Origin of the sequence: Laceyella sediminis (assembly GCF_003003125.1) — a bacterium.
Classification (GTDB): domain Bacteria; phylum Bacillota; class Bacilli; order Thermoactinomycetales; family Thermoactinomycetaceae; genus Laceyella; species Laceyella tengchongensis.
In genome coordinates, this window is record NZ_PVTZ01000015.1 from 1 (window position 1) to 57,671 (window position 57,671).

Consider the following 57,671-nt stretch of genomic DNA (forward strand, 5'->3'; position numbering starts at 1 on the left):
GAGTACCGATTTCTTTTCATTTTTCTCATCCCCCATCACTAGTAGTGTAATCCACTTACACTCTTAGTGTCCAAAGTCATTAGGGGGCTAAAGAGACAGACGTTCGGCTTTCTTGCCGTTAAGTTGAAACCATAGTGGTATTGAAATTTGGTCTTTTCTGATAGCGAAGATGCGGCGATAATGCGTTTAGTTGAAATCATAGTGGTATTGAAATAGCTCATCATTATCTGGATCACTTTTGTCCCCGAACGGTTTAGTTAAATCCATAATTGTATTAAAACTTTCCTGTTCCCTGACCACTTACATCGCACCACGCATCAATAGATGATCCCAAGAAGAAGATCCTCCCAGCGAGCTTTGCAAAATAAATCCAACCATAAATATCTGAATTGTTATACGATAAGGAGAGGGATTTTAGCCGGCGGGGTTTCTCACTGTATACAGTCAGACATTAACCGCTCATCCCTCCACAGGCGGATGGTTTAACCCATTTGCTTGACAACCATCTATTACTATTTTATGCTAACTTACATTAAGTAATTTAATTGAATTTTTTATGTCCTATATCCATTTGAGAAAGGATGTATCACATGCGTTTGAATACAGCAGTGAGTGTGTTGATTTTGAGGATTGTGCTCGGTGTGACGTTTCTGGTGCACGGGATTATGAAGTTTACCATGGGCTTGGATGCCGTGGCAGGGATGTTTGCAGGGATGGGGCTTCCCGGGTTCCTGGGGTACGCGGTGTCCGTGATTGAGTTGGTGGGCGGCGCGGCGATGATTCTCGGTCTGGGTACGCGGGTGGTCGCGTTTTTGTTTGCCTGCGTGATGGTGGGTGCGATTGTGACCGTTAAATGGTCTGTTGGTTTTGTGGGAAATGAGGATATGGCTGGATATGAGTTTGATCTGGCGCTGTTGGCGATCTCGGTGTCCTTGCTTCTCACCGGGGGTGGCCGGTGGGCATTGGACCGTTTCTTTGACAAAGAAGAACATTTTAGCTAAAACGGCATGTTTCCTTTAGTAGATGGATGAGGCATGCGGTTTCCGCGCATACTAGGATGAGAAATATGCGCAGATAGGAGACTCATCCATGATACCGATTGATTCGACCATTGAGGGCATCCGGCTGACGCTGGGGAAGGCGGAGCAGATTTTGGCTCCGGAAGGGTTTGTGCTCGGTGGCGGGCATCAATATGACCACGGTTATTTTGATTATGCCTTAGATGAGGAAGCGGAACATGGCCACCGTTATTACTTGCGCGTGCCAGTGTACGCCGTGTCAGGCGACATTGAGATGGGGCGCGAGGACACGGTGGTGGACTTGGGCAAGCCATTTGTCATCAAGCATGAATTTCGCACCGGCAATGATCCGGTCGGTGATAGCGGCGTGGTTAGTGCGCTTGTCAATCAGTTTAGCAAGCCGCTTCCCACAGAAACCGCTGATATCGCACCGCAGTGGGTGGACCGGGCTCGCCAGAAGGTTGCGCGGTTGGAGTCCCTGTTTACCTAGTGCAAAGCGTGTAAGAAAACAAAGGCAGGACGGGACAGAACTCCCGCCCTGCCTTTGTGCGTTGTGCAGAGGGTGTCCCGCGTTTGGAAGTTGGCCTTAGAGCTTGGCCAATTGTGCTTTTAATTCAGTTTCAGGCAAGTCTTCGCCGATGAAAACCACGGTGCTGGGATAGGGAAATGGCTCTTCCGTAAACATCGGCATGCCGTAAGCGTATTGAAACAGCATGGTTTGCTGGGGCTGATCGTGAAAGCGCAGATATCCTTTTGCCCGGTATAGTGTGTCTGGCGTTGTGCGGAGCCACGCTTCAAACATGTTGCGGTCGATCGGTTTGTCACATGTGTAGGAGAAGGCGCGTACGCGCAAGTGTTCCGCGGCATGCGCCGGTTGGTGTGTTTCTGTGCGGTAAAACGAGGTGTGTGTGCCGACTGCGTCATAAAGGAGCGGTAAGTCAAATCGCGCAAAATCGGTTACGATCTGGGGCGCGGTGCTGTTGATGCGGGTGAGGTCAGTAGTCAGGCGCTCGCGTTCACTCTCGGTGACATCACTGGCTTTGTTGATGATCAAAAAGTCAGTAAACCGCACCTGCTCCTCCATCAGGCGTCTCACCCGCACGCTGAGCCGATCCCGGTCACGCCAGCGGGGCAAGTCCAAGGTGGTGACGATTTTGCACGTTTTGAGCTGCTTAGCCATCAGTGGCGTGATGCAAGCGTCCAACACTTCGATAGGATGGGCCGCTCCGGTCGCCTCGATATAGATGGCGTCAGGCGCATGCTGTTGGCACAAACTCAGCAGTTGATGCGACAGCTGCGCTTGGATCGTGCAACAGATGCAGCCGTTTAACAACTCCTTCAACGGGGTGTCCTGTGGCAGGAGGCGCGAATCGACGGAGATATTGCCGATCTCATTCATCAATACGGCCACCTGGCGGCCACGCTCTTTTTCCCAGGCCAACAGCTGGGTAAGGAGCGTAGTTTTGCCGCTGCCCAGAAATCCGCTTAAAATATAGATTTCTACTGGCTTTGTGGTCATGTTCTATTTCACCTCAACCAAGACGAGACACTGACTAGGGTGTGCCCGTTCAATATGCTGAGCGGCTTCAATGTTGGCCGCTTGCATGTGTCTGCGTGATTTGCCTGACACGCCTTCACTCGCGTCAAATTAGATCTATCATAACTTGTTCTGCTATCTATGTAAATGATAATTGAACCTGTTTTGTTGAGATAGAATTCACTACAAAGTTATAATGTAATTGCGATATAAAGAAAGATAGAGATTATTGGTTAAATCATAATCATTCTTATTAAGTCGATACAAAAAGGTGATTAAGTGAGCACATGGGATTTTTCGGAGCTGCAACATCATCTCCTGATCTGTAATGGCGGAAGTTGTATGAAACGGCAAGGGGAAGAGGTGACGCAGGCAATTCGTGCGGAAATCTCCCGCTTGGGCCTGGATCAACAAATACACACGTCACGGACGAGATGCAATGGGCGTTGCCAAGACGCATGTGTTGTCATCGCATATCCCCAAGGGACGTGGTTTCGCAATGTGAGTCCGGAGCATGCGCCAGCGTTGCTCGAGCGGGTGCGGACGGGGCAAGGGTTTGAGGAGCATGTTAGCCACATCTTGGTAGACGGGAAGTTTGTTAGAAGTGAGGTTGCGCCGCTTGGAAAGAAAAAGTGACCCCTTGTTAAGGGGTGAGACTGCTGACAAAGGTAGAATAGATCACACATAGATTACTCCAAAAATCATTGCAATACAAAGCTTCCCATTACCCCAAAGGAATGGGCATGGGCATGCTAGACCACGAACGTATTTTAAAGGTCAGAAAACTGTTTTTTTTCGCAGAAAATGGAGGCGCGAGCCTTATAAACTCTGTTACGTCAGTGTTTTCATACTGTGCCGCACGAGGAGGAGTATTTCATGCCGATTGACTTTCATTCTGAGAACAACCGTTTCACATATGCTGCACGTCAGGCTTACTTATCTTGGATATCCACCATCCAAAATATCGTGGATGTGAAAGGCAAACGCGTTTTGGATATGGGGTGCGGTGGCGGGATTTACTGCAAGGCGTTTGCCCAGATGGGCGCAAAACATGTTACCGGAATTGATTTTTCTAAGGAGATGATCAAAGGCGCCACAGAAAACTGCAAGGACTATCCCCAAATTGCCTTTGTCGTAGGGGATGCACTTGATACGAACCTGCCAAGTTCAACGTATGATGTGATCTTGGCAAGGGCACTCATTCACCATCTGTCGGACTTGGAATCGTGTTTCCGTGAGACTTACAGGTTATTGAAACCCGGCGGCATTTTCATCGTACAGAATCGCACCATCGAGAATGCATTGCAACCACCGAGTGAGAATCATATTCGAGGGTATTTCTTCGAAGTATACCCAAGACTTATCGACATAGAAGCCGAACGAAGGCATGATGGCAAAGCAGTTAAAGAAGCTTTGCTAAAGGTGGGTTTTCGATCCGTTGATGAACATCCATTATGTGAGACAAGAAAAACTTACACCGATCTTGAAGAACTAAAGAACGATCTATTAGCGAGAACAGGTCGGTCCATTTTGCACGAACTGTCAGATCCGGAATTGGAATATCTCGTTCAGTATATAAGCGAACGCTTGAGCAATCGCAGTACACAGGAAATTGTCGAACAAGATTATTGGACGATTTGGGTGGCCAAAAAGGAATAATTGCCTGTCAACGAATTACAACCATCAGGCAAATCCGTCAACCGGACAACAGCTTTTTTGTCGTAATGAATTGAAATAAAGATCAATACAACCCCTGGCCCTTTTCTCATGAAAAGATCCAGGGGTTTGTCATTAATCACCCCTTGTTAAGGGGTCATATTCATTGAGTTAGAAAGAATATAAGATTTTTCTCAAGTCAGGCATTACGCCGATCTTGTCAGTAGACGGATTGGCTGATGGCGTACCAAACTGAGGATTGCTCAGGATACTCCGCAAGGTGGCCGGGGAGTAATAACTCTGATATTTGGCGTAAGCGGCTCCTTGTACGGCGACAGCTGCACCGGCCACAATGGGTGAAGCACCGGAAGTTCCATTGAAACTGGTGGTATAACGATTGGTCTCACCCAAGTTGCCATAAGTGGTGTCAATGTTTTCTCCCCAACCGTAGCAATCAATGCGGCTGCCGTAGTTGGAGAATGACAAGCGTTTATGCACGGTGCCGGAACTGGCGGCGCCCACCATGATCGCTCCCGAATCACGGAAATCGGGACTGTTGCGGTTTAACACGTATTTGCCCTGACTATCCTTATATGCGTCCAAGTCGTTGGCGCCGTTGCCGGCCGCTTCTACGATCGTGATGCCTCGATCCGTTCCCGTGCGAATGGCGTCAAAGACAGCCGGCTCCACTTCCACGGGCAAATACGTATTGTAGCCCGGCGCGGTTGTTTGAGCTTCCAACAGCAGCACATCGCCTGGCTTCATGGTATTGACCGCGCTCAAAATAGCGTCCGCAGTGCTGTATGTGGATTGGGTGCGCCACTGTGACACGACTTTGGCCGTGGCGTTGGGGGTGATGCCGATATCGCCGAGGGTATTATCCACCGCCACCACTTCACCCAGCACGGCAGTGCCATGGCTGTGGTACGCTTTGTTCACCCCGGAGATCAGCTGGATTCTTTTGGCTGCCAGATCTTCGTGGTTCAATTCCCACCCTTGCTCCAAATCGACAAAAGTGATGCCACTGCCGTCCCCGCCGGCTTTGGTCCAAGCGAAATGAGCGTCTATTCCTTCCGGGGCTGGTTTCAGATATCCTTGGTTGCCCGAGCGAGGGTCGTCTTGGGGAGTGACTGCCGGCGGTTGCACTGGGGTGCCTTCGACATAAGCCAATTCCACCAAGGAAGAACGTTCATACTGCTTGGCTAATTGCTCGGCATCCATCCCTTTGGGAACCGTTACCGCATAATATTGCATCAGATCGGGTCGCGCCTGCTTGGCATGGATCATGTTGTGCAAGCGGTTCGGCTCGATGGAACGGAACAAGCGCTCCATTTTCAAGTTGGGCAGGGAATTGGTTTTATCTTTCGCACGGATCGCTTTTTCCACGCCATCTTGATAGGATGGGACGAGGTGATCTTTGAGTTTGACAACAACCCGTTTTTGGTGCGGGTTTGATTCATTCGCCGTAACCGAAGATTGGCCGCCGCCCATGATGGTGAGGACGGACGCGCACAGCAAGACGGCGGTTGACAGCGACAGCCATTTGAACCTATTTTTTCTCATGATGTTCCCTCTCTCTGATGTGGATTCACGGTGATGAAACACTGGAGTGTGTCTGGCAAAGCAAGTTGGCAGGGAAGAAGCGGCGGAAAAACCTTTTCTCGAGGAGCGCCTCGTCATACGTGAAGCGAATGAGAAAGTGGTTTTGGAGCCGATCAAAAAAGTTTTTACAGCTTATTTACGACTTCTTCATGCAGTAGCCTGCGGGCATAGTGGTGTTGTTAGGTGTATTGAAAACTTGGCTTCTCACCCCCCTAAAAAAATTGCTGATATCGTAATATATTTAATTTTATATCAAATAATTAAATTTATCTATTATTTGAATAGATTGTAAGATTGATTAATTTAGTTGGTTGGCCAAAGGCAAGTGGGATGACTCTGAGAAGAAATATGAAGCGGATGAAAGGGGATGCTGCTGTATGCGTAATGGGCTGAAGATCGCGGTAATCGGCGGGGGTTCAAGCTACACGCCGGAGCTGATTGATGGGCTCATCAAGGGGCAACATGAGTTGCCGGTGAACGAGGTTTGGCTGGTAGATGTGGAAGAAGGGAAAGAAAAGCTTACTATTATTGGGCGTCTAGCCCAGCGCATGGTGTCCAAAGCGGGAGCGCCAATAACGATTCATTGGACATTGGATCGCCAAGCGGCACTCAAAGAAGCTGCTTTCGTCATCACCCAGTTTCGGGTGGGCGGGTTGGCGGCACGGATCAAAGATGAAACGATTCCTTTAAAATATGATGTGATCGGACAAGAGACCAATGGGCCCGGCGGTCTGTTTAAAGCCTTGCGCACCATTCCGGTAATCCTGGACATTTGCGAAGAGATGGAGGAATTGTGTCCGGAGGCTTGGCTGATCAACTTTACCAATCCGGCGGGGATTGTGACAGAAGCGGTGTTGCGGCATAGCCGGATCAACAAAGTGATCGGCTTGTGCAACGGCCCGATCAGCATCAGCAGAGGGATCGCCGCGGCGCTCAATGTGGAGCCAGCACGGGTGCGCATCGACTTCGCCGGTTTGAATCACATGTCCTACGGTTTAAAGACCGCCCTTGATGGAGAAGACATTTCTAGCCGGGTGATTGCTATGCTGGCCGGGCGTGGCGAAGATGGACAGATGATCCGGCAATTGACTGGTGTCGAGTGGGTGCCGGAGTTTGTGGAAGCGCTAGGGGTGATTCCTTGCGGTTATCATCGGTATTATTATCAACCGCGCACCATGCTGGCTGCGATGAAGCGAGAAGCAGCACAAACCGGCACCCGGGCGGAGGTGGTCAAACGGCTGGAGGATGAACTGTTTGCGTTGTACCAAGATCCTAATCTGAACGTCAAACCGAAGCAATTGGAGGGGCGTGGCGGTGCCTATTATAGTGAAGCGGCGGTGCAGTTGATGCGTTCCATCTACACCGATAAGCGGGACATTCAGGTGGTTAACACCCGCAATCAGGGTGCGATTGCCGGCATCCCTGATGAGTCAGCGGTGGAAGTGAGTTGCGTCATCACCAGAGAAGGTCCACGCCCACTCGTGATGGGTGAGTTGCCGGTTGCCGTCCGCGGATTGGTGCAACAGATCAAATCGTTTGAGCGCGTCACTGTCGACGCCGCTGTGTCAGGAGATTATCGCACAGCGTTGTTGGCGATGGTCATCAATCCGTTGGTGCCTTCGGATGCGGTCGCCAAGCAGATCTTGGATGAGTTGTTGGAGGCGCATCGGGCTTATTTGCCGCGTTTCTTTGGTGATTGAGGAAGGCTCAAACCAAAAGAAAACCCCACCTTTGTCATGAGGTGGGGTAAATATTATTGGTTTGCCGGCAATGTTGTTTTTTGTACAGCGGGTTGGGCTTCTTTGGCGCGTGGATAGCCGATCAAGATGGAGATCGCTGCGCAGACGCCGATCAACAGCGGATAAACATTGTACTGTAAGATGGACAGCGGGGAGATCGAAGCCACACCCGCGGCCACGAGCAGTTGTGGGCCATATGGGATCAAGCCCTGGATGCAACAAGAGAAAATATCCAACAAGCTGGCTGATTTGCGGCGGTCGATCTCATACCGTTCAGCGATTTCTTTGGCCAGTGGCCCGGCAATGATGATGGAGATAGTATTGTTGGCGATGGCCAGATTGGTGGCCGAAACCAAGCCGGCAATGCCGAATTCAGCGCCTTTTTTCGAACGGATGTTGCGGGTGATCGCCTGCAACAAGAAGTCAATGCCGCCATAGTGACGGATTAATTCCACCATGCCCCCGATCAGGAGAACCAAAATGGAGAGTTCTTGCATTCCGGCAAAGCCGTTGCCGATCTCTTTGATGAAGCTCATCACAGTGTATGAACCGTCCATCAGACCGATCGCTCCGGCAAACACAATCCCGCCCGGCAATACGAGCAGCACATTGACGCCGGCCAACGCCGCGATCAATACAGCCAAGTAGGGCAATGTTTTAACCCATGCTACTTGGTCGGTGGTGACATGGCTTTGTCCACCCAGCGTTAAGAAGGTGAGGATGGCTACGGTGACCAGTGCGGCGGGCAACACGATGAAAAAGTTCACTTTGAACTTATCTTTCATATTGATGTTTTGCGAATTGACCGCAGCGATCGTCGTGTCGGATATGACGGACAAATTATCCCCGAACATAGCACCACCGATCACAGCTGCAATGGCCAAAGCCACCGGAATGTCTGTCTGTCCGCTGATGCCGACACCGATGGGCGCCAGAGCTACAATCGTTCCCATGGAAGTTCCCATCGACAGGGAGATGAAGCAGGCAATCACAAACATACCGACGATCAGCAGGTTTTGCGGTAGAATGGAAAGAGCTAAGTTAACGGTAGCGTCGACAGCTCCCATCCCTTTGGCTACTGCAGAAAAAGCGCCGGAGAGCAGAAAAATGATCACCATCAAGATAATGTTGTCGTGTCCAGCTCCACGGCAGAAAAGCGCCGTTTTTTCGTTTAAGGATAAGGAACGGTTCATCAGAAATGCCACACCGGACGCGATCAGGACGGCGACCAACACGGGGAATTTGGTGAAGTCCCCGGTCACAAGTCCGGCGCCGGCGAACAAGGCCAGAAATATGGCAAAGGGCAACAATGCCCATGGATTGGCTTGTTTCATGCTTATAACCCCTTTCTGTGGTTGGAAACGGAAAACTGAAAAGACCCCTTCTACACACAACAGGAAGAAGAGGTCTTATGGTTGTTATAAGCACACTCTTCTTATCTGCCAAGCTAATCGCTTGCTGGATTTGGCACAGCACTCTCCATGTGAAGAGTCCGTTGCCGAGGTTTCCCAGGGCCAGTCCCTCCGCCTCTCTTGATAAGAAGACGATCTTCATTATTCCGTTTTTACATGCATACTAACTTCGTGTCGATTTCCTTATGCCATAGTAAAATGATTATATGTAAATGTCAACGATTTGTTGGTTGTCAGGTTTTGGTTGAAAGGGGGGATTCACAATTGACAGGACATCTACGCCAGATATTGGATGAGTTGCGGCTTATAGGGGAAAAACACGGGGTGGGTTAATCAAGTCAGTGATCGCACAGGGAATGTGGATGAAATCGAAGGAGTAAAAGAACTTGCGGATAGTTTGCCCTAGTAAACAATTGAAAAAGGCTCCCTATGGCAGTAGAGAGCCTCGGCCAGCATTACGAGTTTATGTTAGTGGCATGACAGTTTTAGTACTGGCTTAAGTCACGTACAATTCTTTAATGAATACCATAATTCTAGATAATTGTGTTTCATTTAAATAAATAGTGCGCCCTAAAATGACAAAAATTAGATCGGATGCTGAGGTAGAGCATGAACCTTTGTGGAATAACAGTGTTAATGCCAAGATATTATTCGAGAATCAAAATAAGGGAAGTAAGATATAATATTTTCGGCAAATTAAGCTAGTTATTTTTGTCGTGTAAAAACTTCAATGACAATCAAGTATAATATATTACACCCTTATAGTTATTCATCATCAAGCACATATTCAGCGGATTTTGTGGGCAAATCTCTTTACATCTATTTCTTCAAAAAAGCGACTTGGTTGTTTTCTTTGTCTGTCGCGTTGCTGTGCATAAGACATGTACAATTTGCTTTCTGAACGAGTCATTGCGACATAAAGTCCACGCCTCTCTTCAGCCTCATCATACCTTGCGGGAACAATGTCGTCCTCTAGGGCAATAATAAACACAGCCTTATATTCCAAACCCTTGGCCGCGTGGAACGTGGAAATGCCAACTTCATCAATCGAATTTTCTATATAGTTAGATTCATCTTGGAGATCAAGCTCGCCAATCAAATCGATGATGTTTCTCGCTCGAGATTTTATCATTTTCTCTTTCAACAATTCTAGATGCCTACTTTGTTCAAAAGCGTCGTTCTTTTCAAGCAAAAGCAAGGTACTAATCTTCAATAAGTCGTACAAATCATTATATATCTTGAGATAGCTTTGTGTGTGATTGTACCCTGCACAGAATTTCGCAAACTGCTTTACCGCGTCATCCATGTCATCCTCTGGTGTGATTTCGGCAAGCTTTGTAACCGACAACTTACCCTCAATAAGCTCCTCGTAATGATTTACCGTTTTATTAGAGCGGTAAAGCTTTGAATAGCGAGGGATCAGCGACTCCAGAATCGACTCCAGAATCAAGTCATTTGAAGGCTCTACTATCAATTTTAATGATTCCTTTATCAGATCAGAAAAGAGCTCCACCTTGTTGAAATTCTTTCCGAAATGACGGAACGGTATCTTTTTTTGGATAAACACATCATCGATAATCTTAAGTCCAGAGTGCCTGCTTCGATAAAGTACAATTATTTTCTTATATTCAATTCCCTCCTTGTGAATCTCTTTTATCTTATCAGCCACCCATTCAGCTTCTTGGATGGCTGTGGTAAAGTCTTTTATCTCCAAACAGTCACCAGGCTCTGTCTCACGGCCTATAAGAGTCTTTTTTTCCCTTTTATCGTTGTGCTCTATTAGCGAGTTTGCCGCGTCCAAGATAATCTGAGGCGAGCGATAATTCCGAACCAGTGTAATACTATGTGCATTTAACTGCTCGATGTATTCACGAATAACTGTCGGAAGAGCGCCCCGCCAGCCGTATATGGATTGATCGTCGTCCGCTACAGCCATTACATTTCTTGCACTTTCGCCTAATAAGCGAATAAGCTCAAGTTGCATACGATTGGTGTCCTGCATCTCGTCAATCAGCAGATAAGGGAAGGCGTTATGATATAACCATAACAGTTCGGAATGATTTTTTAGTAGTGTTACCGTAAGTAATATAGCGTCATCAAAGTCAATCATATTATTTTCGCGCAAACGCGTCTCATACTCGACTGCGGCGGACGTAAGACCTATGGTTTTTGTTTTTTCGGTTTTCCTTAAATATTCTCCATAATCAACAGATGAATTCTTCAATTTGCTAATCCAGTTAGCGAATACGTTTTCTTTCATATTTCTTACATTATTATTCCTTAAAACAGAAAGGATTAGCTTACTCCTTTGTGCAGGAGACACAAAAGTAAAATCCCGCGAAACCTCTATTTTATCTCCATATGCCCTAAGCACGGATTGGCATAAATTGTGAAATGTTCCCAAACGAATACGACGACTGTCGATTCCGAGATTTTGCACTCTTGATCTCATCTCGTTTGCTGCTTTATTGGTAAACGTTATTGCTAGTACCTTCCGAGATGGTGGAACTAAGTCTCTTTCGAACAAATAGGCGATTCTTTGGGTTATAATACGGGTTTTCCCTGTACCCGGACCCGCGAAAACCATGGTATTTCGGTCTATTGTTTCTACCGCTTCAATTTGCTCTTCGTTTAATCCCTCAAGACTTTTCATCTTTCTTACTCTCCTTCAATACCATCCCAATATCCCGCTAGCTGTATAACGGCGTCGAGTGTGTTTTCGATAAATTTTTCAGTAAAATGATCACTGAACCTCTCTCCGATCAGTCTTCCTGTTGTCCTACCCTTTATTTTTCGAAAAGAATTCGCCAAAGTCTCTCTTATTTTAGACTCAACCTCAGAGGTATGGGTAATAACTTCATTTAATATTGGAATCGCTTCCTCCAAACTTTTGTTGTTTTTTCGCATATCACGTAGCTCATTGGACTTCTCCACATCAGCTTTTTTTATTGCCCCTTTGAGATCTGAAAAAAGATTTTCTTTCCTTTCTGGAGAAAGTACTTCCTCCAAGAACGTTATCAACTTATCAATCGGTACATTGTCACAAACATATCCCTCAATGTCTCCCATATTAGGTTTCCGTGGTAATTCATAAACATTGGAACAGATCTCTTTGATTTCCTTCAACTCTTTTTCGTGGTTTATATCCTTGGAATCGTAATCAATCACGGTGACACATGGGATACCGAAATTATCTAAAAGCCTGATAAATGCTTTTATGTTTGTTTTTCCACCAGCGTTAATCACGGATACACCAATACGATCCAAGTCATAGTTACTGTCCTTATAAATAAGAGAAAGTCCCAATTCAGGAAATAACCCTTGCTCTGTTGGCCCTTCTGTCAACAAGACCGCTTTGGAAAAAAAAGCATCCGCTTTTCCAACGTCAAGGTGTTTTTCGTAAGAGGATACAAACTCTTCGGGGAAATTCTGGGGCAATTGCACGCTGGTTGATGTTCCTTGTGCATCCTTTCGAATTAAACAGATTTGCCTTGGATTAATAAGCTCAATTAACGAGGGCGAATGAGTGGCAACAAACACTTGCCTTGTGCGGGATAATTGCAAGATTTCCCTGTACATTTTGCGCTGGGTATGCGGATAAAGGTGAGATTCAGGTTCATCAATGGCAAATATCCCTTCCCGTAATTTTCCAATGCCTGCAAAGGCTCTAAATATGCTGACCGTAAGTACGCTTTGAAGCCCTAAACCAAGTTGATCAACATCGAGGTATTTGTCAGCTGCGTGATGTTTAAGTTGCATTTGAATGTATTTTTTTAAATCCACAGCAGTTGATGTCGCAATGGTAAGGCGCAAAAGATCATCGATCCTTGGCAAGTCTATTATTTGCTTGGTGATGTCAGCAACAACATTTGTGAATTCCACAATTTCAGGGTTATTTTTTAAGGAATCACTCGCTTCATCGAGTTTGGATAATATAGCTTCCTCCTGCGCAGTAAGATTGATTTGATTTAAGATACGACCGAATAAGCTACCTTTATTGGGTTTGATAGCCCTGTAATCGCGCATTGCATCCTGAAAAAAGAACGAGATGAGTTTCTTCTCCCCAAACGAAACTAAACGATCTGGCTGGCGTGCATATACCAACGACGGCTCAGCTTCCCGTGTGTTTTTGTCATAAATAACGGAAAATTTAAGCGGGAGAGAATATTTGTTTTGTCCTCCCACTTGCTCGGCATCGACCAGACCAATAAACTCTGCGCAGAGCTCTTCGCTAAGATCCTCCAGTACAACTTCTACTTTAATGGGCTTGTTTAAGTCATAAAAGTCCGTTTCCTCAAATTCCAATGTTCTGATTGATCTCTCTGGATTAAAGAGCATATGCAAAATTGACAACACATTGGATTTACCAGCATTGTTTTCCCCAATGAGCACTACGATATCGTGGCCATTAATTTTTTGCGGTACGATTCGTATTTCATCTTTGAAATTACGAAAGTTGCTTATTCGCAGATCTTTAATTCTCATTCGTTACCTCCATGTTCTAATAAGATTGTCTAAATATTGTTTAGTCTGATAAATGATTAGTTGGGGCTTTAAGTATAATTTAATTTTTCTCTATGGGATCGCCTGATACCAAAACCAAAAAAACAATCAAATCAATCATAATTGAGCCAATTGATACCTTTTAGTATTTTTTATAGTATTACACTTCAGGTTCTGTATGTCAAACGGACTTAAAGAACCTTTGCAATCAAAATCGATATCTATACATAATCATCTGAAATCGGCAGTAAAATCTCTATCCTCATTGAGGCAACTTTTTGTGACATATAATTATATGACCAGTTGGAAAATAAACTTTTTTGGTAAAAAAATAAAGGAAATTTGAGAAGCAGATCGAAATAAAGATGCTAATATTGCATATTAGCTAACATAGAGTATGTACATCCCTGTGAATGCGGTTAAATTTCTTGTTGGTATTTCGTTAATACAATCTTATACTATTTTACTTCTTGAACTCCTATATAATTGGCGACTATTGACATAAATATTGGAGGGTTGTATCCATGGCCAATGAATTGAATGATAAGAAAAATCCTCTTAGTGCCGTTAGCTACAAGGTGCTTTATGATGCAATAAGCAAAAAAATTCCTGAACTTAAAGTATATCAGAAATATGGGGATGTTTTCTTTGCGAATAACTTGCATTCTTTATGCATAGAAGTGGTTAAAGAATTAAAACCGAAATTGTCTAATCAATTTTTCACAGAGATGAATATAGATGAGACAGCGATATATAAAAACAAGGTAACGCTCAACTTTCAGGACAAAGAACAAGAACATAATGATTTACAAAAATTGATGGATCAGATGAAAGAGTTACTGGAAACAAAAGAAATCTATCCTAGTACAAATCAGTTAGGTGAGATTCTTACGCAAGAAAGGCCAAAGCAAGACACAAGAGCTTTTTCAGTAAGATTGCAGAATCAAGTAAAACAGGCTTCCTTTGGAAAATTGGAATATAATGCATTTGATTCTATCGGTCAGAAAAATATTCTTCGCCATGATAATGTAAAAATCAGCTATAAGGTCGACTCTTTAATGGAGTCAATCAAACAGTCATTGATTCGCTACATTCAATCAACCTCCCAAATGGATGATTTTATTAAGGAAGATATCATTCACGAAATTCGCTCCGAAGGAGTTATAGCTGATGAAATTTACTCATTTATAAAAGCAAATCGCTTTGCCGCTGTAAAGCGAGCTTCGGCTTTTTTGTATTTGGACTATTTAACAAAAAACATGACCTCTGAATTCATGAAAAATCATAAAAAAGCAGTCAAGTGGCTAAAACGGTATACAGAGAGATATGAACAATTTGAAGACCTTTGCACGCAGTTTTTAAAAGAGATAAGGTTTTCACCATTGGATTTTTTGGGAGAAACACGTGATATTTTAAATACATTTCGTAATAAAGACGTATATAATTTTTTGCCTTTTGTTGGGATACTTTCTCAAATCATGGTCGCAACACACAATGGGGATAAAAACATAGAACAATATGGGATTTCATTGAAGCTAAATGGAGAGGTGCAAAATGCAAAGGTTCTTGAAGGCCAGGGAAAACAATCGTTTCTTTATCACATCGAGAAGATAAATTCACTTGTTAATCACGGTGGAGAAAAAGATTATTTTCAAAATCATAGAGAGATGGCAAATCGATTTTGGTACGGAACTATACATATAGTACTACTCAAATACTTTTTGCTTCATCTTGAAGATGAAACATATGATCCCTCTTTAGTGTTAATGGAGGATTTGGATTATATAGCTGGGTATAGTGGTAGTCCTAAACAAGAGGATGTATATAAGTGGTATTGCAAATTGGCAAAAACCTTACTTGACAATCAATATGCTATTAAACAAATTCAGCAACAATTAGATGAGGTTCGGAAGATGCTTCGTTTGTGTTTAGATCCCAAATTGAATCAAATACAAAAAAACATATCAACTCAAACGTATAAACGACGTTTGACATTTCTAAAAAGCATTTTAGCACCAAAGTTATTTGATCCGAACCGATCCAGCCTATTACGAAATGAGTTGGATACTCACAATTACAAATATATAATTCTAACAAAGGAAATCTTAGAAGATAGTTTGTTTAGTTTTGAATACGAAATTGAATTTAGTAATACTTTTTTATGCTCGACACAACATCAGGAAAAGGTTCAATTTAAATATGAAGTCGGGAAACAAGACGAAACCTTAGCAGTCATGTTTTTGCCATACGATACAACAACAGGGAGTTTGGAGAAGCAAGTAGTTAATTTTACGAAACGTTGCCCAGATCTAAAAAAAGTATGTATTCCATTTCCCACGTATGATAATGATAATTTCAAAACGCCTGTGAATCGGTTCATCTTTTTATTCACTTATAAGCTCTTAGTCTATCTGTTTTTGGCTGCATACACGAAACAGATAGGGGACAAGGGAAAACATTTGTTTATTGCTTTTTGGCATTATCATGTAAAAAAAGATAAAAGGAAAGAATATCTCAGTATGGATACGTATATCCGGCAATTTGCAAAAGAATTAGAGTTTTTATTTGGAATGAACCATAACACAGGCTCTCAAGGATTTGATTTTGGATTTGAAACAAAACCATATATAGTCGCTAATACACTATACTCAATGTATGCAAATGTCCCAAAGAAATTTATATTGGATGTTCCAATAGAAATTCCCAAAATCGCGATTGTTGTTATTACTTCTATGAGGTCGGACGATCATAAGAAAAGCGATCAATATCGAACTGGAGTTTTCGGTGAAGTTTATGTAGTAGACAGTAAAGGGAAAGCAAGTATTTTCCGGCGCTTTGGTACATTCTTTGATCATGACAATGAGACAGTCTATCAACAATCTGATGTATTAGTTGGTATGGTGCAAACGTTGTATAACGAGGGATATAAACATATCTTATATATCGCAAAAACTCCATATACCACGAAATTTCTAGATAAAAAAGACGACCAAAAAGAGTTATATTTCATGAATCAAGAATTGATTGAATCATTGTATGTTGCAAAAGATATGGCAGTATACCCTATGCATTTTACTCTTACGCGCGCGTACGAAGCACGTTTGGGTAGACAAAGCGGAAAAGTAGCACTTTTTGTGGATGACACCAGTCATATTCAAAGAAGCCTTTATGAAGATCACGAAGGTATTATCCCTATTTTGCAACTCTATAGTGGCAACGGATTAAAAGGAAACGAACAACGTCATGTGTACAATAGTCTCATTACTTACCAGACGTTGAATCGTTTATACAATGACGATTTGCTTAACAACAAAATTCAATTAGCCCTCATTGACCCAGAGGGCATTAAACCTAACCTTATTCGGGCATTATTGCTTTTACACACAAGTAGGTTTGAGTCGAATTACAATATCACGATAAAAGTAAACCCATACAGCCGACTATTGGGGGATGATGGAATAGCAAAAAAATCCCTGCTAGATATAACTTGGGGAGAAAAAACTTATGAGATGAACATGATTGCCTACTTTGCATATCTTCATACAAAGGTATTTGCCTAAAAGGAGGTAGCAGGGCGTTAAAACACGTCTAGGAAAGATGAAAGCAACTTATCGTTACGATTATGGATTCGTATATGAGTATGGATATAACATCGGGCTTTTTTCGGCCTTAGTCCAATTACAATCCAGCAAGAAGTTGAAGATGAACTCCGGTTTACAGCAACGTTTGACCGATTGGTTGGCAAGTCCAGAGCAGCGCTTTTCACGCTTTGTCGTTTCATTTCTAAAAAAGAATAACATTACAGATGAAGCGGTTTTTGAAGAAATACAGAAAAATATTGAAAATATTTTTTTCTTCGGTTTTTTGCAAGGTCAGCATACAATGAGGCATTACATTCAATCGCTTCCTCTTAATAAACTGATTAAAACGGAGGTGGTTTATTTTCAGATTAATGTCATGGACCCTTTAAATCGAAGTATTCATAAGGAAGAAGTTAGGCAAGCAGTGATACACGATATTAAACAAGCTTTTGACTATGAGATGGAAGAGGGGGAGATCGAATACTATCAGAAAAAGGGGCATTTCCTGAGAGCAGATAGCATTGTTTTATTGAGACAGAGGAAACGGTGTTTTTTGCTGATCATTGATACTAGCTTGAACATCCATCGTTTAGAAGGGATTTTTGACCCTCAAAGCCTCTTAAAGAGTTTACAGCAAATACGAAGTGACTTAGGTAGGAAAACGAAATTTAGCCACTTGTCAATGAATACATCAGGCATTGAAAACATTCATCTTGATTCTTTGCTACTACAATACGCTAGTATTGTGAAGGATAAAACATTGGGAAAAGTAGTACAAGCAGGATCTTATGCCTATTCATTTTTACGGTTTATGACAGAAACGGCAAAGATATCAGAGGGAAACTGTGATGTTTCCATTATGGGTATGGTCGATTATGATTACTCTATCATAAACTTTACTCTATCACTGAACCATTGGATTCATTCAAACGAGGGAGTCTTATTAAAACGATGCAATGAAGAATATGTGGCTGGTCATTGTTCATGGTCTGATTCGGATAGAAAGATTATACCTCGAGCAGCTAAAGAAATATTACTTAAAAACATGATTCATAATACAAACATGGATCGCAAAGCATTGTCTGAGTTTGTGAAGGAAGGGAAGGGGTATTTTGTTATCACTGACCGTATTGTAGACTTTCAAAATACGGCTGGTAAATATGAAGAGGGAGAAACATTTAGGGATGATCACGCCTCGTGTGTAAAGAAGGGGCTGAATGCTAATCAGCATATCCTTTACTTGACAGGTAATCCTGGTATCGGAAAAACAACAGTGATTGCAAACGAGTTGAAAAAGCATGAACGATTTTTGTTTTTGTACACGAGCTGTAGAAGAACAGTAAATGATGATATACTGCTAAAGTTTTCAGAAGGAAATCGCTTATTTGCTGACGATCTAGTAGCACTGAGTACCAATTCAACAGATGAGCAAGTAATAAATGGTGTACCTGTGAATGTTGTGAATGTTTTTATCAATTCTCTAGACCGATTACAATCAAGCCCTAAATTAACATATCTTCCGAAAAATCGAATCCGCTATTATGAAAAGGAGGCAATTGGTTTTCGAACAACAGGAGATAACGAATTTGTAGAAGATATTCGAATCAAAACTGGTGGCGTGTTAAAGAGGTTGTGTGAAGGAATCCAGGAGCAAATGGAAAACCCAAATATAAGGAAGATCATTGGGACATTTGCCATTCAAGCGTTAAAAAGTACAAAAGACGGAACCACTATGCACCACATACAGAAGTTGTTCCCATTTATACGTTACTCTGAAGAGATGGGTGTTCGACTTGATCCTGAAGCTTTTGATCGATTTGTGGAAAGGTATCCAGTTTGTTGGGTCATGATAGATGAAATTACCGGGACAGATGAAGGAGCAGAACTTTATAGATTATTGAAAACGTGGCTTTTTGATCATATTTATTTAAAACTAGATCCGGAAAGACAAGCAAAGTGGAATTTGAAGCTCATTGTAGCGGATGCCTCTATTACGAATGAGACGATTATGCAGCAATGCCTAGCTTCAAAAGCTCGATTTGATCATCCCAAAATATATATCACAAGTGGAGAGGAACAAAGTTTATCAATTCAAGCTAAGGAAGTTTCAGTACCCGGAACAGTGCCCCTTAATGGTTGGCTTGTGAATACAAATTCCTATCCGGCAAAGGAATTAAATCTTATGTATCACATTTGTGTTCAGGGGATATCAGAGGAAGAGTATTTTTCTGGAAGGCAACCTGGGAGGGAGCGGCTTGACCAAGAAAGGAATCTATCGGAGGAGCAAGATAAAGTTATCTTACAGCGCGTGTTTGAATATTTGTCTGCCAACCAGGAAGAACAAGTGATTGTCTATATTCAAAACATTAACCGGATTGAAAAGTTGAAAAACGAATTTAAACAACGATATAGTGATGTTTTTGGAGAAGAAGCTGTGGAGTACAAGCACTATATGGCAATTACGTCTCAATTGACAATGAAAGGAAGGGCACAAGCACTTGAGGCAACCAATCATGTACGATGTGTGTTTATGACAAGCTCGGCGTCTCGGGGTATTTCGTTTAAAAGAGCAACAAAAATTTTTGCCGTGTTACAATCGTTTAGTATCGAGAGAGAACTGATGGAACAGGTTCAACTCTATTATCGGATGAGAGGCAGTACAGAATGGGATACAACAAAAAATAAAAGCATCGAGTTTTTTATTGTAGATACATATGTTCATAAGGATACTGATGAAGAATGGCACAAAAGTAAAACTTTAATCCATTTGTTATCGTTTCTGACATTAGTACGTACTTGTTTGGTGAGCCGCATCTTTGGAAAGGCCGAAATTGGAACGCGATCATATAGTGTTGTACCACTTGGAGGAAGAGGGATTTCGCCAGTAAAATCCAGTCTGATACAGGATGTAGCAGACAGCATAAAACTAATTGGAAAAGAACTGACAGGTGAGGAACGTTTCAAATTGCTTCATGAATTTAAACAAGAATTTGATTCTGCATTTGGTAGCATGAGAGTACAGACGAATGAACAAATTTTTCGACCAGGATATGATGCGAAAAATATCTACCCACAGTTTTTGAAACGTGCTCGTCAAAACTTGTCCCAATTGATAGAGTTTCAGCCATTTCATCCTTTTCTTTTTTCAAACGGTATGCTTATATTTCGTACGGATGATTTTATCAGCGAACGAGTTACATTTCTTGTGAATAAGAGAGAGCATAATGTACGCCTCATGAAAATAATTGAACGGGCTATGAAAGAAGATATTACGGATGATCTACGAAAAAAACTGGTTCATATCCTTGAATTATTGAAGTATGAGCGTGACAAACAAGGAAGACTTCCGAATGCATATGTGGAATATTCTCGTGATGAAAAACGATATGTGGCGTTTCCTGTACTAGCTTTCACGATGTTTGAATCTTTGAAGGACTATAAGCCATATGATGTTGAAGAAACATTTTTAGAGGCTCTTTACGGTCTAACACGTACATTTACAGATGTTACATCAGTGACTCCAATCTCAGGAGATTATAAAAATATTCCCTTTATTACATTTAAAAGTGATGCTTTAGAAGAAGTGTTTGAAAGTCGTTTTCAGCAGAATTACCTTTTAACATCGACGGAGACAAATATCTTGAATCTACTTCTACTTGAAGAGCTATAGATTATTTCATTCGTTAGAATTAAGGTTTAGGTATTCCAATAAGAACATTAACGGATCAGTGAGAGGCTAAGTAAATACACCCGTTCAACGTTGCTTGCAGAAAAATCGTTTTGAAACGGTTTGGAATTGACGTATAATAAAATTACTGAGTGCATATACTGGAGCGTCGGCGCCACCATCTCCCGAAACCATGACTTTTCGGTCGTGCGGAAATCGATGTGCGGGTCCAACACCCTGGCACAGGATAGGGAATGGGGCGCCGTTATTTTATCTTTTGAAGCAAAAGAGGTTAAACCCTTGATGTTCATTGCGGGCATGGCAGTCTTTGAGCGAGAAGCCGAGCTGCGCCTCGAGATGGTCGACCACGGCCCGTTTGGGATTGCGCGAACGGTTGGCGACGGCTTTTTCGTAGTGTCCGTTGCGGACATAGGCGATTGCCCCGGCCAGGACATCAGCCATTTGCAAAGGCGTTTGGGTGCCGTCCCGCGATTCGACGCGACGTACCACAATCAAGGGATAGGCAATGGTTTGCTTCTCCTTGGCCCCTGAGGTCTGCTGAATAAGCTTGATATAGTCGGCGGCCATTTTGCGGTTCAGATAATATTCCAAATCCTGCAACCTTCCGGGTACGGAATTGCTTTTGCGATCCAAAAAGATGTCATAATGATGTTCAGGAGCCAACCATTTATAGATCAACCAAAAAAACATTTTGTAAAAATGCGTTTCTTTGTTGTCGCCGGTTTTTACGTTTTTTTTGTCCGTCATATCTACAATGAGGGCTCGAAACTTTAAGTTCCCTTGCCTCATGTGCTTGATAAACAAATCGATGAAAGCAATATATGCATCTCGATGGGTTTTTTTCATTTCATTCCAGTGAAACTCGCGTTCAAATCCGAGTTGCCGCCGCATGCGAGCAACTTCTGCCTCTAACGCTTCGTAAGTGTCCGCACGTTGCCAGATTGTGCCCAACACCATGTATTTGTGAGCATTCTGACTGCTTTCATCTCCCCAAATCACGATTAGACTCAAAGTGATCGGCTCCGTTTCAAAGGTTATATACTGATTATATATTCTTTTAATTGTTATTTGAATAATCAATCTTTATCTTTGCCGAAGATGCTGGTTATGTGCAATAAAGGTGCCCCGCCTCGGTTGCTAGATGCGAGAGAGTTTTCCTCGCTCCAACCGGTTGCGGGGTTTATTGATGTTTGCCGGAGTCCAACTGCACAAATGGCCACACATGGGCAGTTACGCCGAAAGCATAATGGCATAGGGGGGATTCGTCCAAGTTGGGAAGCTGGATGGAGGCTGGCAAAGTATTGGCCTGAATAACCCCTTCTGCTTGCTGCAAAGGCCAAGGGGCATGGCGAATATCTCCACGGTGGAGGGCGCCACGGATGATTAGGTATTGTGAGAAACGTGCAGTCAGCCAATTGGCCAGTGATCCAGGATGGATGGGAGCGGGTGTGGAGGATGGGTGCATCTGCGCCGCAAATCGGGCCGCGGGTGTGAACAGCTTTGGCCGTTCACAGACGAGGGAAGTACGTTGGTCGCGCGCGGTGAAATGCAAGCGAGCCGGAAGGTAGGGCAGGTGCCACATCATCCGGGCGGACAGAGCGTGCAACCAACTGCTGACATCGCAACTGAAAAAGAAGACGCCAGGTTCTGCGCCATATGTCACATACGTGCGCAAATTAAGTTGCAGATACGAAGAGAGCCCTGGTATGGGCGGGAGAAACCGCAACCGCTCCTGTTGTACCCGAAAGGCCACGATGCTGATCCATGCGGTGCCATCATGGCAATCCAATGAAAGCGGAGCAGGGATGTGCGGTTGCAGGGAGGCGGCGGGGACAGGCCAATGAAAGAAGCAGACATCTGCTAACGTCTGGGCGATGAGCCAAGGTTGGGGCGGGACTGGTGGGGGGGTAAGGGGATGGTTCATTGTTGTCAATCTCCTTCTTAATGGGTGGATATTCGTAGTATGGAGAAGGAGCGAGGTTCCCATACGCGTTAAGAACGGGTGGTTGGAGAGCCGGTGAAGAGGAGCCGTTCGATCTTGGGGATGAAAAATTGGATTAAGGGCCCGCACAAAAAGGTGTAAATAAAGGTTCCCAAGCCGAGTGGACCATGCAACATCAAGGCGAACAACAAGGCACTGCCGTCGATCACCGTTTTGGAGGCGGTGAGGCTCATCGCATATCGTTCAGTCAGGATGTACATCAACTGGTCAGCGGGGGTCAAGGCGTATTTGCTTTGCACATAGATGGATATGCCGATGGTTGCGAGCAAAAAACCTCCCCAAAAAGTGAGCACTTGGTAGAAAAATTGGACGGGATGAAAATCTATTATGTCCAACCAAAAGTCAATGCAAAAGCCCAAAACAAAAATAGTTAGCAAGGACAGGGGATTGGGAGGTTTTTTGGACAGAAATCCGTTTAGCAACGTAATCAGTATCCCGCAGGTGATGAGCCAGGACCCGACGGTGAAGCCGATCCATTCCGACATTGCTACAAAAAACCCATTCCACGCGTCAGCACCCAATTCAGAGCGCAAGATCAAGGAAATGCCGAGCGATTTGATAATTAAGCCGCAGATATATGAGAGGCTTCTCGTCATTGTTTTACCCATGGTATACCAACCTTACGGAGAGATTTGTTCTAATATATGTGTACAAGTTATCTGGCAGAAGTGTAAGTTGCTTTTTTATAAGGAGCGGAGCTGGTGCGCAACAGAGGTTCCTTTCATTGGGTTTGATGGAAAATATTTGAAAAATGATGATTTCTGAATTATAATTCAAGTGCGAAACGTAATTTTTCGCGATGTATCATTGTTATTGCAATAATCGACTTTGTCATTTTAAGGAGGAATAAAAAATGTTTGTGATGCACTTGCGGGGAGAAAAGGACCGTGTTTTGCCGTTTGTGGGGGAGTTGCAACAAAAGCCACATGTGACAGTCGTTGATGCTGAGATGGAGAAAGAGGGGGAGATGGTGCAACTCTCATTGACGGTCGATCACCAGCCGCGCAAGCGTGTGCAGGTGATTCGGCTTCATACCGAGTCAGGCGCAGTGGTGCCCATTCCACTGATGGATGTGATGCAGGTGGAATGGGAAGAAGGAAAACATTTATTCTGCGGATGGTCATATGACATTTTTGGAACATCGCGCAACAGGAGAGGATGAAGATGGCTGAAATCTGTTTTTGGTATGATCGGTCGCGGGAGCGGTTGGTGATCCGCCATTGCCCCACGGGAGAGATACGTGTGATACATAAGTTGCAGCCGATGATCCGATTTTTGTCTGCTTATGGAATCAGGGAGTTGGAAGAGGCGGTTGCTCCCTGCCATGGAGATGACCGGTTGCATTTGTTCAAACGGATGCAAGTGCATCAGTTGAAGCGGTAGGAGAGGTTTGGATGGTGTGGTTGATTTCGTCAGTACTTACTCTGCTTGGAGGGATGGGGTCTGTTTATTATGTGTGCTTGTTGGGCAAATGGCTGGAGGAAGAGCGTATGGGCAAGCGGGAAGCGAGCTTAAGCATCTTGACCGGATTGTGCCTCCATGTTGCCGTAGCGATGGCCAGCCGGGGGTTGCCAGCGGTTGTTTCGATTCAGTCAGAAACCGTAATGTGGTTGACCCATGGCGGTATGATGCTGTCGCTTTGCACCAGTGTCATGACGCTCCATTGTTTACGGCGGAAGTGCGGTTGATAGCCGGGTTGGGTGTGGGTGTTGTCCGTAGCGTTCGCAATTTGGACACATGTACTTAAGAAAGATTTAATCTCTGTTTATCAGGGGTTTAGGACTGAGGGTTATGATGGCATGGATAAGAGATTGAAAGGGGAAACAACATGAAATTACAGGCGAGTTACGGCCCTGTCTTCCTACGGATTGGGCTGGGTCTCATTTTTCTTATTCATGGTGCGCAGAAATTAATGGGCATGGAACAGACGATTGGATTCTTCGGCCAGGTAGGCATTCCGATGGCTTCGTTCACGGCTTACGCGGTAGCGGGCTTGGAGGTGTTGATCGGGGCGGCCTTTATCCTTGGCCTGTTCACTTCTGTTGCTGCAGGGGCCGCGGTTGTGATCATGGCGGGGGCGATCTTGTTTGTGAACGGGAGCAAAGGATTTGCAGGCGGGTATGAATATGACTTGTTGATTCTGCTCACCGCCGCGTCGCTCCTGTTTACTGGGCCTGGCGCACTAAAAGTACCCATCGGCAAAGATTGAGCGCCTCGATCTGACAAATGGCGGAGCCCATATGGGCGGCCGTCTTTTTTTGTTTCAGGCCACCAGAAAACATAAAAACCTCCCAGCCAATTTGGTTGGGAGGCTTTGCTTTCATGGCAGCCAGCACCTCAAACCCCAACAGCTGCGAACTGCCCTCGGTCAGGAAAGTCAGAGCTGGGTTTTGTCGATCACTGAAGGCTAAGCCCTGAACACTATGTTAGAAGAGCACTGAGCACGTGAACACTGGCCGCCAACCGCCGCTTATGTAGCTGCGTGGCTCACTGAGCACTCAATCTTTTAAGAGGAGTCCATGATATGGAACTATCTTGAAAGGATAGTCATATCAAAGGACCCAAATCTCAAGGCATTTTTTGGGGTTTACTACGCCATGAAAGCAATGAGATGAAAATAGCTGTTTATTCGTCGATACCGATCAAATGGGTTGTGGCGTTGGCAATCTGCAACGCTGCATCAACTTGTTCCATGAATTCAATGTTGAATTGGTTGACTTTGTCCACTTCTTGCCGTGGGAAGAGGTAGAGCAAGTCAGCGTTGTCGACAGAGTCCCGCTCTTTCTTGCTGTTATACCGTTCCACTTCGGCTTCTGCGCGGCGAATCGCCGTGTTGCAGGCTTCAACCAAGTCTTGGTTCATGCCGATGAGATGGTTTTTATAAAGCAATGCTTCGTGCAGGGAGAACGTTTTCCCGGCGACGGTGATTTTTGTTTCCAAGTTGGTACGATCAATCGCCGATTTGATGATGAAAAAGCGCTGTGCCAGATCATGGTATGCTTGAATCTTGGCTTGCACTTCTTTCTCCGCCTGCTTGACACTGTATTCTTGGTTAGCCCCTTTAATCCCCCAAGGGTGTTTCTTTTTGGAGGACCAAGCTGAGTAGGTGCTTAATTCTTCTTGAATTTTGGCCATACGTTTTTTGATGAGTTTCAATTCGGAGAGTCCTTGTTGAATGAGCATGATGCGCTCCCCTTTTTGTTCAATTAGTTAGGTAGGTGATTTCATAATAGAGGGTTTGCGCTTTTCAGTCAATCATTTCATTTAAAATTAATATACAGGATTAAATATAAAATACTGTTCTTGCTATAATGAATGATTGGAGACTTGTGTTCATGCAATGTGGAGGTGCGAGATGAAATCTTTCATCGATGAATTGGCGAACAAGCTGAAAATCGATGCAGATATGGGTATATCCTGCGAAATTGTGGACTTTTTCAGCAATGAAGAGATTGAAAGTTATCAACATAAAGTGGATGACCACAAACATATCTGGATTGATGTGAAAATGTACGAATATGGTTTTACCGCCGCCAATGCTTTGTTTATGTCTTTTATGGCCTATATGAGTTATGCGCACTTCGCAGTGTTCTCCTCCACAGGGGGCATTGATTGGACCCAGTATGATTTACTCTCGTCAATGGATGGAAAAACAGGCTTTTATTGCCATGTGCGGATTTCATGACCGTGTTAGCAAATGATAAACCGATAAAGGCGCACTCGCTTCACAACAGAGCGAAGGCGCCTTTGTTGCATTAAAGGCGGTGTAATTTGATTGAGTCCAATTAAATAGAGTAAAATAGTAGAAGTGTATATAAGTTCTATTCCATCGAGAAGGGAGAAATGGCATCATGAGCAATCACAACCAACAAATCTTGCTGATTAACCGGCCTAAAGGGATGCCGACTGAAGCGGATTTCAAGTGGGAAGAGATTCCGATCCCCCAACCCAGTGAGGGGGAAGTGTTGGTCAAAACGCTCTATTTGTCAGTCGATCCATACATGCGAGGTCGTATGAATGATAGTAAATCTTACGTAGCTCCATTTGAACTGAACCAACCGATTTCCGGCGGCGTGGTTGGCGAAGTGGTTGAATCTAAAGCGTCGGGGCTTGAAGCAGGGGATATCGTGGTTGGTATGCTGGATTGGAAAAAGTACCAAACGGTTTCCGTTCAAGGAGTGAAAAAAATTGATCCAACCGTCGCGCCGATCACGACTGCTTTGGGAGTGGTCGGTATGCCTGGCCTAACCGCTTACTTCGGCCTACTTGACATCGGCAAGCCCCAACCTGGGGAGACCGTCGTGATTTCCGGAGCTGCCGGAGCGGTGGGCATGGTGGTTGGACAAATTGCCAAAATCAAAGGTTGCCGTGTAGTGGGGATTGCCGGGTCCGATGCAAAAGTAGAGTATTTGGTCAAGCAACTGGGCATTGATGCAGCCATCAATTATAAGACGGCGACGAATTTAAAAGCGGCGTTGAAAGAAGCTTGCCCCAATGGAGTAGACATTTACTTCGACAATGTGGGTGGGGAAATTTCGGATGTGGTGATAACCTTAATCAATCCACATGCGCGAATTCCGCTGTGCGGCCAAATCGCATTGTACAATATGGAGAAAGTGGCGATCGGGCCGCGTATCCAGCCGTTGCTTTTGATCAATAAGGCGTTGATGAAAGGGTTTATCGTTAGCGATTACGCTGAGCGCTTTGAAGAGGGTACCCGCCAGCTGGCTCTTTGGGTCAAAGAAGGCAAGATCCGGTATGAGGAAACCATCGTGGACGGATTTGAAAACACCATCCAAGCGTTTTTGGGACTCTTCACCGGTGAGAACCTGGGCAAGCAATTGGTGAAAGTAGCCGAGCCTTCCAAGTGCTGACGGCTGAATAGGAGCATGGAACATGACCCGTTTCCCGTGACTGGGAAACGGGTTTTTGCGTGGTAAGGAATCACCCGTTGACATAAAAGTTGGAAAGGTGGTTAAATAAATAAAATATTCTAGTAAGGGAACCATTGACGCATGTGAAAAAACAGTGGTTGATGGCGTAGCATGTTCCCTGCTTGTACAGGGTTAAGCGTAATGGCGTTAATTACAGACAGTGGAGATGAGGGGAGAGAGCCAGTGAATAAACAGGCGAGTCAAGATAAAGGGATAGTTGAGAATCTGCGGAGCATGTCAGTGTTGCGCGAGGAGATGAACCGCATCAACGCACAAATGCTACACCTGCTGAATGAACGGGCGCGGGTGGCCGTTGAGATCGGGGAAATCAAAAAACGGCAAAACCGGCCGATTGTCGATGAAAAACGAGAAAGGGAGATCATCGCCAAAATGCAGGAAGAAAATCAGGGTCCTGTCACAGATGAACAAGTAGCGCGTTTCTTTAGTAATTTATTCCAAATCGCCAAAGAATTGCAAGCGGTTCGCCGTTAACCAACCGAAAAGCCCCGCTGTCTGCGGTCGGACAGCAGGGGCTTTTGTCTTGGTGGAGAGAGAATTGGGGTTCTTTCCGGATTGTCAAGAAATTGACGAAAATTGCTTCATGTGTCATACTATGTTACCAAGTTAGGTTTTTCTTTGTATTTATAACTAATTTTTGTAAATATTTTGAAAGGGGATTGGTGGATGGAATATGGCGTGATTATCTCAATCGGCATTTATATGGTAGCGATGCTGATCATCGGTTATTTCGCCTATAAGCGAACTTCGGACCTCTCTGATTATATGTTGGGCGGGCGGAATCTGGGTCCCGCGGTGACAGCCCTTAGTGCGGGCGCTTCCGATATGAGCGGCTGGTTGCTGATGGGGTTGCCCGGCGCCATGTATGCAACAGGGATCAGTAGCGGCTGGATTGTATTGGGCTTGTGTGTGGGTGCTTATCTCAACTGGCTGTATGTGGCGCCGCGCTTGCGAACGTATACGGAAGTGGCGCAGAACGCGATCACCATTCCAGTCTACTTTGAAAACCGTTTCAAAGACCAATCCCGTATTTTGCGCGTAGTATCTGCACTGGTTATTTTTGTTTTCTTCACCTTCTACACCTCTTCGGGCATGGTGTCTGGCGGGGAGTTGTTTAAAACCGCGTTTGGGATGGATTATTTGTGGGGAGTTCTCATTTCTGCGGGTGTCGTAATTCTGTATACGCTGTTTGGCGGATTTTTGGCCGTCAGCTGGACAGACTTCGTCCAAGGAACCATCATGTTTGTGGCTTTGATCTTAGTACCATTGGTTACAGTGATGGAGGCGGGTGGCCTCGGTTCGACGCTGGCTGAGATCAAAAGCATCGATCCGGCCTTGCTTGATGCGTTTAAAGGGACAAGCGTGATTGGCATCATTTCCTTGCTGGCTTGGGGATTGGGATATTTCGGACAACCCCATATCATTGTGCGCTTTATGGCGCTCAGCTCGGTAAAAGAAGCGAAAAGCGCGCGCCGCATTGGCATGGGCTGGATGATCTTTTCGATCATTGGCGCGATGTTAACAGGTTTATTTGGAATCGCTTACTTTAACAACACCGGTATGAAGCTGGAAAATCCTGAAACGGTGTTTATCAAGTTGTCTGATGTGCTGTTCCATCCGCTGATCACCGGTTTCTTGCTGGCGGCGATCCTGGCGGCAGTTATGAGTACGATTTCTTCCCAACTGTTGGTGACCTCAAGCGCGTTGACGGAAGACTTCTACAAAGCGTTCTTCCGCCGTTCGGCCACAGATAAGGAGCTGGTGTTGGTCGGTCGCTTGTCTCTCTTGGGTGTAGCTTTGATCGCTTTGTATTTGTCTTTGAACCCCAACGAAACCATTCTCAACTTGGTGGGTTATGCGTGGGCCGGCTTTGGAGCCGCATTCGGGCCGGTGGTGTTGATCAGCCTGTTCTGGAAACGGATGAACAAATGGGGAGCGCTTGCGGGCATGCTCGCCGGAGCGGTTACCGTTATCGTATGGGAGCAAATCGAGGCGCTCAGCGAAGTGTATGAGATCATTCCTGGCTTTATTGCGTGTACGCTGGCTGTCATCATCGTGAGCCTGCTTACGCCGAAACCGCCGGCTGAGATTGAGGCTGAGTTTGATGAAATGGTGAGACAAACGCAAGTGTAATTAAAAAGAACCCATCGACTCCAATCAAGGGCGGTGGGTTCTTTTGCTTATTTATATGCAGGAACTTGCAACAATTGGTCAATGGTGACGAATTCGTAGCCTTGTTGCCGCAAGTGTTTGATGATGCGGGGGAGTGATGCGACGGTTGCGTCACGTGGCCCACCGGCATCATGTTGCAAGATGATGCTCCCTGGCAAGGCATGATTCTTGACTGTCTGAACGATATCTTCCGGTGTTCTTCCTTTTTTCCAGTCAAGCGTGTCAACATCCCACTGGATCATTTCATAACCCATTTGTTCCAAGTGTTTGATCTTGCCTTTGACCGCTCCGTATGGCGGGCGCATCAGGCGCAGGTCTTTGCCGATGATTTGTTTGACGGTGGCATTGGTGCGACTCATTTCTTGCACCAATTGCTGATCGGTCAAGCTGGGGAGGTACGGATGACGCCACGTATGGCTACCGATCACATGTCCTTCATCATATATCCGTTTAAGCATGTTCGGATGGGCTTTTGCTTGCTGTCCCAATACGAAGAATGTGGCGCGAATTCCGTTTTGCTTTAAGATGTCTAAAATTTGATTGGTATAACGATCACTTGGCCCATCGTCAAATGTCAACGCGACCCATTTCAGCCCACGCGGACCGTGATAATGCATATGTTTCGATTCGGATTTGATCACGGTTTTTTGTAGTGCGGTCAATTCTGGCGGCAATTTGATGCGCTTAGGCATAGGTGAGAGTTTGGTGAGGTGTGAATGGTCTGCTTGCCATCCGGGTTCTGCGGATTGTTGGTTAAAGCAACCGCTGAGCAAGGCACTGCTCATAAGCGTTGCCGCAAGAAGACCATATATTTTTTTTTGCATGGTAAATCTCCAATCCCTATAAATCTATTTATATCAATAATAAATTAATCTAAGATAAAATTTATCTACTTTGCTAAGCCGAACTTGACGATCTTGTGGACGTTTTTTTACGGATTGGTTTCAAAAAACGTCCGTGCGTTGGGCACGGACGTGTGAATGGGGGAAGAGGCGGTCTGCCTGGCGATAAACCAGTGCTTGGGGAAAGCGTATGTGTCGACAGGGTGTCAAAGCGATTCCAGATTAAATTGGCGATAGATTTCTTCCAAGGATTTATCTTTGGCACGGGCGATGATCTGTTTGCGAATGGCAAATTGCTTTTGAGAAAATGCGAAGCGCCTTTCTAATCCGACGCCAAATGCGTCAGGATAATTGGCGATCATGCTGGGGGTAGGCTGTTCTGCAGGGTTCCATTCGTCCATGCGTTGCATGATATATTCATAGAGATGGGGATGTTCTTGAATGAGACGGTGCAGAACATACGTGCCGTAACTGATGTGCCGGGATTCGTCTTTTTTGATCAGGCGGATGCCTTCCATCAAGCCTGGCATGAGCCCCCGCTTTTCAAGTGCTTGCTCAAAAAACCAATATCCGGTTTCCGCGCCAACGCCTTCAATCAACATGTTGTATAACACGGCAGCATCAGCGAATGCTTCGGGGGAGTCGTCAGTCAACAGCCGGTTCATGGTGCGAGTGAGGGTGTTGCTATCCTGTTGGGCCGCATCTGTGTCATACAAGTAAAGCTTGGGTACGCCACGTCGATTTAGATAGGGGGTCAAATCTTCGGTGACACCGAGTGTGTTGATGAAAAGGCGGAAAAACTCCGTATGTTTGGCTTCTTCAAACAAAAACGTGGTCAAATACATCTCTTCTTCCAATCTTCCTTCACGGGCCACAGCGATCAGAAGCGGTAGCAAATCGACCGTCACCGCTTCTTCCCCAGCCAAGAAATTAACAATCATCCCCAGGATCTCTCTTTTTTGCTCCCCAGTGAATTGACTCCAATCTTTGACATCCTGTGTCAGGTCGATATCTTCCGGATTCCAGGTGCCCAGCCGTTTGGCTTTTTGATACAGGCGGTAAGGAACAGACTGCATATCCAGTCCTTTGCTCAGCGTAATAATATGTCGTGTCAAGGAAACCCCTCCAATCATGAAATATGAACCGGCGGGTCAGTCGGTGCCACCCATGATATACCCATTGAAGAATGGGATCGAGTCTAATTTTATACCGAAAAATGCGATTTTTCTACCATCCCCTTCCGTTTGTGTGGTGAGTGGAAACGCGTTATTGATATCGCATTCCGAGCGAGGCAATGGAAAGGGAGATTGACAAATTACAGATAATTATATAAAATTCAAATTAACAGATGAGGAGGTTGCCCCCATGGTTGCCATGGGTGAGGAAAATGGGATTTTGCACATCCAAAACCGACTATTCTGCTTGATTTTGTCGAAAAAATCGGTGCGTTGTCGGTCCATGTTTCTTTTCACCGACGATTGCTTAACATATCCGATCCCCACGACGCGGGAAGACGGAGGCTGATAGGCATGAAAATATCGACAAGAGGCGAATATGCCCTGCGCGCGCTGATTATCTTGGGGCAAGAACCGGCGCGAGTGATGACGATTAGCGACCTTGCGGACAAAACGCTGGTGCCGACAAGTTATTTGGAGCACATCTTATTGCAGCTCAAACATCTGGGATATGTGGTCAGCCGGCGCGGAAGCCGTGGCGGATACCGGATCAACCGGCCGCCGGATCAGATTGTGATCGGAGAGATCATCCGCCAGTTGGAAGGGCCGTTGGCACCGATGGGCTGCGTGAGTGTGACTGCTTATGAGTCATGTGAATTGGAATCAATGTGCTTGCTCAGGCCCTTGTGGATGTCTATCCGGGAAACCGTCGCAAATCTATTGGAAAAGACCACGTTGGAAGATCTGCTGCGCGGCAAAGTGCATCAGGCGGCAAAAGGATAGGTAAAACATGAACTTCTCTCTCGGGATGTTAAAGCCATGACCACTACGGTTATGGTTTTTTTGTGTTGGCCGGAGTGGGTACCCTTCATTTTTGTGCTTGAAAATGTCGGATGGTGCCAGCCGCATCTTGCTAATCTATTGATGAGGGGGTGAGGTGCTTGTGAACCTGCTGCAACATATGAATGCAGCGCTCAGCTATATTGAAGACCATCTCGCTGACGACATCGACTTTAAAGAAGTGGCCCGGCGGGCGATGTGTTCGGAGTACCATTTTAAACGGATGTTTTCTTTTCTCGCCGGTGTGACGTTGTCCGAATACATTCGGCGCAGACGGCTCACCCTGGCCGCATTTGAACTTAAGGATCGCGATGAGCGGATCATCGATATTGCGATCAAATACGGTTACAGCTCAGCGGATGCGTTTGCGCGGGCGTTTCAAGCCATGCATGGTGTGACACCATCCGAAGCCAGAAACAATGGAAAGCCGTTGAAAGCTTTTCCGCGGATGACTTTTCAATTGACTGTCAAAGGGGGAAACGAAATGAATTATCGCATCGAGGAGAAAAGCGCGTTTCGCATTGTCGGCATCAAAAAAAGAGTTCCACTGATTTATCAAGGGGTTAATCCGGAAATTGCCTCCATGTGGGCCAGCTTGGATGAGGCGAAGATCACTCGGCTGAAGAATCTCAGCAATGTCGAGCCGATTGGTTTGCTTAGCGCATCTACGAATTTTTCTGAAGGGAGAAAGGAGGGAGGGGAACTGGATCATTACATTGGCGTGGCAACGACGCAAGCGTGTCCAGAAGATCTGGATCAGCTGGAGGTACCCCCTTTGACCTGGGCGGTATTTGAAGTTGTCGGTCCCTTTCCCAATACATTGCAAGAGACATGGGGGCGCATCTTCTCCGAATGGTTCCCATCTTCCGATTATGAGCTGGCTGAAGGGCCGGAAATGTTGTGGAACGAGCACAAAGATACTTCATCGCCCAAGTTTCGTAGCGAGATATGGATTCCGATTCAGAAAAAGCGCCAATGAATAGATGGGATGCCCGCAATGGCCAATATGAGGCCTTGCGGGTATTGTTGCTTATGTCGGATGATTTGCAATATAATAAAAGCAAGTTGCAAAAAGGAGTGATGACGATGATTGTGATGAACAGCAAGCTGAACACGACAGGACAAGACGTGGAGAATCCTTTTTGCTGAGAGGTTCGGACGGGGGTTCTCCATGATCTGCTGCAGATCATAATGATAGGAGGACTCACCATTGGATAAATGGACATGGGGCTGGACCCCTGCCTTGGAGGAAGCATTTGATCAGATCAAAGAGGACGGGCTCGCGGTTGGGCGCGTGACCCTTCAGCATAAACGCTTGTATCGTTTGCAGACCGAATACGGGGAGCTATTGGCGGAATTGACTGGCAGATTCCGCTATGAGACAACGAGAGTGGAAGATTATCCTGCCGTGGGCGATTGGGTGGTCATTCGACCACGGGTGGCGGAGGGCAGAGCCTCCATTGAGGCTGTTTTGCCTCGCTTTAGCAGGTTTTCCCGCAAAGTGGCTGGCCGGACATGGGAGGAACAGATTGTCGCCGCCAACGTCAATACGGTATTCTTGGTCAACGCGTTAAACCAAGATTTTAATGTGCGGCGGATCGAGCGTTATCTTACCTTGGCTTGGGAAAGCGGTGCGCAGCCGGTGATTGTGTTGAACAAGGCGGATTTGTACCCGGACGTATCGGATAAGGTGGCGCAAGTCGAAGCGGTGGCCTTGGGTGTGCCGATTCATGTGGTAAGTGGCTTGACCGGCAAGGGATTGGATGAGTTGATGGCGTATTTGCAACCGGGAAAAACAGTGGCCTTGCTTGGTTCCTCCGGAGTGGGCAAATCCACCTTAACCAATTGCTTTTTGGGGACGGAACAGCAAGAAGTGCAAGCGATTCGCGCTGGGGACGACAAAGGGAAGCATACAACCACCTATCGAGAATTGTTCCTCTTGCCGCAAGGGGGATGCCTGATCGACACGCCGGGAATGCGTGGGATCAAACTTGTCGACCAAGAACACGGTGTGCAAGAGACATTTGAGGAGATTGAGCAGTTGGCTCTCTCTTGCCGTTTCACCGACTGCCAGCACCAGGGTGAACCAGGTTGCGCAGTGGAGCTCGCGTTGGCCGAAGGGCGCTTGGCCCCGAAACGCCTTGCAAATTACCGGAAGTTGCTTCGGGAGTTGGCGTATTATGAGCGCAAAGAAAACCGGCAGCTGGCCCACGCGGAAAAAGAGATATGGAAGAAAAGAAGCAGACAAGCGAAGATACATGCGCGCAAGTGATTAATACGCACGCGGCGCCCAATCCGGCGGAACATAACCGGATTGGGCGCTTTTTTGCATTTCGTTTAAGCATTCGCTGGGGTGGTATGGTAAAATCACTGTTATTGGAAAGGACCTCTATCGCGTAAACGGTGGCGGTAAGCCCAGCCGCGACGTTAGAGGCGTATGGAAAAATGAAGAGATTGAGTGAGGGTAGGGCATGCGAATCGAAGTCATAGCAACAGACTTGACTGATGCCAAATTGGCGGATCAGCATGGAGCTGACCGGATTGAACTGGTCACAGGTATGGCGGAAGGGGGATTAACACCCAGTTACGGGTTGATTGAGGAAGTGGTGCGTCGCGTTACGATTCCGGCTTATGTGATGATCCGGCCCCACAGCCGTTCGTTTTGTTACAGTCGGGATGATCTGGACACGATGATCAAAGATATCCAAACCGTGAAACGCCTAGGCGCGCCAGGAGTGGTCTTGGGGGCGCTGACCAAGGAGAAGACCATTGATGAAACGGCGCTGTCGCTTTTGCTTGAGGCGGCGGATGGGTTAGACATCACTTTTCATCGCGCGTTTGATGAGGTGGCCGATCAGGAAGCGGCGCTAAAAGTGTTGCTCCGCTATCCGCAAGTGACGAGGGTGTTGACTTCCGGTGGCAAGCATAGCGCGCTTGATGCGGTTCCACAGATGGCGAAGCTGGTGCGCTTGGCTGAGGGAACCCACCTGACCATTCTGGCGGGTAGTGGCTTGACCGTTGAGTCGTTGCCTGCATTTAGCGCGCAAACAGGGGTGAAGGAAGTTCATTTTGGCTCGGGGGTGCGAGTGGGCGGCAAGTCTTTGGCGCCGATTGATCCCGCCAAGCTGGAGGCATTAAAAGCAATAGCTGATTCAAGCATATAAAAGAAGCATAAAGAAAGGCGACAAGCGGTCGCAAACAAGGGCTCCCGCCGGCACAATCGCCGTGGGAGCCTTAACTGTTTGGTTTTCATAAAAACCGAAGAGAAAGGGGAGGCGGTTTGGTAAGCCGATTCATAGGGAATGGAAACAAAGCCGATCCTAATCCAAGGTCGGCTTTTTATGGTTACACAGAGGAGGAAAGCGCATGACGACCATCATGATTGTGGAAGATGACGAGAAAATTGCCACACTGTTGCAAGAACATCTTTTCCGCTACGGATACAAAGCTGAGCGCGTTACCGATTTTACTGCGGTACTGGATGTATTTTTGAATATCCAACCGCAATTGGTGCTGCTTGATGTCAACTTGCCTAGGTATGACGGATATTACTGGTGTCGCCAAATCCGCCGCCACTCGACGTGCCCTATCTTGTTTATCTCTGCTAGAGAGGGGCAAATGGATCAGGTGATGGCCTTGGAAAACGGCGCCGACGATTACATAACCAAACCATTTCATTATGAAGTGGTGATCGCCAAGATTCGTAGCCATCTTCGCCGCGCCTACGGTGAATACGCGGGGGGCGGTGCAGAACGGCGGGTGGAAGTGAATGGATTGACCCTTTTCCCGGAACGGCTGGAGTTGGCGTGGCAGGGCAAGAAAGTGGAATTGGGAGGCAAAGAGGCTTTGTTGCTTGAAGCGTTATTGAAGCGGCCAGGGCGTGTGGCGACCAGGGATGTATTGTTGGAAATCCTGTGGAATGAGCAAGCGTTTGTGGATGATAACACGCTGAATGTGTATATCAACCGTGTTCGCGGCAAACTGAAAGAACTCGGCATCACAGGCCTGATCGAAACCGTGCGGGGAACGGGCTACCGCTTGAAACCTCCCGGGGAGGAAGGGGCATGAGGCTGTTCATTAGGGAGCATGGCTCGCTCATCGCCTTTACCCTGCTCCAGTGGGTGGCACTGTTGGGGTTGATTTGGCTGGCCGGTTTTCGGTCGCTTCGCATCTTGGGGTATGTTTGGCTGTTGGGCGTGGTTTCATTTGCCGCTTTCCTCACTCTCTTTTATTTGCGGAGACGTAGTATGTATCGGCGCTTGTCCCAATCGCTTGCGTCAATGGAAGAGGCCCTTGTCGATCATCAACCATCCACACCGGCGGCAGAAGCGTTCGCGCAGTTGCTTCATGACCAATACCGGATGTACCAAGACCGCTTACATGCTTATGAACAGCGGCAACAACGCCATCTCACCTTTATCAACCAGTGGGTTCACCAGATGAAAACGCCGCTGTCCGTTGCTGATTTGCTGTTGCAAGAGGAGGAGACGCTAGCGGTGGACAGTGTGCGGGAAGAGTTGGATCGCTTGCGTGCCGGTCTTCAGATGATTTTGTATACCTCGCGTTTGGAAGCGTTTGAACAAGATTTTCGCATCGAATCCCTGCCGCTGTCCGAGTTGGTGCAACAAGTGATTAAGGAGAACAAACGGCTATTTATCAGCAAGCGCGTCTTCCCCCGGTTGACGTTGGCGCCGGAAGCCCAGGTGATGTCTGACGCGAAATGGCTTGGCTTCGTCTTGCAACAGTTGTTGACCAATGCGGTGCGGTATTCGAGTGGCCGTAGCGAGCACTTGCACGTGTCTATCCAGCGCGCAGGGGGTGTTTGGGAACTCACCATCAAGGATGAGGGAGTAGGCATTCCGCCGGCAGACTTGCCGCGTGTGTTCGAGCCGTATTACACAGGAGAAAACGGCAGAAAATACAAGGAATCCACCGGGATGGGGCTTTATCTGGTCCGGGAAATCTGCCGGAAGCTGGGGCATGCTGTCACGCTCCAATCTCAAGTGGGTGTGGGGACGAAAGTGACAATCACCTTTGGTCGGCGGCAACCTTACACAAATGTAAGATAGGATTAAGACAGATCCATAGCAAGGCTGCGCAAAACCCATTATTCTGTTTCAAGAGCAAACGGCTTTTGAAAGGGGTTGTGCAACGATGGAAATCGTGAAAGTATCAAATCTGAGCAAAACATATGGCGGGAGCATGCCATTCCGCGCCTTGAAAGATATCAACTTATCGATTGACAAAGGTGAATTCCTCGGGATCATGGGGCCTTCGGGCAGTGGGAAGACCACATTACTCAACATGATCTCGACCATCGACCATCCCAGTTCAGGCGAAGTCTGGATCAATGGGCAGAATCCGCATCAGTTGAAGAAAAACCAATTGGCCATGTTTCGGCGCCGAGAACTAGGTTTTGTGTTTCAGGATTTTAATCTGCTGGATACCTTGACCTTGGGTGAAAACATTGTCTTGCCGCTAACTTTGGATCGGTGTCCTGTTCCTGAAATGGATCGCAAGTTGGCGGAGATCGCCGCCAAGTTGGGAATCGACGCCATTCTGGACAAGCGCACGTATGAAGTGTCGGGCGGCCAGCGGCAACGAGCGGCCATTGCACGCGCGCTCATCCACTCCCCGTCCTTGGTGATGGCGGACGAACCCACGGGTAATCTTGATTCCAAAGCGTCGCGCGATGTGATGGAGACGCTGGAGCGCCTTAATCGCGATGAAGAAGCGACCATGATGATGGTAACGCATGATCCGATGGCGGCTAGCTACTGCGACCGGGTCATTTTCATCAAAGACGGCCAGCTTTACAATGAGATCCACCGCGGTGACAATCGAAAGGTGTTTTATCAGCAGATTATTGATGTGTTGGCATTGTTGGGAGGGAATGCGCATGAAATTCCATCAGTTCGCGTATAACAATGTCCGACGCAATATCCGCACGTATAGCGCCTATTTGCTGAGTAGCACGTTTGCGGTGATGATTTTCTTCGTTTATGCCATGTTCATTTACCATCCGCAATTGGCAGATGGCTCTGTCAGCCGGATGGTTAAAATCGGCATGCAGGCGGCGGAATATGTCATATTCGGTTTTTCATTTTTGTTTTTACTTTATTCTGTGGGCGGATTTTTGAAGGCTCGCAAAAAAGAGTTTGGCTTGTTGGCAATGCTCGGCATGACGCGGATGCAGCTGAACCAACTCGTCTTTCTTGAGAATATGCTGATTGGCCTGTTATCCGTCGGGATGGGTGTGATGTTGGGTTTACTGGTGGTGAAAGCTTTCTTTATTTTTGCCGCGTACGCGTTAGAAATGCCGGAGTTGCCATTTTACTGGCCGGCGGATGCGCTTAAGCTGACCATCTTGTCGTTCTTGTGCATGTTTGTGGTGATTTCGCTGATGACGCTGTTTTTTGTGCGCAATCAGCGGGTGATTGCATTGTTGCAGGGCGCGAACAAGCCAAAACCGGAACCGAAGGCGTCCATTTTCTTGGCGTTGGTGGCGTTTGCCTGCCTTGCTGGTGCGTATGGTATTGCGCTCACTAAGTTTTCCAGCGATACCATGTTGCTGATATTGGGATTGGCCATTGTCGGCACGTATTTCTTATTCACGCAATTGAGCGTGTTTGTCATCCGCTGGCTGAAGCGTCGCCGCAGTTTTTATCAGCGTGGTACCAATTTATTATGGTTGTCTGACTTGGCCTATCGAATGAAAGACAATGCCCGGATGTTGTTTTTGGTGACGATCGTGTCTGCAGTTGCGTTTACCGCAACAGGTACCTTCCTGTACTTTAAACAACAGGGCCGGATGATGTTGGAAGTAAATCCGTATCCGTTTATTTATGTATCAAGCCCCGACAATCCAAAGGCTAACGCCGATTTGGCCCGGATTGACCGTGTATTGGCCCAGGAGCAGGTGCAGGCAGAGAAAATTACCTTTCCGGTTCGCTATTTCATGCCAACACAAGGGGATAAAAGAGTGGCTATCATCCGCCAGTCTGACTACAACCGCCTGGCTCGTCTGCTTGATCGGGACCCGATACATGTACGTGGACAGGCCGGTTGGCTTTTGCGGTCAACAGATGAAAAAAATGATTTGGGAGAAATGAAGCGCATCACCTTCAAAGAAAACGGCAACGTCTTTCACATTGATCGGTCGACGGTTGGCACTATCCTGCCTTACTCCCCAGGCGAATTGGTGGTTGCCGACACGACCTTTACCAAATTGGCGAAACCGACCAAACAAGAAGTATTTACTTTCTACATTGTCGACGAATGGATGGGGCAGGAACCCAAAGCAGGTTCTGTGGAACATCGGGTGAGTGAAAAATTGGTAAGCATGTTTCCTTTCAGTGTAGAGGCGAAAGGGGAATTGTTGGAGCGGGCGACAGTATATCTGACATTTAAGCAATTTACCAGTGTGTCCATGTTTATCGGGATGTTTATTGTGTTTATCTTCTTCATGGCAGCAGGTAGTTTCTTGTATTTCCGCCTCTACGCCGACTTGGACCAAGACAGCAAACGGTATCAGGCTATCAGCAAGCTGGGGTTGACGGAACGTGAGCTGGCAAGAGCCAACACCGTGCAGATGGCGCTGTTGTTCTTCGTTCCCTTTATTGTGGCTGTGGTGCATTCGATCGTTGCGTTGATGGCTTTGCAGGAAGATCTGCAAACGCCGGTGATCGGGCCGGCCACAGTCGGCATCGGCTCGTTTTTCTTGTTGCAGTTCGTATATTTCCTGATTGTGCGGAGCAGTTATTTAAAATCACTGAAACGCGTGTTAAGCTGATGTGTCTGTTGTTTCTCTCAAGATTTGTGGCGGAATGGGCCATACTATAGTCAGAATTAGCCACAATGAAAGAGGGATGGAAATGACGACGCAAGCAGTATATGACGTGCTAAACAAACAGGTTGCCAATTGGTCGGTGCTTTATGTCAAATTGCACAATTACCATTGGTTTGTCAAAGGGGATCAGTTCTTCGAACTGCATGAGAAGTTCGAGGAGTATTATACGGAGGCGGCCGGTTATATCGACGAGTTGGCCGAGCGCTTGCTGGCGATCGGCGGAAAACCGGTCGCCACGATGAAAGAATATCTCAGCTTAGCTTCCATCACGGAAGGGACGGGCAATGAAACCGCTGAGCAAATGGTGAATAACCTGATCACCGACTTTAACACCTTGGTGGATGAATTGAAACAAGGCATCGATATCGCGGATCAAGCCGGTGATGAATCTACTGCTGATATGTTGACGCACATTCGCACCAGCTTGGAAAAACATCTCTGGATGTTGAATGCATATATGGCATAACTGATGTGGTAGCTTGCAATCAAGTGGAGCACCAAATGCAATCCAGCCCCTCTGTTTTAAGAGGGGCTGGATTGCGTTTGGTGCAGTGGGATGAAAGAAATGCAAAGGTTTAATGGAGAATGGAGAGCAAAATCGCCAGTAAACTCGACGGTTGGTTTTGTTCGCTTTCGATGACGAAAGATAGACTCACCGCCAACATGGCAAACATGATGAGGCTATAGATGAGCAATATTTTTTTCAATGAAGAACCCTCCAAGATGATTGGCACAGATCAATATTCACCCATATTATATCACCCGATGCTTGTTGTTTTTAGTTGGAGAAGCGTCGCCATTTAAAATTTTTAAGTTGAGATCTCTTTCAACAATGGCGTATAAAAAAGCGTTGACTGTTGCGTCGCTGTTTGGCATGAAAAGCAATGCACTCTATTTTTTGATACCGCCCATACTCAGATCGCCCCTTTCTGTGTAAAAATGAGGGTAAGCAGTTATTCTGAAAGCCATCGAAACGGAACACATTCTATGGTTCAGTTGCCGGTTGATGCCGATGGCAGGCTTTGATTGCATCCGCCGGCTAGACGAAGAGTAAGGGAGAGAAGGGCTTATGACGGCAAAAAACTGGAAAAAGGGCGCACGTTTGCACGGTTTTGTCCTGCGCGATGAACAAAGGGTGGAAGCAATCGATGCCACTGCTAGGCTGTTTGAGCATGAAAAGACAGGTGCGAAGCTGTTGCAATTGGCGAATAGAGATCCCAACAAGGTGTTTGCAGTCAGTTTTAAAACATTGCCACAAGACGATACAGGGTTGACGCATATTTTGGAGCATTCCGTCTTGTGCGGTTCCCGTAAATATCCGGTGAAGCAACCATTCAAAGAGATGTTGAAAGGATCGTTGTCCACTTATCTCAATGCCTTGACTTTCTCAGACAAAACAGTGTATCCGGTGGCCAGCCGCAATTGGCGAGATTTTCTCAACTTGGTTTCGGTGTATGTGGATGCCGTGTTTTTTCCGAAGATTCATGAGACGCCGGAAATCTTCTTACAGGAGGGATGGCATTACGCGTTATCTGCACCGTCTGATCCGTTGACGATCAGCGGCGTCGTATACAATGAGATGAAAGGGGTTTATTCCTCCCCTGATTCGTTGTTGGGACGGACGGCCAAAATCATCATGTATCCGGACACCCCTTACGGGTTTGATTCAGGAGGGAACCCGGACCGCATTCCTGATCTCTCATTATCACAATTTTTGATGTACCACCGCACCCATTACCATCCATCCAACAGTTATTTTTATTTGTATGGCGACGGTGAACTGGAGGAAGTGTTGCGATTGTTGCAAGAAGAAGCGCTCGCATCCTTTGAGAAACAAGTATTGACCCACCGTTCGTTGGTGCAACCGCCCTTTTCGTCTCCAGTGGTGAAAACGGTCGCCTATCCGGCGGCGAGCACCGCGGGGCGAACCATGTACAGCGCTTCCTATGCGGTCGGCGAAGCGACAGACCCCCTCCAGATGCTGATGCTGACCCTGATGGCGTATGTACTTTTTCACAGTCCGGCGTCTCCACTGAAGCAAGCACTGTTGGATGCTGGCGTGGGCAAAGTGGTATCCGGACAGATCGATCCCTCCATGCGCAAGCCGATGTTCAGCGTGTTTGTAAAACATGCGGAGTCAGGGGCGTTGGATCTTTTCCGCCGCGTGTTGACGGACACACTGCGCCGGTTGGCGGAGGGCGGCATCGATCCCGACTTGCTACATGCGGGTATCAACTGGCTGGAAGTGACGTTAAGGGAGCCGGATCAAGGTTGCCCGGCTGGACTCACTTATTTATTCAAAGTGATGAGCAGTTGGTTGCACGGCGGTGATCCGTTGGCCCATTTGCGCCATGATAAGACACTTTCGGCCTTGCGTGCTCATGTGCAAAAAGGTGGCGGTGAACAATGGATTCAAATGAACTTGTTGGATAACAATCATGCTGCGTTCTTGACGTTGGAGCCCAGTGTGACACTGGCAGAAGAGAGGGAGCGGCAACACAGGCAGAAGCTTGCACGGATCAAAGATACTTTGTCGGCGGCGGATATCAAGCGGCTAATCGAGCAAACCCAGCGGTTGCAAGCGAGGCAGCAGGCGGCCGATCCGGCGGAAGCCTTGGCGTGCTTGCCCTTATTGAGTTTGAATGAACTCCCGGCTCATCCGGAGCCCATCCCGCTGGAGCAAACCGCTGTGCAAGGGGTTCCTGTTTTGTTCACGCCGCATGACACCAAAGGCATCCATTATCTCCAACTCTCGTTTGACACGAAAGCAGTGCCGGAAGAGCATTTCCCCTATATCGCGCTCTTGGCTTATGTGCTGGGAAAAATGGGCACCAAGCGATACACTTATGGTCAATTGTCCAATGCCGTCCACCTGTTGACTGGCGGTTTGCAATGCAAGGTGCAAACGTATCAGCAAACGCAATCGGCGCCGAAGGTTGCGACGGTGTTCCACATCAATGTGAAGCTCTTGTCCCACCAATGGCCGGCACTCCCGGATTTGTTACATGAAATTTTGAGTTTGACCCGCTTTACGGACCAAGGACGCTTGTTGCAATTGATCAGGGAGTTTAAAGCGCAACGGGAGACACTGCTTTTGCGTAGCGGCCACCAATTTGCAGTAATGCGCCTCGCATCTTCGCTGTCGGACAAAGGGCGGTGCGATGAGCTGTTGCACGGCATCGGTTTGCATCGGTTCTTGAGCCGGTTGGAACGGGAGTTTGCGCAACGGGCTGACGAAATTGCCAAGCGATTGCAACAGACTGCGCGCTTGATTTTCCGGCGAGACGCGTTGACGGTGCACCGGGTGGCGGCGGAAGGGGAAATCGGAGAGCACCTGCCGCGTTTTTTGGAACAGTGGGTGCCGACCCTTGGGATGAAGGCGGCTACTCCGCAAGTGCACCGGCAAGCGCATCGGTTGGTGAACCACAAACAAAACGAGGCATTTTTCGGCCCGGGACGGGTGCAGTATGTCGCCAAGGGAGGCGGGTTGTTCACGGCCGGAGGACGCTATGAAGGTCGCTGGATGGTGCTAAAAACGTTGTTAGAGACGGAGTATTTGTGGAACCGGATTCGGGTACGGGGAGGGGCGTATGGCGCGATGTGCAGTTTGAGCCGCACGGGCGCGCTTGCGTTCGTTTCCTATCGAGATCCGAATCTGACAGAGACTTTGCAGGTGTATCAAGAGATTCCGGCTTATTTGCGGCAGTTGAACCCCAGTCGGGATGAATGGCACCGCCTTTTGATCGGCACTCTCCGTAAGCTTGACCCTGCCCGTTCCGCCAGCCAAAAGGGTGAGGTGGCACTGATGCGCCATTTCAGCGGGATCACGGAGGAGATGGTGCGGGAAGAATGGGCGCAGGTGTTGCGGACGAATGTGAATGATGTGCGGGAATTGGCGCCAGTAGTGGAAGCGGTGTTAAAAGAGGGAGCGGCTTGCGTCATTGGCAGTGAAGGGAAGATTAAGGCCAACGCGGACTTGTTCGACCGGATTGAGCCGCTTACTTGATAGCGGAAAGATCACTCTCATTGAACACGAAAGGACATGATTGTGCCGATTTTGAAAGATTTGTCTTGATAAAATTTGTTATTTTCCTGTAGGGTTGATGATGGAGGTCGTGGACAAAGGAGTGGAAACAAAAGTGAAAGGTGACAACATGCCGACGACTCCGGTGCTCCGCATACGAGACTTAACCAAAACCATCGGTAAACGAACCATCATCGACCACGTTTCGTTTGATGTGAATCCAGGTGAGGTTTTTGGTCTGTTGGGTCCCAACGGAGCGGGAAAAACGACGATCATCCGCATGATTGTCGGGTTGATGGCCGCGACTGAAGGGGAAGTGTTCATCAACGGAGTCAGTCTACAAAAACAGTTTGAAGAAGCGATTCAACATGTAGGAGCGATTGTGGAGAATCCGGAGCTGTACAAGTTTATGACCGGGTATCAAAACCTCCTGCATTTTGCCAATATGGTGAAAGGCGTCTCCCCAGAATGGATCGAAGAAGTGATCGCGTTGGTGAGGCTGGAGGAACGGATTGATGAACCGGTCAAAACGTACTCGCTGGGGATGCGGCAACGATTGGGGTGTGGCGCAAGCGATTTTGCATCGGCCATCGCTGTTGATTTTGGATGAACCGACCAACGGGCTGGACCCCGCCGGCATTCGCGAGTTGCGCGACTATTTGAGGTGGTTGGCCCAGTCAGAAGGGATTGCGGTCTTGGTCTCCAGCCACCTATTGTCTGAAATGGAGTTAATGTGTGATCGAGTAGCGATCATTCAGCATGGCCGGTTGATTGATGTGAAAACAGTGGATGAGTGGGGAACGGAGCAGACAGGCGCCATGCCGGTGGAATTTGAAGTGGACCGTTTGGACCGTGTGGCAGATGTGCTCCGCCTATTGGGTTGGTCACAACCGTGGACGGAAGCGCCGCGCGGTTTTGTTATAGAATTGGAACGAGCCCAGATCGCCGATCTCAATGCTGCACTGGTGGCCAAAGGTGTAAAAGTGTATGCCATCAAGGCTCTGGAAAAACGGTTGGAGGACCGTTTCCTGGAGATCACGGGAGGTGAGACGGTTGGGTAAGTTTGTACGGCTGGTCAAAAATGAGTGGCTCAAAGTGTTTGTGCGACCCCGGACTGCGGTCTTGCTGGCAATCCTGATTGCCTTGGTTTTTGGGACAGCCCTGTTTTTGGCATATGTGGCTTCTGCATCCCAATTTGGTTCCGACCTGTGGGGGTTCGCGTATCAATGTAGTCATCTGCTTATCTTGCCGTTGGTTCTGTCGATGATTGTCGCCGGGGATATCGTTTCCAGTGAGTTCAATTGGGGAACAATCAAGCTATTGCTCATTCGCCCCGCCAACCGGACCAAAATCTTGTACGCCAAGTATGCGGCCGCGGTGTTGTTCAGCATGTTTTGCCTTGTCTTATTTTTTGTCGCGAGCTTATTGTTCGGCTTGGTCTTTTTCGGATGGGGTCCCCTCGATCAGATCGGCGGTCAGATCCTGGCTGAGTATGGATATTATCTGATTGAAACGGTGATGATGGTAACTTTGGCCTTTGCTGTTTCCACCGTCTCCCGAAGCAGTTCGCTGGGAATCGGCTTGAGCATATTTCTTAAATTCATTGGTATGTTCTTAGTGGGAATCCTCCAGTCATTTGAGATGGAATGGGGTAAATACCTGTTGGCGGCCAATCTGGACCTGGGTCAGTATGAGGCGGGACAGCCGATCCCGTTCCCGGGGATGAGCGTCGGTTTTTCCGTCGTCATCTTGGTGCTGCATTTTCTATTGTTTCATGCAGTGGCTTGGGTGTCTTTCACCAAGCGGGATGTGGCTGTGTAACACAAAACGACTGTTCTCCGAGCAGGGGGATGGTCGTTTGTTATGTGACAGGGGAATCTTTGTTTTTTCCGAAAAACAAGAAGGAATTTATAGTATTGTTAATCAATTTATAAAAGATATGTTGTTTTTGGGGATGCATGCGGGTGGCCGCGGACATCGTTTCAGAGATACTTTGGCGAACATGCCACACCCGTCTACATCATGGATGTGTTGATACAGAGCATTGTAGCGGTTCCAGTCTTTTGTAACAAGGACAAGCCTAGATTGGGTCAATCGGAGAACCGCCGTAGACGGAAGCCGTGATCGGGCCGGCAACAAGCTTCCGTGGCGTTTCTCTCTAATCGATTTCCTCTTCCTCTGAAAAAGCGAACAAGCCGTCTTCATCTGCTTCCGAGCCGTCCGCAATGGCGTCTTCAAACAAATCCTCCAGCAGTTCGGTTGCAAGCCAACCCGCCGCAAAGCCGCCAATCGCTCCCGTAGACCGGGACCACTTTTGGTGGTAGTTGTGGTAAAACGTTTTTTTGTCATGCGCAAATGATAAAGGGGAGGAAATCATTTCGGCGATGATTTGCTTCAGCTGATCAGTCAGCTCTGAACCTTGTTCCAATAGACTATTGTCCAGGTAGATTTCCCGTTTTACCTCTTTTTTGCCCATAAATGAAGGGATGTCTACTTCAATCAATATATGGATGCCCTCATCCTCTATTTTGGCGACGAACTCAAGCTCTTTGATGTCGCCGCAAAATAGGGAGGTGGGTGTAAACTCGAACTCCTGCAAATGCCCGTCGAAGGAGCGCGAGCTGTACTTTTCGGTGAACCCGAGCTCAGACAGGGCGGCAAACACCCGCTTCAATCGCGGAGGAGCTTGAATGATGACGGGATCATGGTCTTTATGGTCAATCGCTTCAGCGATGTCCAAATGGGTGATAAAGGTGTAAGAGATGGCGTGGCCCGACAGCAAGAGATTGGTGGGCAAGGAATAAGTGAAAGGCAACACTTTTCGTTCCCCAGGTTGGATGGTGAACGCCACGTGAAAGGGAAAACGTTCAATCAGATGGGTGAAAATTTGTTCTTTGCCATGGAGTTGAACCACAAAATCAATATCGATTTTGTTGATTTCCTGAGCAACAGCTCCACCAAGAATCATTAATTCTCCGTGGATTGTTTCACCTGAAGCATATTCTTCTTTATCGAGAATAAGATCAACTTTGGCTCCGCCTTTGCCGAGTTTGGCCATAAATTTTTTGAATACCATGGGTGCTGTCTCCTTTTTTTAAATAAATATACCTGATTATTCCGCTATTAAAACCGATTGCTTGATTGAAGGGCCGCATGACGCGCCACGGGCGCTTGATATTGCAACGGTTGGGTGCTCTTGCACAAGCGCTGGGATGGTTTGGCAAAGCATTTGCCTTACGTCACGACGGAATGATGCTGAATCTTATGAATTTGCCGATGGTTGATCTTTGATGAGAGGGATGGCCAGGCATCATCATCTGATTCGGATCAAGGAGGGACGCAGGATGGGAAGCTTCATGCAAGAGAGGCAGGAGAGATTGAGAGAAGAAGTACAAAGCCGGAAGTTGATGCGAGTTGCACCGGTAGGTCGGGAGAAAAGCGATGTCGAATGGTCATTAAAACAGCTAGGGATGGATTGTATGTGGGAGAAATCGGAAACCAGAGCGCACACGGTTTCCGTGTATGGAGAATTGGCCCGCCAGACGGGTCGGATGGTTGTGATTTATGACAAGCACAACCGGGTGAGCGAGTGTCATGCATTTCACCCCTGCCATGTGGATGAGATCGAATGGGTAAAAAGATCGTAGCGTTCCGCCCTTTGTGGGCGGTTTTTTTCATGGCCGGGTAAAGGGTGTCGACGTGTTCTGGTTTCGACATGCGAACATCTGTTAGAATGAAGATAAGAAGCGCTTATGGAGGGATGAGAATGGACCAAGGGCGCAAAGCGTTGCGGCAATTGTTTACGGAAGTAGGATTGCCGCCGGAATGGTTGGAACGTGAATTGGCTCATGCCCGCATCAAAGAAGTGCAGGTGGATCAGGCCAAGCGGACGTGGCACGTGCACCTCCACGCGGGGGAACCGCTTGAACCGGAGATATGGCAAACATTGCAACAGCGTGTGAGACAGCACTTTGAACCGGAAGTGAAGGTCTCTTTTTTTTTTCAATATGACCGTTTAAACCATGAGGTCGTCTTGGCCAAATACCGGTTTTGGATTCAAAAATGGATCGAACAAGCGCACACGCCTGCCGCGGCGACTTGGTTTGGACAAGCTGAGTGGCGAGTGGAGCGACAACAGATCGAGGTGGTGTTTGCCAATCCGGCCGTATGGCAGATGGCACGGGAGCGCGAGTTGGATTCGCTCATCGCCAAGTACTATCGCCGCATCACCGGTCAAGAAGTGCCGGTGCGCCTGACTTTCCGAGGGGAACGCGGAACCGACCACCCGTGACAAGCTTACCAGGTAGCGTCGTGTTTCAGCTTCTTGAGGGCAGCAGATTCACAGAAAAGATGTGTCACGACCATGTGTTTTTGGGAATAGAGTTAGGGGGAGGATCTACATTGAAATATAGAAGGGATCACCGGCATATTCGACCGCCCGTGCATTCTCCCTGGCAACGTGGCTTACACCAAAGGATAAGTGGTCAGATCATTCGGCCTCATTTGTCATGTGGCTTTTTCAAACTTCATCATGGTTCAGGTGACGACCCGATGTGAGACAAGCCTATGCACGGATCAAGTGAGTCGGAGGCTTACTTTTTCTGAAACGACATGGACCGTCAAAGGGACAAGACCCCCAAGTGCAGGAATGAGGTGTACCTGCCAATCAAAGAGGGCAAGCGGGTGTCTTTATCGACACTGGAGATGATAGCCCTTCCGATCATTCTGCGGTTGGGAGATTAACTTTTGTTGGTGTCAGCCGTTGAGATGAAAGAGACTGGGGACATTGTCTTCACCTGGTTGGAAGTTGGTGGTCCTGCCGCATAGAAATCAGGCCCTGTTTCTGGGAGCCTGTCCGTCGCCGTCAGCAAACGGATGCATATCCTATTAATAGGTTAATAGAAAAGGGAGGATGCATTTGAAAAAGGTCGGGGTTCAATGGGATGGGGCTTATCAGCTTCTCCTTCATGACGAGATCATGGAAGACCATTTGCCGGAGACCTGGTTGTTGAATGCGGAGAGTTTTCATTGGATGTGGGGGCGGTATCCGGAATTGGTGCTGAAACCGACAGGCAGAATAGAAGGCGGAAGAGAGATCCGCTTGCGGAGGCTCGACTGCCAATGGGCTGAATGGCGCATGGACATGAAATCCGTTCGCATCCCGACGGAAGAATTGTTTCCACGGTTGCAACGGTTGATGCATAAATCTAGAGCTCCCTATTTGTTACAACAGGCCATCCCCCGGGCGGAAGTGCGCGGACAACCCTTTGAGGTACGGGTGCTGACGCACCGCATAGAACCAAAACAGGTGGAATGGCAAGTGCTGGGGATGATCGTGGTGATGGCGGAAGAAGCAACAGAGCGCAAGAAGCTCAAGGAAGACCGCTTCAGCCTTCAAACGGCGCTTGAAGAGTCCAACATCCGTTCTCCCGATGTGCAGCGTTTGACGGACACGATGACTCGGTTGGCCATTCGCGCGGCAGAAAGATTGTCGCCGTCGTTTCCGCGACAACGCATGCTGGGGTTTGATTTTGCGGTGGATTTCCAAGGCTGGGTGTGGTTGCTAGAGGCTTTTCCCAAACCCTCCCTTGCTCTGTTTTTGGAGCAGTTGCGAAAAAAAGATATGACTCAGTATCGAGAAGCGGCAAAAAAAGTGCGGAAGCATGGATGAGGCGGAATTTTCCGCCTCTTGTTTCGTTGTGTAAGCATCAGAAGTTGTTTTTCCATTTTATGGTTGTCAACCGGAAAGCGGTTTGGTAGAATTTAGAAATCAGTACTGAGACAGCAAGGTATGATGGGAAATCGGAGGAGGATGCAAATGGAACGGATATGTGTGTATGCAGGTTCTAATCCCGGCAACAAACCGCTTTACCGCGAAGCGGCTCGGGAATTGGGAAAATGCTTGGCGATGCGAGGAATCGAGTTGGTCTATGGGGGTTCGCGCTTAGGTTTGATGGGGGCAGTGGCCGAAACCGCATTGGCAGGGGGTGGCCGAGTGATCGGCGTGATGCCGACGGCCTTGTTCCGTGGTGAAATGGTTCACCAATCACTCACCCAATTGATCGAAGTGGCGGATATGCATGAACGAAAAGCGAAGATGATGGAGCTGTCTGATGGCTTTATCGCTTTGCCTGGCGGCTACGGCACACTGGAAGAAGTGTTTGAGGTGTTGAGCTGGGGACAACTCGGCATTCACAAGAAGCCGATTGGTTTGCTAAATATTGACGGCTATTATGAACCGGTGTTGGACATGATCCAAAAGGCGGTCAGTGAGGGCTTTTTTCCGAAAGACCATGGGCAAATCGTGATTTGCGAGAGTGCCCCCGCTCGGTTGTTGGCGCTGATGGAGCAATATCAGCCACCAGCGTTGCAGACGAAATGGACGGAGTTGGCTGAGCGGAAATAACCTTCAGCAGTACCCACCAACCTGCTGGGGCTTTGCCAGGTGGGTGCTCTGCATGATGCTTTCAAAAAGATTGTGAGGATGTATTCATTTTCTATGGTCGGTAATGTTATACTATAAATGTATAAAAAGCAGTCATAGAGACATGACTGCTTCTTTATGAAATGCTTTTTATGCTTGAGGTGGTTCGCCGTGGCCGCGAAGCTTCATGTCGAATCCCCTCCTTTCACATAATGTTCCACATAATACTGAAATACCCTATTTTTGTATTTCTCGTAGTTTTCATGATCTTCCCCTTCGCAACATTGGGCCAGCTTTACCAGAACCTCGGGTTCATTGGTTTTCAGCGCGTGGCGTTCAACAAGATGAAGGGCTTGTTGAAAGCATTCCCGCGCTTTATTCGTTCGCTTCTGCGACATGTAGCAATCTCCCAGCGCAGTGAGTGCAGTGCAGTATTTCAATGCGTCGTTGGTCCGTTGCCCGAGCTGAACGGCCTTTTCCAAAGCTTGTTGTGCGAGGGTGATTTTTTTTGACTCTAAGTATAGCACACCCAATTTGGTATAGGTAGATACCAAGATATTTTTTTTTCTGACTTTTTTCTCTAATTTTAAAGCAGTCCGAAAACATATTTCCGCTTTGGAGGGTTCATTGGCGTTTTTGAAGCTTTCACCCAGAGCTGTCCATAATTCAAATGACCGATCCACGTTTTGGTCCAAACGCGCCATGCGGATCGCTTTGGTGGCATATTCGACGGCTTTTTCATACAATTGTTGCTTGATGAGAAGCTGGGCATGCACTTCGTACATAATCAGCCGGATTTCCATGCTGTCGATCTTGCCGATGTCCGCCCACATCTCTTCCAAGGTGCGCATGGCTTCTTCATTGCGGTTTAGCTTTTCCAAATAAATGGCCTTGGACATCTTTAGGATGTATATAATATAATCGCGGTCGCTGTCTGGGTCTGGATGGTAGGCTTCCAATCCTTTTTCAATGTATGCCAATGCTTGTTCCAAGTCGTTTTGATAGTAACAGCAACGGCCCAACTCGTTATAAGTGGAAGCTTTCAGGTTGGACGTTTCCAATTCAGGATGTTGGTTGATGATGCTGAGCGCTTTCAGATATTGGGCTTGGGCTTTCTTCCAGTGTCCTTTGCGGTCATTGTATTTGCCTTTCAAAAACAATTGCCAAGCCTGCAAAGGGTGGTCATTGTCGATTTCTAGCTTGCGAAGTTCTTCCAACCCTTCTTCTGGTCCCACCATGTCTATGTCATGTTCGATGGCAAATAACTTAAACTTCAGTTGTTCCTCGCCATCGCGTACATTTTCATACGATTCGGAGAGATGTTCAGGATCGAGGGACAGTTTGTTGCAAATGCGGATAATGACATCCTCACTCACAATTTCCCCTTTCTCCACTTTTCTGATGGCATGCAGTTTTAAGCAGTCATCCACCAAATCACTTTGTCGCAACCCGAGTTCTTTGCGTTTTTTCTTGATCAGCCGCGCGGCGTTTTCGTGATCAAGCGGTAACAAAAGCTTCACCTCCTGGTTTTTAAAAAAAATTATTTTGTTGATTAGGAGGAAAATCCCTTCCTTTTTATGCAAATGTGCAACTTGCCAATGCATATGTTTGTCTAATCTGAGGGATATTTATTTAATTAGGCAAATATCTTCATAAACCCTGCCCTCATTTGTGATTTTTTATTAATTTGCAAATTGTCTTAGAGATTTATAAACTGGTATCAGTAACAGTTTATTAATATGTGTGAGAAAAACAAAGAGAGAATATACCGGGAGGGTGTTTCATATGTTGAAGGTACAAGTAGAGGGTCAAATGGAAAAAGTCCAACCGTTTCTGTCGGATCTAAAACAGCGTTCACAGGTTGAATTACTGGAAAATCAGCCGATGGACAAGGAAAAAAGCCAGTGCGCGGATGTCAAGGTCACCTGCTATATTCATCATCATTCGCGGCGTTCCGTCAAAACCCTGCAACTTGAAACAGAAAACGGGCAAGTGATCCGTTTGCCGCTGATGGATTTGATCGAGGCAGAAGTGCAAGACGGTGTAAAAATCTTTGCTGGGCGTTCATTCGATATTTTTGGTTGATTTTTTAATAAGGCATTGATGTTTTATCATTTTGATTACTAGATTGCAAGGAACGCAAGAACGAACTCCACAAGCCATTCATCCATTCATCTCTGAAACGTTTCCCCCTTTTACCACTGTTACTTCTATGATAGCGCGAAACGAAAAAATCCTTTGATATAAATCTTGGCAACGTATCCTCTAGCAGGTCCGACAAAAACCGATGGGTTACATAGAGAAGATAATAGAATAGAGCGAATTGATGAGGACCTTTTCATAGGTCTTTTTTTATTTGATATAATGGAGGGGAGGGAGGTGCAGTCGCAAAAGTTGGCTGTGCTTTTTTGCGGTTTCATAACATCAAGGCGAAGAGGTGCGGCAATAGCGCGTGCGAAAGGATTGAGTCGCCATGGATGACGGGCAAGTGGTGAAGGGAATCGTCGACCCGTATTTTTTCCGGAGCGAGGTGCAGTTTTTTGGTGAGGTTTGGAGCTGCCAGTCGCCGGAAATTCATTTATTTTTAAAATATTTAAACGAGGGGTGCAAGGCTGAAGCTTGGCGTGCATTGACGAATTTAGTGGAACGGGGATATGGATTTTTAAATAAAATGGATGGGCCGTTCATATTGGTTTACTTTAACCGCCATCAGAGAAAAGGGTTTTTCTATCGCAGTTTTTTGTGCAAATCCCCTTTATATTATCGACGGCGGGGGCGGCAATGGCTGTGGGGCATGGCGGTGCCCGATCTGCTTGAAGCAGGGCGTTCGGTGTTGGCGCAGGTGGATTCCGACCGGGTGCTTGATTCTTATTTGCACGGGGGCTTGCCGGAAACGGCTTCTTTCTACCGTGACATTCACCGCCTTCCCGCCGGGGGATTGGCCGAGTATGAAAATGAACGCATCCGGGTTCGTATGTTTGACGTTCCTTCTCCGCAACCGCATCTGATGAAATGGCGTAGCGAAGATCTGATGTCTTACTTGCACGATGCGATGGTGAAACGGTTGCTCTGGCGTGAACCGGGGCGTCGGGAAGAGAAAATGGGCGTACTGCTTAGCGACGGCGAACAGGGGCCAGCTACCGTTTCCTTGTTGAAACCATTTTCCGGCCCGTTGGTAGCCTATATGATCAATGAACAGGACACACAGCTTGCTTTTGCGCAAGCTCAGCGTATTTCACAATTGGCGGAAGTGCCTTGCGTTATTTTGGAATGGGAGGCCACTGCCAAGGCTAATCTGCCAGCGACATGGCTTCCATCTTTTCGTCTCGCGGCGTCACATCTTCATTATTGGCGAGAGCAATGCGTGCATGATCGGGTGACACGGTTGTGTTATGATGCGGTTTTTGCCGCAAGTAGCGCGGAGGCGAGAAGGCCTGCGCTTTTTATTCACTGGGAACGGTGGCGAAACAACCAGCCGTGGTCGCAAGCATTGTTTCCCACTTTGACGCTGTTCAGCAAAAGAGCCAAAGAACAGTTGCTTGCGCGTGAGCTTGAGTTGCGTTCGCGCCATTCTCGCTTGTGGCCGATTCAAAGCTGGTTGAATGAGGAAGATGCTTTGTTTTACACCCCGTTTTGGCGGGAAGAAGGATTGCGCTTTTTGTATCCGGCTTTGAGTCGGGAATGGTTGGAAGTGGCTATCTCCGTTCCAAAAAAGCATGCTTTGTCCTTACAGTTGTTGAGCGGATGGATGGGCCTTTCCGCTAATCTTCCCGCGCCGTTCGCCGGCCCTCCGGCCACGGTTGGCCGCAGGGGATGGGTTCCGCCATATCTGCGTGTTTGGACGGGCAAACAATGGTTGGAAGAGCATCCCCATTTGGTGGAGTGGCAATGGGTCGACCCGGATCAAGTCATGCGTCTGTGGACAGAGAGAGGGAATATGGCGACTTTATGGGAGGAAATGCGGTGGATGAAGCAGGTTGAACAGTGGTTGGGCGGACTGGAACGGCTTACTGTTTCTTAAGCCGGGGTGACAAGAGGGGCAAGCGGTTTCCTTAACACAGCTTGCCCCAGAACCCCTTATAAGCGGAAGTGAGTGGTTTTTTCGCTTTCTGTGAATAAGTTAGAGAGGAGGGATGGTGGAAGAGGGGGGGAGGTTCGTGGTAGAACGGATCAGAGAACAAAGGGAGAGATTAAAAAGGCAATTGCTTGCCGCCCAGTCCGCGGACGGGAGTTGGAACTTTTGTTTTGAAAGCGGGCCGATGACCGATGCATATTATCTGTTGTTGCTAAAAGTGCTGGGGATGGAGGCAGACGGGTTACAACCGGCTTTGATTGAACGCCTGTTAGCCAACCAGACCGATGAGGGAACATGGAAAACCTATCCCGATGAGTCGGAGGGGAACGTGTCGGCGACATTGGAGGCGTGTTTGGCCCTTTTCTATACAGGAGCCAAAGATCCGAGCGATCCACGGATGAAGCGGGCGCGCCAGTTTTTGTTGGAGCAAGGCGGGCCGAGCCGTGCGGGGAGTCTGACCCGGGTGACGCTCAATTTGTTTGGTCACAAACCATGGGAGTTCAGGATGAGAGTGCCGGTGGAGTTTTTTTTGATGCCCCGCTGGAGTCCGATTCAATTTTTTGATTTGGTGGGTTACGCTCGAGTGCATGTAGCTCCGGTCATCCTGGCGGCGGATCGACGGTTTTCCGTCCAGTTGCCGGGGAAACAGGAGATTGATGAATGGTTGCCGCAAGCACCGTCTTTGCCAAGCGATCAAGCTCTGCTACCGGATGGGTGGAGTTTGGAAGTGGCGATGCGAGAGATTCGTCGACAAGCGGCGCTTCGGCGGGAGTTGCATGAAAAGGCGGTGCGATGGGGACGGGATTTTATGTTGAGCCGAATCGAAGGGGACGGCACGCTGTACAGTTACCTATCCAGCACCTATCTGATGATTTTTGCGTTGTTGTCCTTGGGCTTTCCTAAACACCATCCTGTCGTGCGACGCGCAATGGGAGGATTGGCTTCATTCGCTTGTTCGACACCGACTGGAACACATATTCAAGAAGCGACATCGACGGTGTGGGACACGGCATTGGTGTTGCAAAGCCTGGGAATGGCCGGGCTTGAGCAAGGTAGCGATACGTGGCAACGCGGTGCCCGCTTTTTGTTGTCCATGCAACAGGATCGCCTCGGCGATTGGGCGCGTGACAATCCCGGTGTCCACCCGGGCGGGTGGGGATTTTCTCGTAGTAATACCATGAATCCCGATATTGACGACACTTTAGCAAGCCTAAGCGCTTTGTCTCCGTTGCGCGGAAAAGGAGCCGAGGGGGAAGCGTGGGAGCGCGGCTTGGCTTGGCTTTTGTCGATGCAAAATGATGATGGCGGTTGGTCGGCTTTTGAGAAGAATAAGGATAAACGGTGGTTGTCTCTGATTCCACTGAAAGAAGGGAAACAAGTGTGGGGAGATCCCTCTAGTGCAGACATAACCGGACGAGTGTTGCGTTTTCTGGGCGAGCATGTCGGTTGGACGATTGACCGGCCCGAAGTGCGTCGTGCTTGGAGTTGGCTGTATCACCATCAGCGGTTGGACGGTTCATGGTTTGGCCGTTGGGGGATCGCTTATCTGTATGGCACGTGGGCGGCTTTGACTGGACTGGCGGCGGTGGGTGTGCCACGTCATCAGCCGATGATTAAAAAAGCGCTCAAATGGCTGGTATCTAAACAAAACGAAGATGGTGGCTGGGGAGAATCCTGCAAAAGCGATGTGAAACGGACTTACATCCGGTTGCCGCGATCAACCGTGGTGCAAACGGCATGGGCCCTTGATGCCTTGATCTCGTACCATGAACAGCCGACTCCGGTGATTGAGCGCGGAATGGCCTGTTTGCTGTCGCTGTTGGAACAGCCCAACTCATGGCAGTGGCGGTATCCGGTGGGAGCGGGGCTTGCGGGACAATTTTATGTGACGTACCATAGTTACCCCTTGATCTGGCCGTTGCAAACACTGACCCGGTATCTAAAAAAATGGGGCTGACATTCGATTGAAAAGCGGGTGGGTGAACGAACAAAAACCATCCTTTCTCTCACGGAGATGGATGGTTCAGGCTATATATAACCCTGTCAAAGGGTTTGATATGATTTGTGAGCGAAGTGATGAACGAACTGCCTCCCGATTTGCGGAGGTAGGCCTGACCATCCCTTTCGTTCGTAAAAGGCAGAAGGCTTCAGCTATTCTTCGCCTTTGATGACGATGCCGAGCAATCCCGGACCGGCATGCACGGACAAGGCGGGGCCGATGGAGCTGATGTGCAGATGGAGTATGTTCTCGTATTCCTGCAATTGTTTTTTTAACGCCTCCGCTTCTTGTTCGGCTTTGCTGTGCACGATGGCGATGCTTGCTTTGGCCTGTTTGATCTGCTCAGTGATCGGCTCCAACATTTTCTTCAACGCTTGCTTTTTGCCGCGCGCCATGGTGAGCGGGGTGAGCTTCCCTTCGTGGTCAAAGGTGATGATTGGCTTGATGTTGAGCATGGAACCAAGTGCCGCGGCCACTTTGCCGATCCGTCCGCCTTTTTGCAGATACTCAAGTGAATCAACAATAAAGATGCCTTTAATACGCTCTTTCACTTCTTCCAAACGGTTCAGAATATCCTGGT

Annotated in this window: 51 protein-coding genes, 1 pseudogene and 1 riboswitch (1 of these 53 running past the window's edge); of the genes and pseudogenes, 37 read left to right on the forward strand and 15 right to left on the reverse strand. The window is 47.2% G+C overall.

The features are described from left to right. The first annotated feature begins 590 nt into the window (after window positions 1–590). Together CLV36_RS14565 and CLV36_RS14570 are read left to right on the forward strand one after the other, a co-directional pair. Entirely contained in the window at window positions 591–1,001 is a 411-nt protein-coding gene (locus CLV36_RS14565) for a DoxX family protein (protein WP_054096114.1), read from the forward strand. Between the two features lie 88 nt (window positions 1,002–1,089). Beyond that, window positions 1,090–1,509 (forward strand): YugN family protein, encoded by a 420-nt coding sequence (locus tag CLV36_RS14570; protein ID WP_106343168.1) that lies wholly within the window; start codon window positions 1,090–1,092, stop codon window positions 1,507–1,509. A gap of 96 nt (window positions 1,510–1,605) precedes the next feature. On the opposite strand, the gene CLV36_RS14575 is transcribed toward CLV36_RS14570, so the two are convergent. Next, window positions 1,606–2,538, reverse strand: coding sequence for a CobW family GTP-binding protein (locus tag CLV36_RS14575; protein ID WP_106343169.1), 933 nt, complete (start codon window positions 2,536–2,538; stop codon window positions 1,606–1,608). A 297-nt stretch (window positions 2,539–2,835) separates the two neighbouring features. Here CLV36_RS14575 and CLV36_RS14580 point away from each other — a divergent pair, with 297 nt between their 5' ends. After that, window positions 2,836–3,192, forward strand: a complete 357-nt coding sequence (locus CLV36_RS14580) for a (2Fe-2S) ferredoxin domain-containing protein (RefSeq protein WP_106343170.1) — start codon at window positions 2,836–2,838, stop codon at window positions 3,190–3,192. 240 nt (window positions 3,193–3,432) lie between these two features. Next, window positions 3,433–4,215 (forward strand): class I SAM-dependent methyltransferase, encoded by a 783-nt coding sequence (locus tag CLV36_RS14585; protein WP_106343171.1) that lies wholly within the window; start codon window positions 3,433–3,435, stop codon window positions 4,213–4,215. Between the two features lie 168 nt (window positions 4,216–4,383). Here the strand turns inward: CLV36_RS14585 and CLV36_RS14590 are convergent, their stop codons facing one another. Continuing rightward, the gene (locus CLV36_RS14590) at window positions 4,384–5,775 is read right to left on the reverse strand and encodes a S8 family peptidase (protein WP_181353084.1); all 1,392 of its coding nucleotides are present in this window, start codon (window positions 5,773–5,775) and stop codon (window positions 4,384–4,386) included. 416 nt (window positions 5,776–6,191) lie between these two features. On the opposite strand from CLV36_RS14590, the gene CLV36_RS14595 reads away from it, so the two are divergent. Next, window positions 6,192–7,514, forward strand: coding sequence for a 6-phospho-beta-glucosidase (locus tag CLV36_RS14595; protein ID WP_106343173.1), 1,323 nt, complete (start codon window positions 6,192–6,194; stop codon window positions 7,512–7,514). Window positions 7,515–7,567: 53 nt separating this feature from the next. Here the strand turns inward: CLV36_RS14595 and CLV36_RS14600 are convergent, their stop codons facing one another. From CLV36_RS14600 to CLV36_RS14610, 3 genes are all read right to left on the reverse strand, one after another. After that, window positions 7,568–8,887 carry a Na+/H+ antiporter NhaC family protein gene (locus CLV36_RS14600; RefSeq protein ID WP_106343174.1) on the reverse strand — a complete coding sequence of 440 codons (1,320 nt, stop codon included), beginning with the start codon at window positions 8,885–8,887 and terminating at the stop codon, window positions 7,568–7,570. Window positions 8,888–8,985: 98 nt separating this feature from the next. Beyond that, a riboswitch (SAM riboswitch) is annotated at window positions 8,986–9,095 on the reverse strand. A gap of 657 nt (window positions 9,096–9,752) precedes the next feature. Continuing rightward, on the reverse strand, window positions 9,753–11,618 hold the full coding sequence (locus CLV36_RS14605) for an ATP-dependent helicase (RefSeq protein ID WP_106343175.1): 1,866 nt from the start codon (window positions 11,616–11,618) through the stop codon (window positions 9,753–9,755). Between the two features lie 5 nt (window positions 11,619–11,623). Next, complete coding sequence (locus tag CLV36_RS14610; RefSeq protein WP_106343176.1) at window positions 11,624–13,450, reverse strand: ATP-dependent nuclease; 1,827 nt, start codon at window positions 13,448–13,450, stop codon at window positions 11,624–11,626. A 542-nt stretch (window positions 13,451–13,992) separates the two neighbouring features. Between CLV36_RS14610 and CLV36_RS14615 the strand changes: the two genes are divergently transcribed. Further along, window positions 13,993–17,028, forward strand: a complete 3,036-nt coding sequence (locus CLV36_RS14615) for a hypothetical protein (RefSeq protein WP_106343177.1) — start codon at window positions 13,993–13,995, stop codon at window positions 17,026–17,028. Between the two features lie 37 nt (window positions 17,029–17,065). Then, a complete protein-coding gene (locus tag CLV36_RS14620) occupies window positions 17,066–20,719 on the forward strand; it encodes a hypothetical protein (protein WP_106343178.1) in 3,654 nt (1,217 codons plus the stop codon). 267 nt (window positions 20,720–20,986) lie between these two features. Here the strand turns inward: CLV36_RS14620 and CLV36_RS14625 are convergent, their stop codons facing one another. The 3 genes from CLV36_RS14625 to CLV36_RS14635 form a co-directional block, all read right to left on the reverse strand. Next, the gene (locus CLV36_RS14625) at window positions 20,987–21,748 is read right to left on the reverse strand and encodes a DUF3800 domain-containing protein (RefSeq protein ID WP_146130653.1); all 762 of its coding nucleotides are present in this window, start codon (window positions 21,746–21,748) and stop codon (window positions 20,987–20,989) included. A gap of 169 nt (window positions 21,749–21,917) precedes the next feature. Next, entirely contained in the window at window positions 21,918–22,661 is a 744-nt protein-coding gene (locus CLV36_RS14630; protein WP_022738381.1) for a YqjF family protein, read from the reverse strand. Between the two features lie 68 nt (window positions 22,662–22,729). After that, on the reverse strand, window positions 22,730–23,347 hold the full coding sequence (locus CLV36_RS14635) for a YczE/YyaS/YitT family protein (protein ID WP_022738382.1): 618 nt from the start codon (window positions 23,345–23,347) through the stop codon (window positions 22,730–22,732). A gap of 245 nt (window positions 23,348–23,592) precedes the next feature. On the opposite strand from CLV36_RS14635, the gene CLV36_RS14640 reads away from it, so the two are divergent. From CLV36_RS14640 to CLV36_RS14655, 4 genes are all read left to right on the forward strand, one after another. Then, on the forward strand, window positions 23,593–23,901 hold the full coding sequence (locus tag CLV36_RS14640; protein ID WP_022738384.1) for a hypothetical protein: 309 nt from the start codon (window positions 23,593–23,595) through the stop codon (window positions 23,899–23,901). Between the two features lie 2 nt (window positions 23,902–23,903). Further along, window positions 23,904–24,122 (forward strand): hypothetical protein, encoded by a 219-nt coding sequence (locus CLV36_RS14645; RefSeq protein ID WP_022738385.1) that lies wholly within the window; start codon window positions 23,904–23,906, stop codon window positions 24,120–24,122. 11 nt (window positions 24,123–24,133) lie between these two features. Next, on the forward strand, window positions 24,134–24,427 hold the full coding sequence (locus CLV36_RS14650) for a hypothetical protein (protein WP_022738386.1): 294 nt from the start codon (window positions 24,134–24,136) through the stop codon (window positions 24,425–24,427). A gap of 140 nt (window positions 24,428–24,567) precedes the next feature. Next, window positions 24,568–24,948, forward strand: coding sequence for a DoxX family protein (locus tag CLV36_RS14655; RefSeq protein WP_022738387.1), 381 nt, complete (start codon window positions 24,568–24,570; stop codon window positions 24,946–24,948). 416 nt (window positions 24,949–25,364) lie between these two features. Here CLV36_RS14655 and CLV36_RS14660 read toward each other — a convergent pair whose 3' ends face one another. Next, window positions 25,365–25,922 carry a hypothetical protein gene (locus CLV36_RS14660; protein WP_035952743.1) on the reverse strand — a complete coding sequence of 186 codons (558 nt, stop codon included), beginning with the start codon at window positions 25,920–25,922 and terminating at the stop codon, window positions 25,365–25,367. 172 nt (window positions 25,923–26,094) lie between these two features. On the opposite strand from CLV36_RS14660, the gene CLV36_RS14665 reads away from it, so the two are divergent. The 4 genes from CLV36_RS14665 (at window position 26,095) to putP (ending at window position 29,824) form a co-directional block, all read left to right on the forward strand. After that, window positions 26,095–26,424 carry a hypothetical protein gene (locus CLV36_RS14665; RefSeq protein ID WP_022735756.1) on the forward strand — a complete coding sequence of 110 codons (330 nt, stop codon included), beginning with the start codon at window positions 26,095–26,097 and terminating at the stop codon, window positions 26,422–26,424. Between the two features lie 166 nt (window positions 26,425–26,590). Beyond that, complete coding sequence (locus CLV36_RS14670) at window positions 26,591–27,613, forward strand: NADP-dependent oxidoreductase (protein WP_022735757.1); 1,023 nt, start codon at window positions 26,591–26,593, stop codon at window positions 27,611–27,613. 201 nt (window positions 27,614–27,814) lie between these two features. After that, a complete protein-coding gene (locus CLV36_RS14675) occupies window positions 27,815–28,165 on the forward strand; it encodes a chorismate mutase (protein ID WP_181353085.1) in 351 nt (116 codons plus the stop codon). Between the two features lie 192 nt (window positions 28,166–28,357). Beyond that, complete coding sequence (gene putP, locus CLV36_RS14680; RefSeq protein ID WP_022735759.1) at window positions 28,358–29,824, forward strand: sodium/proline symporter PutP; 1,467 nt, start codon at window positions 28,358–28,360, stop codon at window positions 29,822–29,824. Window positions 29,825–29,871: 47 nt separating this feature from the next. On the opposite strand, the gene CLV36_RS14685 is transcribed toward putP, so the two are convergent. Both CLV36_RS14685 and CLV36_RS14690 read right to left on the reverse strand, forming a co-directional pair. Beyond that, window positions 29,872–30,687 (reverse strand): polysaccharide deacetylase family protein, encoded by an 816-nt coding sequence (locus CLV36_RS14685; protein WP_245888383.1) that lies wholly within the window; start codon window positions 30,685–30,687, stop codon window positions 29,872–29,874. 224 nt (window positions 30,688–30,911) lie between these two features. Beyond that, window positions 30,912–31,820, reverse strand: a complete 909-nt coding sequence (locus CLV36_RS14690; RefSeq protein WP_022735761.1) for a R2-like ligand-binding oxidase — start codon at window positions 31,818–31,820, stop codon at window positions 30,912–30,914. A gap of 250 nt (window positions 31,821–32,070) precedes the next feature. Between CLV36_RS14690 and CLV36_RS17445 the strand changes: the two genes are divergently transcribed. The 11 genes from CLV36_RS17445 (at window position 32,071) to CLV36_RS14735 (ending at window position 41,035) form a co-directional block, all read left to right on the forward strand. Continuing rightward, window positions 32,071–32,229: a hypothetical protein gene (locus CLV36_RS17445; RefSeq protein WP_181353086.1), complete on the forward strand. Its 159-nt coding sequence runs from the start codon at window positions 32,071–32,073 to the stop codon at window positions 32,227–32,229. Between the two features lie 5 nt (window positions 32,230–32,234). Continuing rightward, a complete protein-coding gene (locus CLV36_RS14695; RefSeq protein ID WP_022735762.1) occupies window positions 32,235–32,663 on the forward strand; it encodes an RrF2 family transcriptional regulator in 429 nt (142 codons plus the stop codon). Between the two features lie 160 nt (window positions 32,664–32,823). Then, window positions 32,824–33,699, forward strand: coding sequence for an AraC family transcriptional regulator (locus CLV36_RS14700; RefSeq protein WP_022735763.1), 876 nt, complete (start codon window positions 32,824–32,826; stop codon window positions 33,697–33,699). Then, complete coding sequence (locus tag CLV36_RS17450; protein WP_022735764.1) at window positions 33,696–33,869, forward strand: hypothetical protein; 174 nt, start codon at window positions 33,696–33,698, stop codon at window positions 33,867–33,869. The genes CLV36_RS14700 and CLV36_RS17450 overlap by 4 nt, the downstream gene beginning before the upstream one ends. A 61-nt stretch (window positions 33,870–33,930) precedes the next feature. After that, window positions 33,931–34,992 carry a ribosome small subunit-dependent GTPase A gene (gene rsgA, locus CLV36_RS14705; RefSeq protein ID WP_022735765.1) on the forward strand — a complete coding sequence of 354 codons (1,062 nt, stop codon included), beginning with the start codon at window positions 33,931–33,933 and terminating at the stop codon, window positions 34,990–34,992. Between the two features lie 199 nt (window positions 34,993–35,191). Then, a complete protein-coding gene (locus tag CLV36_RS14710) occupies window positions 35,192–35,884 on the forward strand; it encodes a copper homeostasis protein CutC (protein ID WP_022735766.1) in 693 nt (230 codons plus the stop codon). Between the two features lie 202 nt (window positions 35,885–36,086). Then, window positions 36,087–36,788, forward strand: coding sequence for a response regulator transcription factor (locus tag CLV36_RS14715; protein WP_022735767.1), 702 nt, complete (start codon window positions 36,087–36,089; stop codon window positions 36,786–36,788). Next, on the forward strand, window positions 36,785–37,789 hold the full coding sequence (locus CLV36_RS14720) for a sensor histidine kinase (protein ID WP_106343180.1): 1,005 nt from the start codon (window positions 36,785–36,787) through the stop codon (window positions 37,787–37,789). Before CLV36_RS14715 ends, CLV36_RS14720 begins: the two co-directional genes overlap by 4 nt. A gap of 85 nt (window positions 37,790–37,874) precedes the next feature. After that, complete coding sequence (locus CLV36_RS14725) at window positions 37,875–38,645, forward strand: ABC transporter ATP-binding protein (RefSeq protein WP_106343181.1); 771 nt, start codon at window positions 37,875–37,877, stop codon at window positions 38,643–38,645. Continuing rightward, window positions 38,620–40,512, forward strand: coding sequence for an FtsX-like permease family protein (locus tag CLV36_RS14730; protein WP_181353087.1), 1,893 nt, complete (start codon window positions 38,620–38,622; stop codon window positions 40,510–40,512). Before CLV36_RS14725 ends, CLV36_RS14730 begins: the two co-directional genes overlap by 26 nt. A gap of 82 nt (window positions 40,513–40,594) precedes the next feature. Beyond that, a complete protein-coding gene (locus CLV36_RS14735) occupies window positions 40,595–41,035 on the forward strand; it encodes a Dps family protein (RefSeq protein WP_106343183.1) in 441 nt (146 codons plus the stop codon). 109 nt (window positions 41,036–41,144) lie between these two features. On the opposite strand, the gene CLV36_RS17935 is transcribed toward CLV36_RS14735, so the two are convergent. After that, window positions 41,145–41,276, reverse strand: coding sequence for a hypothetical protein (locus CLV36_RS17935; protein ID WP_022735772.1), 132 nt, complete (start codon window positions 41,274–41,276; stop codon window positions 41,145–41,147). Between the two features lie 362 nt (window positions 41,277–41,638). Here CLV36_RS17935 and CLV36_RS14740 point away from each other — a divergent pair, with 362 nt between their 5' ends. The 3 genes and pseudogenes from CLV36_RS14740 (at window position 41,639) to CLV36_RS14750 (ending at window position 46,414) form a co-directional block, all read left to right on the forward strand. Next, window positions 41,639–44,575, forward strand: a complete 2,937-nt coding sequence (locus CLV36_RS14740; RefSeq protein ID WP_106343184.1) for an insulinase family protein — start codon at window positions 41,639–41,641, stop codon at window positions 44,573–44,575. A 148-nt stretch (window positions 44,576–44,723) separates the two neighbouring features. Then, window positions 44,724–45,654, forward strand: a pseudogene (locus CLV36_RS14745) (ABC transporter ATP-binding protein). Beyond that, entirely contained in the window at window positions 45,647–46,414 is a 768-nt protein-coding gene (locus CLV36_RS14750; protein WP_181353088.1) for an ABC transporter permease, read from the forward strand. The pseudogene CLV36_RS14745 and the gene CLV36_RS14750 overlap by 8 nt, the downstream one beginning before the upstream one ends. 337 nt (window positions 46,415–46,751) lie before the next feature. Here the strand turns inward: CLV36_RS14750 and CLV36_RS14755 are convergent, their stop codons facing one another. Next, entirely contained in the window at window positions 46,752–47,669 is a 918-nt protein-coding gene (locus CLV36_RS14755) for a sporulation protein (protein ID WP_106343185.1), read from the reverse strand. A gap of 77 nt (window positions 47,670–47,746) precedes the next feature. Here CLV36_RS14755 and CLV36_RS17455 point away from each other — a divergent pair, with 77 nt between their 5' ends. The 5 genes from CLV36_RS17455 (at window position 47,747) to CLV36_RS14775 (ending at window position 50,999) form a co-directional block, all read left to right on the forward strand. Continuing rightward, window positions 47,747–47,884: a hypothetical protein gene (locus CLV36_RS17455; protein ID WP_181353089.1), complete on the forward strand. Its 138-nt coding sequence runs from the start codon at window positions 47,747–47,749 to the stop codon at window positions 47,882–47,884. Window positions 47,885–47,937: 53 nt separating this feature from the next. Then, the gene (locus CLV36_RS14760; RefSeq protein ID WP_106343186.1) at window positions 47,938–48,240 is read left to right on the forward strand and encodes a hypothetical protein; all 303 of its coding nucleotides are present in this window, start codon (window positions 47,938–47,940) and stop codon (window positions 48,238–48,240) included. Between the two features lie 119 nt (window positions 48,241–48,359). Next, window positions 48,360–48,884 (forward strand): PolC-type DNA polymerase III N-terminal domain-containing protein, encoded by a 525-nt coding sequence (locus tag CLV36_RS14765; protein WP_181353090.1) that lies wholly within the window; start codon window positions 48,360–48,362, stop codon window positions 48,882–48,884. A gap of 621 nt (window positions 48,885–49,505) precedes the next feature. Further along, window positions 49,506–50,264 (forward strand): YheC/YheD family protein, encoded by a 759-nt coding sequence (locus CLV36_RS14770; protein ID WP_106343188.1) that lies wholly within the window; start codon window positions 49,506–49,508, stop codon window positions 50,262–50,264. A gap of 147 nt (window positions 50,265–50,411) precedes the next feature. Beyond that, window positions 50,412–50,999 carry an LOG family protein gene (locus CLV36_RS14775; RefSeq protein WP_022735780.1) on the forward strand — a complete coding sequence of 196 codons (588 nt, stop codon included), beginning with the start codon at window positions 50,412–50,414 and terminating at the stop codon, window positions 50,997–50,999. Window positions 51,000–51,202: 203 nt separating this feature from the next. On the opposite strand, the gene CLV36_RS14780 is transcribed toward CLV36_RS14775, so the two are convergent. After that, window positions 51,203–52,528: a helix-turn-helix domain-containing protein gene (locus tag CLV36_RS14780; RefSeq protein ID WP_181353091.1), complete on the reverse strand. Its 1,326-nt coding sequence runs from the start codon at window positions 52,526–52,528 to the stop codon at window positions 51,203–51,205. Window positions 52,529–52,802: 274 nt separating this feature from the next. Here CLV36_RS14780 and CLV36_RS14785 point away from each other — a divergent pair, with 274 nt between their 5' ends. From CLV36_RS14785 to CLV36_RS14795, 3 genes are all read left to right on the forward strand, one after another. Beyond that, window positions 52,803–53,102 (forward strand): hypothetical protein, encoded by a 300-nt coding sequence (locus CLV36_RS14785; protein WP_022735782.1) that lies wholly within the window; start codon window positions 52,803–52,805, stop codon window positions 53,100–53,102. Window positions 53,103–53,490: 388 nt separating this feature from the next. After that, window positions 53,491–55,038 (forward strand): asparagine synthetase B family protein, encoded by a 1,548-nt coding sequence (locus CLV36_RS14790; protein ID WP_022735783.1) that lies wholly within the window; start codon window positions 53,491–53,493, stop codon window positions 55,036–55,038. A gap of 136 nt (window positions 55,039–55,174) precedes the next feature. Continuing rightward, the gene (locus tag CLV36_RS14795; protein WP_029071708.1) at window positions 55,175–57,049 is read left to right on the forward strand and encodes a terpene cyclase/mutase family protein; all 1,875 of its coding nucleotides are present in this window, start codon (window positions 55,175–55,177) and stop codon (window positions 57,047–57,049) included. A gap of 194 nt (window positions 57,050–57,243) precedes the next feature. Here CLV36_RS14795 and CLV36_RS14800 read toward each other — a convergent pair whose 3' ends face one another. After that, on the reverse strand, window positions 57,244–57,671 hold the 3' portion of the coding sequence (locus CLV36_RS14800; RefSeq protein ID WP_022735785.1) for a DegV family protein. The gene runs 415 nt beyond the window's last position; 428 of the gene's 843 nt are visible here — the last part of the coding sequence; its start codon lies beyond the right edge, outside the window; its stop codon occupies window positions 57,244–57,246.

What these genes read in the sequence shown, in the direction of transcription:
- CLV36_RS14565 (WP_054096114.1), top strand. Translation starts at nt 591, where the DNA reads ATGCGTTTGAATACAGCAGTGAGTGTGTTGATTTTGAGGATTGTGCTC.
- CLV36_RS14570 (WP_106343168.1), top strand. Translation starts at nt 1,090, where the DNA reads ATGATACCGATTGATTCGACCATTGAGGGCATCCGGCTGACGCTGGGG.
- CLV36_RS14575 (WP_106343169.1), bottom strand. Translation starts at nt 2,538, where the DNA reads ATGACCACAAAGCCAGTAGAAATCTATATTTTAAGCGGATTTCTGGGC.
- CLV36_RS14585 (WP_106343171.1), top strand. Translation starts at nt 3,433, where the DNA reads ATGCCGATTGACTTTCATTCTGAGAACAACCGTTTCACATATGCTGCA.
- CLV36_RS14590 (WP_181353084.1), bottom strand. Translation starts at nt 5,775, where the DNA reads ATGAGAAAAAATAGGTTCAAATGGCTGTCGCTGTCAACCGCCGTCTTG.
- CLV36_RS14595 (WP_106343173.1), top strand. Translation starts at nt 6,192, where the DNA reads ATGCGTAATGGGCTGAAGATCGCGGTAATCGGCGGGGGTTCAAGCTAC.
- CLV36_RS14600 (WP_106343174.1), bottom strand. Translation starts at nt 8,887, where the DNA reads ATGAAACAAGCCAATCCATGGGCATTGTTGCCCTTTGCCATATTTCTG.
- CLV36_RS14605 (WP_106343175.1), bottom strand. Translation starts at nt 11,618, where the DNA reads ATGAAAAGTCTTGAGGGATTAAACGAAGAGCAAATTGAAGCGGTAGAA.
- CLV36_RS14610 (WP_106343176.1), bottom strand. Translation starts at nt 13,450, where the DNA reads ATGAGAATTAAAGATCTGCGAATAAGCAACTTTCGTAATTTCAAAGAT.
- CLV36_RS14615 (WP_106343177.1), top strand. Translation starts at nt 13,993, where the DNA reads ATGGCCAATGAATTGAATGATAAGAAAAATCCTCTTAGTGCCGTTAGC.
- CLV36_RS14620 (WP_106343178.1), top strand. Translation starts at nt 17,066, where the DNA reads ATGAAAGCAACTTATCGTTACGATTATGGATTCGTATATGAGTATGGA.
- CLV36_RS14630 (WP_022738381.1), bottom strand. Translation starts at nt 22,661, where the DNA reads ATGAACCATCCCCTTACCCCCCCACCAGTCCCGCCCCAACCTTGGCTC.
- CLV36_RS14635 (WP_022738382.1), bottom strand. Translation starts at nt 23,347, where the DNA reads ATGGGTAAAACAATGACGAGAAGCCTCTCATATATCTGCGGCTTAATT.
- CLV36_RS14640 (WP_022738384.1), top strand. Translation starts at nt 23,593, where the DNA reads ATGTTTGTGATGCACTTGCGGGGAGAAAAGGACCGTGTTTTGCCGTTT.
- CLV36_RS14645 (WP_022738385.1), top strand. Translation starts at nt 23,904, where the DNA reads ATGGCTGAAATCTGTTTTTGGTATGATCGGTCGCGGGAGCGGTTGGTG.
- CLV36_RS14650 (WP_022738386.1), top strand. Translation starts at nt 24,134, where the DNA reads ATGGTGTGGTTGATTTCGTCAGTACTTACTCTGCTTGGAGGGATGGGG.
- CLV36_RS14655 (WP_022738387.1), top strand. Translation starts at nt 24,568, where the DNA reads ATGAAATTACAGGCGAGTTACGGCCCTGTCTTCCTACGGATTGGGCTG.
- CLV36_RS14660 (WP_035952743.1), bottom strand. Translation starts at nt 25,922, where the DNA reads ATGCTCATTCAACAAGGACTCTCCGAATTGAAACTCATCAAAAAACGT.
- CLV36_RS14665 (WP_022735756.1), top strand. Translation starts at nt 26,095, where the DNA reads ATGAAATCTTTCATCGATGAATTGGCGAACAAGCTGAAAATCGATGCA.
- CLV36_RS14670 (WP_022735757.1), top strand. Translation starts at nt 26,591, where the DNA reads ATGAGCAATCACAACCAACAAATCTTGCTGATTAACCGGCCTAAAGGG.
- CLV36_RS14675 (WP_181353085.1), top strand. Translation starts at nt 27,815, where the DNA reads ATGGCGTTAATTACAGACAGTGGAGATGAGGGGAGAGAGCCAGTGAAT.
- putP (WP_022735759.1), top strand. Translation starts at nt 28,358, where the DNA reads ATGGAATATGGCGTGATTATCTCAATCGGCATTTATATGGTAGCGATG.
- CLV36_RS14685 (WP_245888383.1), bottom strand. Translation starts at nt 30,687, where the DNA reads ATGCAAAAAAAAATATATGGTCTTCTTGCGGCAACGCTTATGAGCAGT.
- CLV36_RS17445 (WP_181353086.1), top strand. Translation starts at nt 32,071, where the DNA reads ATGGTTGCCATGGGTGAGGAAAATGGGATTTTGCACATCCAAAACCGA.
- CLV36_RS14695 (WP_022735762.1), top strand. Translation starts at nt 32,235, where the DNA reads ATGAAAATATCGACAAGAGGCGAATATGCCCTGCGCGCGCTGATTATC.
- CLV36_RS17450 (WP_022735764.1), top strand. Translation starts at nt 33,696, where the DNA reads ATGAATAGATGGGATGCCCGCAATGGCCAATATGAGGCCTTGCGGGTA.
- CLV36_RS14710 (WP_022735766.1), top strand. Translation starts at nt 35,192, where the DNA reads ATGCGAATCGAAGTCATAGCAACAGACTTGACTGATGCCAAATTGGCG.
- CLV36_RS14715 (WP_022735767.1), top strand. Translation starts at nt 36,087, where the DNA reads ATGACGACCATCATGATTGTGGAAGATGACGAGAAAATTGCCACACTG.
- CLV36_RS14720 (WP_106343180.1), top strand. Translation starts at nt 36,785, where the DNA reads ATGAGGCTGTTCATTAGGGAGCATGGCTCGCTCATCGCCTTTACCCTG.
- CLV36_RS14725 (WP_106343181.1), top strand. Translation starts at nt 37,875, where the DNA reads ATGGAAATCGTGAAAGTATCAAATCTGAGCAAAACATATGGCGGGAGC.
- CLV36_RS14730 (WP_181353087.1), top strand. Translation starts at nt 38,620, where the DNA reads ATGAAATTCCATCAGTTCGCGTATAACAATGTCCGACGCAATATCCGC.
- CLV36_RS14735 (WP_106343183.1), top strand. Translation starts at nt 40,595, where the DNA reads ATGACGACGCAAGCAGTATATGACGTGCTAAACAAACAGGTTGCCAAT.
- CLV36_RS14740 (WP_106343184.1), top strand. Translation starts at nt 41,639, where the DNA reads ATGACGGCAAAAAACTGGAAAAAGGGCGCACGTTTGCACGGTTTTGTC.
- CLV36_RS14755 (WP_106343185.1), bottom strand. Translation starts at nt 47,669, where the DNA reads ATGGTATTCAAAAAATTTATGGCCAAACTCGGCAAAGGCGGAGCCAAA.
- CLV36_RS17455 (WP_181353089.1), top strand. Translation starts at nt 47,747, where the DNA reads ATGACGCGCCACGGGCGCTTGATATTGCAACGGTTGGGTGCTCTTGCA.
- CLV36_RS14760 (WP_106343186.1), top strand. Translation starts at nt 47,938, where the DNA reads ATGGGAAGCTTCATGCAAGAGAGGCAGGAGAGATTGAGAGAAGAAGTA.
- CLV36_RS14765 (WP_181353090.1), top strand. Translation starts at nt 48,360, where the DNA reads ATGGACCAAGGGCGCAAAGCGTTGCGGCAATTGTTTACGGAAGTAGGA.
- CLV36_RS14770 (WP_106343188.1), top strand. Translation starts at nt 49,506, where the DNA reads ATGCATTTGAAAAAGGTCGGGGTTCAATGGGATGGGGCTTATCAGCTT.
- CLV36_RS14775 (WP_022735780.1), top strand. Translation starts at nt 50,412, where the DNA reads ATGGAACGGATATGTGTGTATGCAGGTTCTAATCCCGGCAACAAACCG.
- CLV36_RS14785 (WP_022735782.1), top strand. Translation starts at nt 52,803, where the DNA reads ATGTTGAAGGTACAAGTAGAGGGTCAAATGGAAAAAGTCCAACCGTTT.
- CLV36_RS14790 (WP_022735783.1), top strand. Translation starts at nt 53,491, where the DNA reads ATGGATGACGGGCAAGTGGTGAAGGGAATCGTCGACCCGTATTTTTTC.